The organism is Neobacillus sp. DFD-2R (genome assembly GCF_057747865.1).
Genome location: NZ_CM173228.1, coordinates 864,290 through 921,960 on the forward strand (window position 1 = coordinate 864,290; position 57,671 = coordinate 921,960).

Below are 57,671 nucleotides of genomic sequence, written 5' to 3' on the forward strand. Positions count from 1 at the left end.
ACTAACATAGTCCGAATCCAGCCTTCATTCGGACAGGGTGAGTTTGATTTTCACTTAAGTAGTCCGAATCCAGCCCTAATTCGGACAGGATGAGTTGATTTTCACTTAAGTAGTCCGAATCCAGCCTTCATTCGGACAGGGTGAGTTTGATTTTCACTTAAGTAGTCCGAATCCAGCCCTCATTCGGACAGGATGAGTTTGATTTTCACTTAAGTAGTCCGAATCCAGCCTTCATTCGGACAGGAACAGCTTGTTTCTCACTAACATAGTCCGAATCCAGCCCTCATTCGGACAGGATGGGTTTGATTTTCACTTAAGTAGTCCGAATCAAGCCCTCATTCGGACAGGATGAGTTGATTTTCACTTAAGTAGTCCGAATCCAGCCTTCATTCGGACAGGATGAGTTTGATTTTCACTTAAGTAGTCCGAATCCAGCCTTCATTCGGACAGGGATCACTTTTATTTCAAGTCATGCCTTTCTTTTCATTCAGATGAGCGCTTTTTCTCGCTCTAATTGCAATTCCTTTTGCCATTTTGTACTTCAAAACAGAACCCGCGAGGCTGATACTCCCTTTTTTGGGTGTTATTTATTTTAGCTCTCTACCACTTTAGCATAATAAAATTTTTTATTGACAAAGGTATTACCCGGGCTTATCCTATTAACGTGACTCGAACATTATCTTAGAAAAACAATCATTATGCGGGGGCAAACACCATGGAGAAGTCAAATAAATTAGGATTTTGGGTATTAACGGCACTTGTCGTTGGAAATATGGTTGGTTCAGGAATTTTCATGCTACCTCGTTCTTTATCAGAAGCAGCTAGTCCTGCAGGTGTGATAGCAGCCTGGCTAATGACAGGATTCGGAGTACTTATGCTGGCACTTGTATTTGGAAACTTAGCGATTCGTAAGCCAAACTTAACAGGTGGCCCACAAATTTATGCAAAAGAAATATTCAAATCAGGTTCGCAGGCTTCGATTCTATCCGGATTTATGTCATCTTGGGGTTACTGGATTGGCAACCTTGCAGGAAATGTGGCTATTATAACCACTTTTGCAGGCTATCTATCTACATTTTTCCCGATTTTAACAAGTGAAGCCAAATGGTTTACCATTGGTAATTTCACATTAAAGGTAGGAAATGGTCTAACGTTTATTGTATGTTCCGTTCTACTTTGGGGAACTCACTTTATTATCCTCCGCGGAATGGAGAGTGCAGGGAAATTAAATTTTGCGGCGACAGCTGCAAAGGTTATCGGCTTTTTAGTGTTTATCATTGTTGGGCTTTTTGCCTTTCAAAAAAGCAATATGCTTCCGTTTATGGCAACGAAATTGGATAATGCAGGACATGCAATTGGATTAATGAAGCAAGTCAACAATGCAGCAATCAATACATTATGGGCATTTATCGGAGTTGAATCAGCGGTCGTCTTCGCATCACGTGCCAAAAAACAATCAGATGTGAAACGCGCGACAATGCTTGGTTTATTCATCGCTCTTGGTATTTATATCGGTATTAGTACTCTTGTAATGGGGATGTTAGACCAAAAAACACTCATTCATTCCGGTAAACCGCTAATTGACGCGATCCAAACGGTATTAGGACCAATAGGCGGGAAATTTTTAGCAGGTATTGGACTAATTAGTTTAATAGGCTCAACAATTGGTTGGGTAATGTTAAGTGCTGAAGTTCCATATCAAGCCGCAAAACAAGGTTTATTCCTTCCGGTTTTTCTTAAGGAAAACAAAAAAGGTTTACCATTGTTCTCACTGCTTGTCACAATTGGGCTCGGGCAACTTTTTATCTTTTCAACTGTATCAAAATCGATTTCCGGTGCTTTTGACTTTGTTGTTTTAATTGCAACCTTAGCATATCTCGTCCCATATCTTATTTCATCAGTCTACCAGCTTAAATTGGTTATTACAGGTGAAACCTATAAAGGCGGTAAATCAAGGATTACTGATGGAATAATCGCATTTCTTGCAACCATTTACTCCATTTGGGTTATTATCGCAGGAACTGCAGACATTAAAACATTTACGTACGGGATGATATTATTGGCCAGTGGACTATTCTTTTATGGTCCGATTAAGAAAAATGCTATCAGGGTACAGCATAAACAAACGCAAAAGAAAGCTTTATCCGCCTAATAATTCTCAACCTATCAGGATTTTTCTGATAGGTTTTATTGTTGAGATAAGAAAAAAATTTTGAACTAAGATAACTGTCTAGCTCCAGCGCCAGCGACTAGTGTACTTCGCACTTCTCCCTACGATAAGTCAACATCGAATCGACTTGAGCTCCGTGTTTCCTTTATCTCAGTCGAAGCACTCCAGTCCTGGCGTGCGCTAAACGGGCGCTTCCGCTTTTCTTTTTGTGGACATGAATTTTTCATAATTAGGGTAAAATATAGTTGCTTCCTTTATTTTTCCTTTGACAGAAAAGAAAGGATGTACTATGATAAGTAAATCCGAGCAAGACAATCAGAATTAGGGGGATTAACAATGAAAAAGCTAACCGTCATTTTTGCACTTTTACTCAGCTTTATGGTTGTTTTATCTGCATGCGGCACAAGTAACGCTACAGATACTTCAAAGAAAACAGACAACACAAAGGTTACCAGCGGTGATTTATTAAAACAAGTGAAAGCAAATGGCAAGTTATTAATTGGTACAGAAGGTACATATGCTCCATTTACGTTCCATGATAAAAATGGTAAATTAACCGGTTTTGACGTTGAGCTTGCAACCGAAATCGCAAAACGTATCGGAGTGACACCTGAATTCAAGGAAACTCAGTGGGATGCGATGTTTGCCGGCTTAGATGCTAAGCGTTTTGATATGGTCGCTAATGAAGTAGGGATTCGCCCGGACCGTCAGGTGAAATACGATTTTTCTTCTCCTTATATCTCATCAGCTGCCGTTCTTATTGCTAGCAATGATAACACTAAAGTGAAAAAATTTGAAGATATGAAAGGGCTAAAATCTGCTCAATCATTGACAAGTAACTATGCAGATATCGCTAAGAAAAATGGTGCTACGATTGTTGGGGTTGAAGGCTTCGATCAAGCGATCCAGCTGTTAACTTCAAAACGCGTTGATGTTACGGTAAATGATAAACTTTCATTTTTAGATTTCAAAAAACAAAAGCCTGATGCACCGGTTAAAATTGTTGCTACTTCAGCTGATGCCTCTCAAAGCGGTTTTATGTTTAGAAAGAACAGCAACACTCTTGAAGATGCTGTAAACAAAGCGTTAAAAGATATCATTGCTGATGGCACGTATAAAAAAATCTCAGAGAAATGGTTTGGTGAAGATGTACTTAAATAGTATTTTTGCTGACCCGGAAAGAACCGCAAGATTAGTCGATATAGCTCAAAGTTCCTTTCTGCCCCTTTTGAAAGGGGCTATTTTTTATACAATTCCGTTGACGCTAATTACCTTTGTCATCGGTTTGATTTTTGCTGTTCTAACAGCTCTTGCCCGTATTTCTCATAGTAAAACTCTTCAAAGTATTGCTAGAGTTTATGTGTCAGCCATTCGTGGAACACCCTTGTTAGTACAATTATTTATCATTTTTTACGGGCTGCCTACGATCGGGGTTACCTTGGATTCCTATACTGCTGCTATTATCGGTTTTTCGCTAAGTGTGGGTGCCTATGGATCAGAAATCATCCGCGCGGCGATTATTTCTATTCCTAAAGGACAATGGGAAGCTGGCTATTCGATCGGAATGTCCTATTCACAAGTTTTACGGAGAATTATTCTCCCTCAAGCTGCAAGGGTATCGGTACCTCCTTTATCCAATTCATTTATTAGTCTCGTAAAGGATACATCTTTAGCATCACTCGTTCTTCTAACAGAGATGTTTCGCAAGGCACAGGAAATTGCTTCAACCAACTATGAATATTTATTAGTTTATACAGAAGCTGCACTTATTTATTGGGTCATCTGCTTTTTCCTTTCCATCCTTCAACAAATTATGGAAAAGAGACTGGACCGTTATTTGTCTTAAAGAAAAGGGAGAATTACAATGATTTCAATTAAAGGACTATATAAGCAGTTTGGTGATTTAGAAGTTTTAAAAGGAATTAATTTAGAAGTTGAAAAAGGTAAGGTCGTCGTCGTAATTGGGCCATCCGGATCGGGTAAAACTACGATGCTGCGCTGTTTAAATGTATTGGAAACACCAACAAATGGCTTGATCTCCATTGAGGGCCAAGATCTCGATTTTTCACGTACTGTTTCAAAGAAACATATCGCAGCCTTCCGCCGGTTGACGGGGATGGTTTTTCAGAACTACAATTTATTCCCTCATAAGACAGCCCTTGAAAATGTCATGGAAGGCCCGGTCATTGTGAAAAATGAAGGGAAGGAAGCGGCTCGAAAAAAAGCTGTCACTTTATTAGAAAAAGTAGGTCTTGGTGATAAAATTGATTATTATCCAGCCCAGCTTTCAGGCGGTCAGCAGCAGCGTGTCGGAATTGCACGGGCGCTTGCCATGGAGCCTGAGGTGATGCTTTTTGATGAACCGACTTCCGCGCTCGACCCCGAGCTTGTCGGTGAGGTCTTGAAAGTAATGAAGGACCTTGCTCAAGAAGGAATGACGATGATAGTCGTTACTCATGAAATGCGCTTTGCCCGGGAAGCTGCGGATGAAGTCATCTTCATGGACCAGGGTGTTGTCGTAGAGAGAAATAAACCGGAAGAAATTTTTAATCACCCGAAAGAGGAACGGACGAAGAAGTTTTTGAATATGATTCAGTAAGGTGTTGTGGTCTTGGACCATGGCACTTTTCTATTACGTGCAACGACGCGATAACTTTTTATAAAACCGGGTAGGGAGAACGAAAGAAAATTGAAAAGGACCCTCGTAAAAAAGCCTTTGCTCAACGAGAGCAAAGGCTTTTTTTAATTGGGATTATTTAACTTACTAATCTAGCAATTTCTATGGTAAAAAACGTATATTTTAATATTTCTAGAATTAATTATCGGACAACTAACGCACGTTTTCCCATATCTGTATAAATTTTGTTGAAACGAGTTTTATCTATTGCATAGTTTTTATTTCCATTTAAAGGATCATTTATATAAAAATTCTTCGTACTCGCTCCGGTTACAACAATGCAGTGCAAGGGTTGCGGCCACCAGTATTTTTGGTTATTTAGATATTTAAAATGGTTTAGGTCCTTTACGTCCCCATAACCGATTGTATACCAAACTAGCACGGGGTTTCCTTTTCTTACTTCATTTTCAATAGTCGTGATGCTCGCTCCAGTAAGGTCTGAGCTACTAGTACGATAAACCCTAGCCAATTCCTGGAGCTTAACCGGGTTAATCGTGTAACCTGTACCGTTATAAGGGCTTCCTACATACCCTTTGTTTGGGTCAAGCGTATTGGTATAAGGCATCTTATTAGCTAGCGTTATCTTATCTATATTAACCCCTTTGTAGCGAAGCGCCATATCTAAACTGGTAACTTCACAGCCGGCAGGGAGCTCGGGATTTTGCAGAACAGAAGGAACATTCATAGTAAATATATTTGAATCATTTACTAGTTGCACATAATTTCCGTTAACAAATCCTTTTTGACCATTATAAGTAATTTGGTACCAACCATTAGAGAGCTGAGATTGTACAGTCAAAGTTGAGCCTTTTCGTAGCACGCTAATAATGGGGTAAGCCACAGAAGCCCCGGTGCGAATATTCAAATCGGCTGTTGCAACATATTGATTGCTTACTTGAGATGGAGAATTTGAGACTTGTAAATATTGATTGCTTACAAAACCTGCTTTGTTATTATAACTTACATTATACCAACCATTCCCTGCATTTCCTGTAATGGTAAGGTTTGTCCCCTTCTTAACTGTTCCAAGTATTGCATAGTTAGTAGAAGGCCCGCTGCGAATATTCAAGTTGTCAGTAGTGGTATAAATGAGTGAGGCTGCACTTACAACACTAGGTTGAAACAGTGGAATATGCGAAATATTAAAACCTGTTATGCCTGTACATAAAATTGTCGTTACCAAACTGGTCAATAATCGTTTTTTACTAAATCTTTTTTTCATTATTTTCAATTTCATTTCTATCCCCCTTTTTTGTCAATATCAATCTATCTTTCTATTTTTGCTAAATGAACTAACTAGTTTCCTAGATTAAGGATAAGGGTATTCAAGTTCCCCCCAGGTGGATTCCTTTCCATACTTGGTCAACGGTTAACCAAAAGTTACATCTTTTGCGAATAGTTTACAAAATTAATCAGAATCTGTCGATAATAAAATGACAAGAGATGAATAATTGGTTTACGATATAGAAACTAAAATAACGGGGCAGATGAAGAAGAACAGTAAAAAAATATATATTGGTATTGGGGGCATTATCGAACTAAAGGAATTTTATGAGTTGATAAATCGGAGGAATTCTGGATACACAAAAAGTATCAAAGGAAGTTCAATGGTTCTGTAAGATTTGAATTTGAATATTATTAAAGATACGTTAATTACATTTTTCCAGTGATCATATTAAACGATTAAATAACAGGGGGAAAAATTTATATGGATAATGTATTAAAAGTATCATCAAAATCAAATCCGAATTCAGTTGCAGGTGCAATTGCAGGTGTATTAAGTGAAAGAGGAAATATAGAAATACAAGCGATTGGAGCTGGTGCTTTAAATCAAGCGATTAAAGCCATTGCGATAGCAAGAGGATTCGTAGCTTCTAGCGGTGTTAATCTGGTTTTTGTTCCTGCATTTACAGATGTTTTAATCAATAATGAAAATAGAACAGCAATCAAACTAATTGTAGGTCCTAGAAAAAAAAGATAGATCTCCGTTGAGACGATCAATAGTAGATTATTTAAAAAACATTCCGCTAATGCTATATTAGCTTGTTGTGCTTACGGGGCAAGGTCAGTGGAACAAGATTTCATCTGATAGAAACTAGGAAAACGGCAGAATCAACCGCTTTAAATTAGGTTATTAGAAGGTGGGATTGTTAATTTAGTGCCAAACTAATATAAAGGGGAAATAAACAAATACTAAATACTAAATCCCTTTATAAACCGAGTAAAGTGGGAGAATAATGAGTATTGAAATGAAAAAAGAACATCTTATCCAGTACGGGTTAAGAGTGTTTGAAGAAATTGGGGCTAATGAAATTTGCAGCGTCTGTATTAGAAGTGGAAATTCTTGTTGTCATGGGTGTGAATTTTTAAAGGACAAGGAAGGTTGTCAAAAACGTAACACCTCTTGTATGGCGTGGTTATGCGGCTTACAAAAACATTATTTTAAAGAGATAGGGTTATTAGATGATTGGGAAAAATTGTGGACAAAAATTCCAGGTAAATTACACCGTAGAGATGTGACTCCTGATATTGTGAAGGTGAATACATTACTCAAAGTTAAACACATTAATAAAAACTCTGGAAAATTAATGGCTGATAAATTCAAAACTTTTGTAGAAGATGGGGGCAACTTAGAAAAATTAGAGGGACGTTTACAACACGATTTTGTTATGGAAAAACTAAAATAAAGCTGCTGCTTGTAATCGCTCTACAATTTTTTAAGAGCAGATCCAAAAGAAAAAATGAAGATACAAAACATTAAATAGACTGAAAATCTATTTAATGTTTTGTTATTACAAGTCATCATATAGTGATGAAAGGTGTTGTAACTGCCTTTTTCTCATTCGTTACGGAGTTGTTTAGTAAAAGAAATCAGATGTCCTTTTTTGTTTCACCTGATTAAAAAGGTACTCGATTATTCGGATGCATACTTAATTATTCCATGTAAATAAACTGAGTATTCTCGCTGTACACATTCTCTTAACTTGATTTTTCCATCACTTTCTAATTCTCCAACCAATTCTTCAATCTTTTTTTCATCTTCTTTTGTAGCTTTTGGAATCTCTGTTGCAAACAAATTACCTCGACTGGAATTGCGTAGATATTTTAATAAACCAACTTTATTCATTGGGTCATCCCCTTTTTCTATTATTTCGACATAAAGGAGGTTTTTACCTCTGTTTACAATTTATTTCTCTAATTTTCTTATTCAGCTATGGGTGAAATATTTAAAGAAGGCATCGCTTTTTCCATAAGATTTCTAAGCTTTAAAAAACCCGTATCAACGGATTAGCTGATAAGGGTTTTTCATTTTAAAGAATAATCTCAAATGTTGTCCCTTCATTCGGAATGCTTGTGACGTTAATCGTCCCTCCATGGGCTTCAACTAATTGCTTCACAATCGCCAGCCCGAGTCCGGTGCCGCCAAGGGCCCGTGCGCGTGACTTTTCAACGCGATAAAAGCGATCAAAAATCCGCGGCAGTTCTTTTTCAGGAATTCCTTTTCCATTATCCGCTACCTTGATATGGAGCGTACCACTTTTTTCACTCACATCTATCAAAATCTTCGTAAAGGGCTCTGAATATTTCCTGGCATTATCCAGTAAATTCAAGATTACTTGTTCAAAGCGGATGGGATCAATGCTGGCATATAGATCATCAGGGCAGTTAAGTACTAGACTCATAGAGTTCTCTTTCAAGGCTGGTGAAATTTTTTCAGAGATTCCTGCAAAAAAGGTGAGCAAGTGGACCGTTTCTTTTTCAATTGTAAAATTATTTTCATCCATTTTGGCTAAGTGAAATAATTCTTTCACAAGCTTTGAAACCTTGACTGCTTCTTCATGAATGATTTCGAGGTATTTATCACGATCCTTCTCACCCGTGTCTTGTCTCCGGGCAATTTCCGCGTACCCTTTTATATAGGTGAGCGGTGTCCTGAGTTCATGGGAAATGCTCGCTAAAAATTCGTTCCGTTCATTTTTTAATAGTTTTAAATCGCTTGCTAACACCTTGATTGATTCACCTAATTCACCCATTTCATCCTTTCTTAGTTTCGGTAACGAAACGGAGAAATCCCCTTTACTGATTCGCTTCGTTGCTTCACTCATTTGAATCAGCGGAAGTGTTACGAACCGCGTTAGGAAGATAATAATAATGAACATAAAGAGAACCGAAAGGACGCCGGCTAAAAGAAAGTGCCTGTTTAGACCGGAAATTAAATCCTTAATCTTTTGGGTGTTTTGAAACATATATACATAGCCATTTATTTGATTGTGGATGATAATGGGACTGACAGAGGCAATATAGGCTTCACGCTGCCAATCTTCTTCTAAAATTAACCCGTCATGGGGCACTTTTTTAGGTGTGGAATGAATGACTTCTCTCATTTCCTCTGTAACGGAACTAGAGCTCATTACAATTTTCTCCTTTTGGTCCGTTAAGATCACTTGGGTATCTGTCCTTGATTCCATCAGGGCAATATGCTTAATCGTCTCTTCATGAAAGGCTGCCTCCAGGATTTCCCGATGATTATTTCCCCTTGTTTGCAATGCAGACAGCTCATCATGCACTCTTGAATGAATGATAGTATTGTGTAAAAAAAACATCGAAATGGATTCTAATAGAAAAATAGCTAAAAAGAAAAGTACACCAATTTTAAATGATATTTTATTCATAGCCAAAAGCACCTCACTAATAAAAGCATACAGTATGTTTGGTTTTATTGGTGCACACAAATGTTGCTATTTTTTAAAAACAAGGCTCTGTTAAAGCTCATTATTGATTTAGCTCACTATGTTGATTGGAGCGGAAGGCGCGAGACTCCTGCGGGAAAAGCAGGTCAAGGGAGACCCCGCAGGCGCGTCATGCGCCGAGGAGGCTCCCGACCGCCCGCGGAAAGCGAGTGCCTGGAGCGGAAATTAACAGGCAAGTTTAACAGAGACTTAAATAAAAAAATAGGTGCCCCAACGCTTGGGAGCACCATATGTAAAAAGGGAGGTTAATTTAGAAATGAGTAGGATCAGAATAAAATAAGAGAGTGAAGGATGTTCTTATCCTTTTATGCACAGTTACATCATAGCGGGAAAGATTGAAGATGTTATGAAGAAGTTGTGGTGAATTTGTGAAGTTGAAAAAATCCCTCAACCAAAATGATATATTTATGGTGTGAGGAGTGATAAATATGAAGATTTTACTCGTTGATGATGAAAAGAGAATTATCGAAGTCCTCGAAGCCTATCTTGAAAGAGAAGGCTATGAAATTTATAGCGCCGATAACGGTATTGATGCCTTGAAAAAAGCTAAATCAGTCAGCCCTGATTTAATTATTCTTGATTTAATGCTTCCTGATATTTCCGGTGAAGAGGTTTGCCGGCTGGTCAGAAAAGAATCGGATGTTCCCATCCTGATGCTGACAGCTAAATCTGCGGAAGATGACCGGATTAACGGGATTGTTATAGGAGCAGATGATTATTTAACAAAGCCATTTAGCCCTCGGGAAGTCGTCGTTCGTGTTCAAGCAATTTTACGCAGGGTAAAGAAATCAGAGAAATTGGAGCTGCTTGAATTTAACCGTAAACAATTAGCAATTAATTTAATTAAAAAAGAAGTAACCGTAAACGGGCAGGATGTTATCTTGACGCCGCTTGAATATAAGCTGTTAACAAATATGGCATTAAATCCCGGGCGGGTATACAGCCGAATGGATTTACTGGAAAAAATTCAGGATGAAGGCATGTTTTATGAAGGATATGAACGAAGCGTCGATACACACATAAAAAATCTCCGGAAAAAAATTGAGTTGGATTCGAGGCAGCCGGCTTTTATCCTGACTGTTTTTGGAATGGGCTACAAATTTGGAGGGATTTTAGATGCTGCAAACACTCCGGTCTAAAATTCTCTTTTATTTTGTTATCATCTCGATGATTGGAATCCTTTTTGTAAGTTTTTTTATTCAGTGGGGGTTTGAAGCGAGCTTTAAAAGCTATTTGGACCGAAACAGGGATAAAAGGATCGAAAGAATTATCGACGAAATCGAAAAGGATTATAAACAAAGCGGCCATTTTACAAGCCGGGAGATTTTTGGGATCCTGCACGAGCAGGCCATGACAGACCAGCTTTATTTTCAATTATATGACCGTTTTGGTCAAATTCAGATGGACTCGTCCAAAATCCGGGGGCTGATGAATAGCTTAGGCTTAACAGAGCCAGCTCCGAATGGAGAAGAGTGGCATTCTAAATCCTATATCCTTAAAGTAGATAATCAAAACGTCGGAAAGCTGACGGCGATTTATCCTGAAGGCTTAATAGATGATGAATACACGTTTTTACAAACGATTCAATTATATATTTATGCTGCTGTTTGTTTAACGATTATTTTAGCCATTGTTTTCAGCATGCTATTCTCAAAAAAATTAACCTCCGGGTTGAAGAAGCTTTCTTTTGCAGCAAATGAACTTCAGCAGCATAACCTCAATATCCGGATTCCCTTAAAGGGTTTGCCTACCGAGGTTAAGCATCTGGCAATTTCCTTTAATAATCTTGCTGAATCATTGGCGAAGGAAGAAATGTTAAGGAAGCATTTTACCGGCGATTTAGCCCATGAGCTCAGGACACCGCTTGCTACGTTAAGAAGCCAAATGGAAGCATTTCAGGATGGTATTTGGGAACCGACACCGCAGCGTTTGCAAACAAGCCACGAGGAATTGATGAGATTAGTTCGGCTCGTTAATGAACTGGAGAAACTGCTTGCAGCAGAAAATCCCCAAATCAGGCTGGAAAAAATCGAATTGGAAGCAGGCAGTGTTTTAGCTGCGTTGTGGGAAATGTTTCTGCCATCGTTCAATCAAAAGGGGGTGCATCTTCATATAGAGGAACCGCTTGGGGAGGAAATGTTTATGGCGGATAAGGACCGCTTGATGCAAATCCTGTCAAACAGCCTCAATAACGCCCTCAAATATACGCCTGAAGGAAAAAATGTCACGATTAGTGTTTCAACGGAAAAGGATGGCTACGTTGGATTTATGATTGCCGATGAAGGTTCAGGGATAGCTGAAGACGATATCCCCCATATCTTTGAACGCTTCTATCGGGGTGATAAATCCCGTGACCGTAAAACCGGAGGCGTCGGCATCGGACTCTCCATCGTGAAAGCATTGATGGATGCCCATAAAGGAATGATCAAGGTTAAAAGCAAGTTAAATCAAGGAACGAGTATTACCCTCAGGTTTCCGAGGTAGGATTAGTGAAATCTATTAATCTAAAAAAACACTTCGGTCACGGTGAGTTTTTTTAGATTACGTTCTACCTTTAACGGGATCCCGGCTGCAATTTTCTTCGGGTTGTCCTAATAGATCTTCATTCGTTGTATCAAAAATTTTACAATTAGGTCTTTACATAAGGTTAAACTTCGTTTACTATATCACCATATAGGGTGCTCCTTTAAGATTTTTCCATTTTTAAAAAAATGAAAGCGTTATCTTTTTATGTATAATTATACACTGAATCTTTTGATTATTTTGAATATTTTGTATTGACATTGTTTTTTGGGGCCCATATAATAGAGTTAGAAACAGAAAATGAATAGTTTGTTTTTGAAAGGGGGGTGGAGCATGCAAACACTGGAAACAGTGATTGTTACCGGATATGCAAAAGCTCCTCAGGGAACTTCTATGTATGAAATGTATAAGCACGCGGGGATTGTACTGGAAGTGAATCTGAATGATCATAGAATTGTTGATGCCGAATTCACATTCGTAACAGAAATAACAAAAAACTATTTTCAAAAATTGCTGATAGGCTACTGTCTTCAAGATGGGATTCAGCAGTTAATTGAACGAATTCAAAATTTTTATTTTGCTCCTTCTCAGCAAGCGATTATTGTGGCCCTCCAAGCTGCAGTTCAACGTTACTGGGATAATGTAAAGTGAAAATATACATAACGTTTGGTTATAATAAAGTGGGGAGATGACCTCTTTCCATGGTCTTATTAAAACCGGGCAGACATAAACACTTTGTGAAGAATGGACGTTAAAACGTCTTTCTTTATAGAGGATTTATGTCCTGCTCGGTTTTTTTAATATATCCGAGCTGTTAAAACAATAATACCAGTGGAAAGAAGGTATAGAAGATGAGCAAGCTGATTACTTGCGAGGAAGCTGTAAAAAAGATTAAAAGCGGCTCACGCATTATGGTAGGTGGATTTGGACTTGTCGGAAGTCCGCTTGGTTTAATAGACGCATTGGCTCAGTCAGAAGTGAAAGATTTGGAGATTATCAGTAATAACCTGGGAGAACCGGGCAAAGGTCTTGGAATATTAGTAAGGCAAAAACAAGTAAAAAAAGCAATAGGTTCGTATTTTACTTCCAATCCGGAGGTAGTAAAAGCTTATCAGGATAAGGAACTGGAAGTGGAGCTCATCCCGCAGGGAACGATGTCTGAAGCTATTCGAGCGGGTGGTGCCGGACTGGGCGGGTTTTATACACCTGTCAGCGTCGGAACGAAAATTGCCGAAAACAAAGAACAACGAACCCTTAACGGTAAAAATTTTGTCCTGCAGGAACCGCTTAAAGCTAATTTTGCATTAATTAAAGCGAATAAGGCGGATCGATTAGGGAACCTCATTTATAACAAATCGGCAAGGAACTTCAATCCGATGATGGCGACAGCTGCGGAAGTAGTCATTGCCGAGGTAGACGAAATGGTGGAGGTAGGCCAAATTTCCCCCGAAGAAATTGTTACCCCTCATTTATATGTTGATTTTATCGTATTGAAGGGAGGGTACTAGCATGAATGTGAAACAATATATTGCTGCAAGAGCAGCGAAGGAATTAAAGAATGGCGATATCGTTAATTTAGGAATTGGGATTCCAACGATGGTGGCCGATTTCATTCCACCGGACGTTCAAGTTTTTTTACACTCAGAAAACGGCATCCTTGGAGTAGGCCCGACCCCCGATCAAGCGCATATCGATAAAGAACTTGTCAATGCCGGAAAACTTCCTGTCACAGTATTGGAGGGTTCATCCTTTTTTGATAGCGCTTCCTCTTTTGCGATGATTCGCGGGGGACATGTAACTGTCTCGATTTTAGGTGTGCTGCAAATAGATGCCAAGGGGCGAATCGCCAATTGGGCTGTACCGGGAAAAAGTGTTCTTGGTGTAGGCGGGGCGATGGATTTATTAGAGGGATCCAAAAAGGTGATCGTGACAACGATGCATACGACTAATCAAGGAGAGTCAAAGATCGTCAACGAATTAACCTATCCGATTACATCGGAACGTAGAGTGGATTTAATTATTACCGACTTAGCTGTATTTTCTGTAAAAAAAGATGGACTTCATCTAATTGAGTTGGCACCGGGGATTTCCCTTATGGAAGTTCAACAGAAAACAGAAGCGCCTTTCCATATTGCTGAATCCATTATAGGGAATGAGGTGAAGGCATAATGGCGGTAATCGTAAATGCCTTTCGAACGGCTATCGGAAAATTAGGCGGCTCATTAGCGGATTCACTCCCGGAAGAGCTCGTATCCCTTATCATGAAAAATAATCTTTCTTCTGCCGGTTACGGTGCAAATATCGTCGATGAAATTATCGTTGGTCAAACGAAACAAAGTGCCCATGCACCGAATATTGCCAGGGTGGCGTCATTAAAGGCTCTTTTTCCAGAATCGATTCCCGCCTATACGGTCCATCGTCAGTGCGGTTCGGGCATGCAGGCTGTCATGAACGGGGCAATGTCCATTTTATCCGGCCAGGCAGAAGTGGTTTTGGCCGGTGGAGTGGAAAGCATGTCACAAGCTCCCCATTATATGGTAGGAACCCGATTTGGTCTCATGACGGGAAATATGACAATGTATGACTCAAACACAGAAAGTCAGCCTAAATCACAGCCGGAGGATATATACGGCCATTTCACAATGGGACAAACAGCTGAGTGGCTTGCTGAAAAATATAACATTAGCCGCAGGGAACAAGATGAATTTGCCTTCATGAGTCAGCAGAAAGCAAAACGTGCAATTGAAATGGGTCTTTTTGAAGATGAAATCATTCCGGTACCGGTAAAGGAAGGGAAAAAGGAGATCAGGCACTTTACCATTGATGAATATCCAAGATTGACAGACGTTGAAAAGTTAGGAAGCCTAAAACCGGTGTTTCAAAAAGATGGAACGGTAACGGCCGGGAACTCCTCGGGCAGAAATGATGGTGCCTCCATGCTGATGTTGATGTCGGAAGAAAAGGTGAAGCAGCTTGGATTGGTTCCGATGGCAAGGATTCGTTCCTTTGCTGCAACAGGTGTATCACCGAAAGAAATGGGAATCGGCCCGGTTTCTGCCACCAAACTTGCATTGAAAAAAGCGGGTCTTCGTTTAGAAGATATTGATTTGATTGAATTAAATGAAGCGTTTGCTGCTCAAAGCCTTGCCTGTTTAAAAGAATGGGGCCTGAAAGGCGAAAACGTGAATGTAAACGGCGGGGCGATTGCTTTAGGCCATCCGCTTGGATGTTCAGGTGCAAGAATCATTACTACATTATGTCATGAGCTTGAAAAACAAAAACGCCAATTTGGCCTTGCGACGATTTGTGTAGCGGGCGGATTAGGAATGGCCATGGTGGTGGAAAGATGGACAGAATAAAAAAGGACTATGTGTTTCATCGTGATTTAAAAAAGGAGTACCCAATCATTTCCCACGGCGAAGGAGTCTATCTCATCGATGAGAATGGGAAAAAATATTTGGATGCTTGCTCAGGTGCGGTTGCCGCTAACTTGGGTCATGGGGTTACTTCAATTGGAGACGCTATGGCAGAACAAGCAAAAAAGGCAGCTTTCGTCCATACAATGCGCTTTGAAACGAAAGCCTTGCATGAATTAGCCGGAACGATAGGAAAGATGGCTCCTGATCATTTAAATAAAGTGTATTTTACCACCGGAGGCTCAGAAGCAAATGAAAGTGCTTTGAAGCTGGCAAGGCAATATCACAGGGATGCCGGCAGACCGCAAAAGCACATTGTGATTGGGCGCTGGCAATCGTATCACGGCAACACAATTGGTTCTTTATCGGCAGGGGGAGATGTCAAAAGAAGGCATGCCTATACTCCTAATCTATTAAACTATGCCCACGTTTATTCACCTTATTGCCATCGGTGTCCATACGGCCGTCAAAAAGAGGATTGTCTTGCGAAAGAGAACTTGACGTGTGTGACGGACATTGAAAGAACCATTATAGAGCTTGGTCCCGAGAATGTGTCGGCATTTATCGCCGAACCGATTGTCGGAAGCCAGCAAGGTGCTGTTCCGCCGCCGCCAGTGTATTTTGAAAAAGTTCGGGAACTGTGTGACCGCTACCAAATTGTCTTGATCATCGATGAAGTTATGACAGGATTTGGCCGTACCGGGACCAACTTTGCTACAGAACAGATTGGAATTGAACCTGATATCATCACCTTCGGAAAAGGGGTTTCGGCCGGATATGCTCCGCTTGCCGGCATGATTGTTCATGATCGGTTAATAGAGGGGCTCATTCAAAACAGTGACGGGAAATTCATTCACGGCTACACCTATAGCGGGCATCCCGTGGCAGTAGCTGCCGGAATTGCTGCATTGCACGTATATGAGCGTGATCGGGTGCTGGAAAATGTTATGGAGCAAGGCACTTACCTTGTCGACCGACTATTGGAGCTGAAGCAAAAACATTCCTATATATCCGATGTTCGAGGCAGAGGACTATTAATCGGCATGGAGCTTGTAAAAAATCGTGAGTATGATCAGCTGTTCGATCCATCTGAAAAAGCCGCTGAAACATTAAATGGAATTGCGATGGACCTCGGTGCCGTTTTTTATCCGGGCACCGGTTCAATTGACGGTATAAAGGGAGAACATCTCATCATCAGTCCTCCATTAACTGTCACAAAAGAAGAAATTGATGAGATGGTGAACATTTTAGATAGAGCATTCACGATATTCCAGGAGCAATTTAGAAAGGATGAGACATATGAAATTACAAAATAAAACAGATGAAATTCAAGAAAAAGCACGCAAGCATATATCGCCGGTCATGACAAGAGTAACAGAGTTTGTCATCGAAAAAGCGCATGGCGCCAAATTTTGGACAACCGACGGCGAGGAATACATTGATTTCGTTTCGGGAGTGGCCGTCAATGCAGTCGGGCATACGAATGAAAAAATGGTTGAAGCCATTAAAAAGCAAGCAGAGAACTTGATCCATCTTGGATTGAACTATGGGTATTATGAAACGGCAGCCAATTTAGCGGAAAAGCTTGCACACATTACACCGGGAAATTTAGACACGGTCTTTTTCTCCAATTCGGGTGCTGAAGCCATAGACGGTTCGCTTAAATTAGCAAAGGCGGCCACAGGCAGACCGGCCATTATTGCTTTTGAAGGGTCGTTTCACGGACGTACATTAGGGGCAACAGCCATTACGGCTTCCAGCTCTAAATACCGGCGTTATTATGAACCTATATTAGGTGAAGTGTACCACGTCCCATATCCGTATCCTAGCCAATTAAAAAACATTAAAGAAGACGAAGTAAACGAGTATTGCTTGAATCAGCTTCAAAAACTGTTTGATTTACGCGTGGACCCTTCCCGTGTAGCGGCCATCATCATTGAACCGGTAATGGGGGAAGGCGGCTATTTTCCGGCACCGCCAAGCTTTTTGCGGGCGTTAAGAAAGATTACGGAGGAGCACGGCATTTTGCTTATTTTTGACGAGGTACAAACAGGGTTTGGCCGTACAGGAAAAATGTTCGCGGCAGAGCATGCCAATGTGACACCTGATATTTTAGTACTGGCAAAAGCCCTATCAGGCGGCATGCCTCTTGGTGCCATTGTAGCCAATCGTGAGCTTCATGAAAAATGGCCGACAGGTGGCCATGGTTCGACATTTGGCGGAAATCCGGTTTCTTGTGCTGCAGCCCTGGCAAATATTGAGGTAATTGAAGAAGAAAAGTTAGTAGAACGTAGTGCACTGCTTGGAGCAGAGATAGTCGAACGGCTTCAAAAATCAGTCGGTCATTTACCTGGCATTGTTGAGGTCCGGGGAGTGGGCATGATGATTGGTATTGAATTTGACCGGCATTCTTCAGCTTCAATTGTACCGAGGATCAAAACGAAGGCACTGGAATCCGGCTTGCTCATTATGAACTGTGGTGTAAGCGGGCAAACAATCCGTTTAATGCTTCCGCTTAACATTCAAGAGGATGTGCTGGACAAGGGATTAACGATTTTAGAAGAGGTTATCTCAGAAACGATCGCGGAGAGCTAATCTTTATTTCTCCCGGCGGTACCACAGAAGAGGAGGTCATATTTATGTCTAATCAAATTAAACAAAAGATTCTTCAGGGAGAGCTTTATATAAATGGGAAATGGGTAAGTGAACCTGATCAAACCTACTTTGAAAGTTTGAACCCTGCTACCGGAGAACTTGTCGGGATATGTGCCGCAGCAACAACAGAGCAAGTGAACGATGCGGTCTCAAACGCGAATGCAGCCTATTCACGATGGAGGAACATTCCTATTCCCGAAAGAGCGGCTTATTTAACGAAAGCTGCTCAACTGTTTGAAACACGCAAAGAAGAATTGGCTCAAGTTATGACAATGGAAATGGGCAAGGTGCTTGCAGAGTCTTTGGGCGAAGTCGGAGTGGTCAGTGCTACTGCCCAATATATGGCGGGAGAGGGCCGGCGCCTCTTTGGAGAAACAGTTCCTGCATCTTTCCCGGACCGTAACGTGAGAATGGTGCGGGAATCGCTTGGTGTTACGGCATGCATTACCCCTTGGAACTTCCCGGTAGCGCTTGCTTCCTACAAAATTTTTTCAGCTCTGATTGCGGGGAATACGGTCGTATGGAAGCCTGCTTCAGAGGTAGCGTTATCGGCAAAGATTTTCGTAGAAATTCTGGAAGACGCGGGATTGCCGGCAGGGGTTTTAAACTTAATTACCGGTTCGGGAAGGACAGTCGGACGAACCCTCGCTGAGCATCCGGATGTCAAAGTCATTTCTTTTACGGGCTCAACGGAAGTCGGACAACAGCTTGCTGAAATGAGCTGCAAAACGTTAAAACGGATATCTTTAGAATTGGGTGGAAAAAATGCGGTAATCGTTTTGAAGGATGCGGACTTGGAGAAAGCGGCTGATGGAATCGTTAAATCCGCTTTTACAACAACGGGTCAGCGCTGTACAGCGGCAAGCAGGGTAATTGTAGAGCGTTCAGTGAAGGAGAAGCTCCTACAAAAAGTTGTCCAAAAAACAAAGTCTATGAAAATAGGAAACGGTCTTGAAGCAGGGAATCAAGTTGGTCCGCTTGTAAATGAAGACCAGCTTATCATAGTCGAAAAATATGTGAAAACAGCGATAGAACAAGGCGGGAAAATTGTATCAGGCGGTCAGCGCGTCACCGAATTGGGCGGCTATTATTATGAGCCGACAATTATTGAAAACGTAAAGCCGACGGATGTTATTGCACAGGAAGAAATATTTGGTCCTGTACTTGCCATCATTGAAGTAGATTCCTATGAAGAAGCGATGGAAGTAAATAATGGGACCATTTATGGGCTATCGACTTCCATTTATACAGAGAGCCTTCATTTTGCGAACCGTGCTGCAAAGGAAGCGGTAAGCGGTCTTGTCTATATTAACAACGGAACGTCCAATGCCGAGATGGGGGTGGCATTTGGGGGGATGAAAATGTCCGGAAACGGCCACCGTGAAGTTTCTCATCATGCATTCGATGTCATGACAGAGTGGAAGTCAATCTATACGAACTATTGATAAATGCCTATGTCTAATGCGAAGGGGGAGAATATGAGAAAACACCGTATTGGAATTGCCTTCTTTTACCATGAATCCCACAGTTTCAGCCCGATGAAAACCGAAATCGAACAGTTCCGAAATGAAGGCTACTTTATCGGCGATGAAATTTATGATGCCTATTCAGAAACGAAAACGGAAGTGGGAGGATTTCTGGATGTATTGAAACAGGAAGAGGATGTTGAAATCGTACCGCTGCTTTGTGCGGCCGCAATTCCATCGGGTGTGGTTTCAACAAATGCTTACTCTATCATCGAAGAGCAAATGCTGGAGTCCATCCAACAGTCAGGAAGGCTGGACGGTTTATTGCTGGCACTGCATGGCGCGATGGTTGTGGAGCACCTCTATGATCCGGAAGCGCATTTACTGGGAAAAATCCGTGAAATCATCGGACCCAAGGTCCCGATTGCAACAACCCTGGATATGCATGCCAATTTAAGCGGAAAAATGATTGATTACACACCGCTTCATTTTGGATTTAAAACATATCCCCATATTGATATGTATGAACAAGGCGTCCATGCTGCTATCGCTTTATTAAAGCAATTAAAGGAAGGCGTGACATATTACGCTTCATTTGAAAAATTGCCGATGATGCCTCCATCTATCAATATGAGAACGGCAGAAGGGCCGATGCATAAAATGATCGAATGGGCGAAACAAGCGGAAGAGGATGAAGGGATTTACAATGTGTCCGTATTTGGCGGATTTCCTTACTCGGATATACCTGTGGCAGGTGCATGCGTGCTGGTTGTGGCGCTCGATCCGCAAAAAGGAAAAGAGGCTGCTAAAAAACTAGCTTCCTTGTTTTGGAGTGTAAGAGAAGAATTTATCATCGATTTGCCAGGTGTGAAAGAAGGATTGAATGCGGCATTGGCGATAGAGGATGACTTGCCAATCGTTCTGGCTGATATCTCAGATAATCCGTTAAGCTGCGGGAGCGGGGATACAACAGAGCTGCTTCGGGAAATGGTGCACATGAATACTCCCGACACACTTTTTGGAGGACTCTACGATCCCGAATCCATTGAGGCTTGCCTTAGGACTGGAGCCGGAAACAAGGTATCGTTGTCCCTTGGAGGGAAAGTATCGCCGGAATTTGGGGAACCCGTTCAGGTCGAAGCAACGGTCGTGGCTCTATCAGACGGTATATTTCACAATTCAGGGCCCTTCAATCAGCATTTAAAAGTTGATTTAAAGGGAGCGGCACACATTCGCGTCGGCGAGATGGATGTCCTGCTTATTGGAAGGCCGATGTCAGCGAACGATCCGGAAATGTTTCGGCATATTGGAATTGAGCCTTCGACAAAGAGAATTCTTGGGTTAAAAGCAAAAAATCATTTCCGGGCAGCGTTTGAGCCGATTGTTGGCCGTATTATTTATGTGGATGCACCCGGTGTTGCTTCCAATCGGTTGACCACTTTTACGTATCGTCACATTCCAAGGCCAATATGGCCATTGGATGATATCCAATATGAAGTCGAACAGAGGAGGAAGGAAAAGTGGAAACAATAAACAAATCCTATTTTGTCGAAGTACCGGCTTCATTAGACCCGGAACAGCTAAGAATGATGATGGAGCTTGAAAAAGATGCCTTTCCGGGGGTAGGAGCTGTTGATGAACAAACGCTTATTCCGCTTACACGCTATGGAAAACTCATTCAATATCGTCAGTCAAATGATCCAAGACCGATAGCAATTTGTGAATTAATGAGAGATTACAATGATATACATAAAGCCTACATTTTTGGGTTTTATGTCCGATCCGACCAGCAAGGGAAAGGAATCGGGAAATTATTTTTACACGAAATTTATCCACTTCTAAAGCAAGATGGTTTTCAAAAGGTTTGCTTAACGGTCAACATAGAAAACAAAGCAGCCGTCAAATTATATGAAAAATTAGGGTTTGTGATAAAAGAGACGAGATTCGATGAATTTGGCGAAGGGGAAAATCGCTATTATATGGAGTATTTTATTTCTTAAGGCTCTTTTCGTAAACTTTGTTGCTTTTGAAACTTAATAAAGTTCATTTACTAAGTTTCTAGGCAATTTTCGCAAATGTTCTTACGAAAAGATGCCACGAAGCTTCTAATTATACGGGTTGATAAACTTATACGAAAAACAACAATCTATGCGAAAATAGCCTTTCTTAAAAAAGTAATAGATCAGGGGAGAATTCACTAAAAACGGTCAATAAAATAATTTTTTTGGAGGGATTATGATGAGAAACAATTTATTTAAACCAAAAAGACATTGGAAAGAAATCGAGCTTTGGAAGGATGTAACGGAGGAGCAATGGAATGATTGGGTATGGCAATTGACAAATACGATTAAAAGTTTAGAAGACTTAAAGAAAGTAGTCAATTTAACACCGGAGGAAGAAGAAGGAGTTAAAATTGCAACGAAAACAATCCCATTAAACATCACGCCGTATTATGCATCGCTTATGGATCAAGATGATCCAAGATGTCCGGTTCGTATGCAGTCTGTTCCAATCGCGCAGGAATTGTATAAAACAAGATATGATTTAGAGGATCCCCTGCATGAAGATGAAGATTCACCGGTACCCGGCTTAACGCATCGTTATCCCGATCGCGTGCTGTTCTTAGTCACAAACCAATGCTCCATGTACTGCCGTTACTGTACTAGAAGACGCTTCTCCGGACAAATTGGAATGGGCGTACCAAAGAAACAGTTGGACACAGCCATTCATTATATCGCTTCTAACCCGCAAATTCGAGATGTGCTGATCTCCGGAGGAGACGGACTTCTGATTAATGACAACATTTTAGAATATATTTTAAAGAATTTACGCGAGATTCCCCATGTGGAAATTATTCGTATCGGTACCAGAGCGCCTGTCGTGTTTCCGCAGCGCATTACCGAAAACCTTTGCAATATCTTGAAAAAGTATCATCCGGTCTGGCTGAATACACATTTCAATACTTCAATTGAAATTACGGAAGAATCGAAGCGTGCATGTGAAATGCTTGCAAATGTTGGTGTACCACTTGGGAACCAGGCGGTTATTTTAGCAGGAATTAACGACAGTGTGCCAATCATGAAACAGCTTATGCATGATCTTGTTAAAATTCGCGTTCGTCCCTATTATATTTACCAATGTGATTTATCAGAAGGGATCGGCCATTTCCGTGCACCGATTAGCAAAGGATTGGAAATCATGGAAGGTCTTCGCGGCCATACATCGGGTTATGCCGTTCCGACATTTATTGTTGATGCCCCGGGAGGCGGCGGTAAAATTCCATTGCAGCCGAACTATATCATTTCTCAAAGTTCTAATAAAGTCGTATTACGTAACTTCGAAGGTGTCATTACATCTTATCCGGAACCGGAAAATTATCAGTCAGGCAGTGCTGAGGATTACTACAAAAAGGTATATCCTGAAGTGTTTGAAAAGTTTGAAAGTAATGGTGTTCTTTCTATTATTGATGACACGAAATTTAACCTTACTCCGGAAGGCCTAAAACGTTTAGATCGCCGAAAAACGTATAATGAAAATCCTGAACATAGCTCATTAAAGGATAAACGTGATAAACGTGACGAGTTAAAAGAGAAAAAATTCCAATCGCAACTGAACAAGTATGAGACGGTCGGAGCAAGGGAGGAATAATCGTGAATTGTCAATGGTGTGAGTCTGACACAGCACGTGAAACGAGCAACACAGTCTATTGGGAACTTCCGGATGGTACAAAAGCGATTGAAATTCAGAACACACCATCCGTCCATTGCTTAGAATGCGGAATGACCTATCAAACAGATGAAACAGTGAAAGAAATCGAAGATCAGCTGTTTTTAATTGATACGTCAAAACTCGAAAAAAGTATGACGTATGATACGCTTATGGCTGTCCCCCGCTTATTGAAACGAAACTACTTTGATTTTTCAAAATAATTTGCCGGATAATCTTATGGGTGATTTATTCCTAACCTTTACAAGACAGAGTAAATCACTCATAGGAAACAAGTAAGTTCAGCTAACAATTTGTGGAGAAAAAAAGGATTTTATAAAAAGTGAAGTAGACCCGAATGTTCAATAGTAAAGGTGGGACAAGAATGGAAGCAATCAAAATTGATGAAAATAGTCAGAATAGTCATAATGATGAAAAAGGCGGAATGCACATTAAACGCAATCTTAAGGCACGTCACATGACGATGATTGCGATTGGCGGCTCAATCGGGACAGGGTTATTTTTAGCATCAGGGTCGTCCATTCAAACAGCTGGACCCGGAGGAGCGCTAATAGCTTATGGAGCTATCGGCATCATGGTCTACTTTTTGATGACAAGTCTCGGAGAAATGGCTACCTTCATGCCGGTTTCAGGCTCCTTTTCAACATATGCCAACCGTTTTGTTGATCCGGCATTTGGTTTTGCGCTCGGTTGGAATTATTGGTTCAACTGGGCTATAACACTGGCGGTTGAAATAGTTTCATCAGCTATTATTATGAAGTTTTGGTTTCCTGATGTACCGAGCATCGTGTGGAGTGCCTTGTTTTTAGGATTAATCTTTTTATTGAATGCATTGTCGGTTAAAAGTTACGGAGAATCCGAGTATTGGTTCTCCTTAATAAAAGTAGTGACTATCATTGTTTTCATAGGAGTCGGTTTGCTCACCATTTTCGGTATTCTGGGCGGACAGTTTATCGGGTTTAAAAACTTTACTATAGGAGATGCTCCGGTTCATGGAGGCTTTTTGTCCATATTAAGTATTTTTTTCATCGCCGGTTTTTCATTTCAAGGAACGGAACTCGTCGGGATTGCCGCCGGAGAAAGTGAAGAGCCCGAGAAAAACGTACCAAAGGCGATTCGACAAGTATTTTGGCGTATTCTTTTATTCTATATTGTTGCCATTACTGTCATTGGACTTATTATTCCTTATACAAGTCCTAACCTTTTAGGCGGGGATGTCGACAAAATCGCTGTCAGTCCTTTTACCCTTGTATTTAAGAAAGTGGGCATTGCATTTTCGGCATCTGTGATGAATGCGGTCATTTTGACATCGGTCTTATCGGCAGGGAATTCCGGTTTATATGCATCGACACGCATGCTTTGGTCCATGGCAAAGGATGGTCAGGCACCTAAATTTTTACAAAAAGTAAATAAACGCGGGATTCCGATGAATGCCCTTGTCGCAACAACAATTATTGGGGCCTTTGCCTTTTTAACGTCCATTTTTGGAGATCAAGTGTATACATGGTTATTAAATGCGTCAGGCTTAACCGGATTTATTGCCTGGCTTGGAATTGCCGTCAGCCACTACCGTTTTAGAAAAGCATATTTGGCACAGGGCAGGGACATGAATGATTTGAAATTTAAGGCGAAATGGTTCCCGTTCGGTCCGATTCTCGCTTTTGCGATGTGTGTCATTGTCATTTTCGGCCAAAATTATCAAGCTTTTTTAACTGGTAAGATTGATTGGTATGGATTAGCTGTAGCCTATATTGGTTTACCGATCTTTTTGGCATTTTGGCTCGGGTATAAGTTCGTTCATAAAACGAAATTTATCCCGCTAAAAGAGTGTTCCTTTGAGTCAGAGTCTGATGAATAAGTAAGCCTGTTAAGAGAAATGACGTGTGAAATTGATACACGTCATTTCTTGTTGTGTAGGAACATATACAAACCTAGACCTGTGGATATTTGTCCTTGAAAGCTGAGTTGAAGGACAGTTTTCTTGTTCCGCCAGGGGGTTTTGTCCTTCAATAAACTATTTTATAAAATCACTCACATGATATATTTTTCCGCTCTCGGCATTTCCGTTTAATACCAAATCAATTAACGGGTTAGCGACGGCGTCTGCCTCCAGCAGCTTGTTTTTTTCTTTGTAATCTATAAATTTCTCCAGTTCCTTAAATGCTTCCTTGGAGGAAGAGCGGATCGTTTCTTGCATTTTTGTATCCATAATTCCCGGGCTATAGGCGATTATTTTATTGTTGGTTTTCATTTCTGCTTGCTCTAATGCGGCAGTTTGGGTAAACATATTTAACCCGGCCTTCGCACTGCAATAAACACTCCAGCCCTCAATCGAGCGAACTGCGGCACCGGAAGTAATATTAATGGCCTGAACCGTCGTACCGGACTGGCCGGCCTTCTTCAAAAAGATATTGGTAATTAAAATCGGTGCAATTAAGTTTACTTGGATATTTCGAATAATCGGGGTTTGATCCAAATTTCCGACTGTTTCGATTGGTTCGATAACACCGGCATTATTAAAAAGATAGATTTCGTGCGGATTTTTTTGATAAATACAATGAGCGATTTCCATAAACACCTCCTGAACTTCTTTTTCTAAAGAAAGATTGCAGGGATAATGTCGGTAGAAAAGTCCTTTTTCTAATGCAAGCTTCCGGATCCCGTTATTTTCAGTCCGGGAAACGGACACAACTGCAATTTGCTCCTGCAGCATCCTTTTGGCAATCGCTTCGCCCAGACCCCTTGATGCCCCGGTGATAATAGCGTATCTCATAAACTCCCCCCTAGGAAAATACTTTTTTGATGCCTTAATATGTAGAATTCAGAACCTAATTTAATTTTAGTATTCGGTCACCCTTAATTCAACTAAATCGCTAAAGCTATTCCAAAAATGGAAAAGGCTAGCTGTTCATAAATTTTCCACAAACTTCACTTATTGTTCAATAGTGAGCAAGAAAGTTTATAGTACTATAGTAATAGAAAAAATTTTAAAAAGGGGATGGGATCTAAATGTCGAGGCTTCTTTATATTACAGTAAACCCAAAAAATGATAAAAACCTTTCAAAAGGGATGCAAATTGGTGAGGTTTTTCTGGAAGCGTTCAAAAAAGAAAAGCCCGATGTAGAAATTGTTCCGATGCATTTATACGACATGGAAATCCCTGAAATTGATATGGATTTATTGTATGCCCGGGCCAAACTATCCTTTATGGGATATACAATTGAGCAGCTTTCCGAAGCAGAACGGACGAAGCTTATCAAAATGCATGCGCTTGCCGATCAGTTTATTAACGCGGATTATTATGTTTTTGTTACTCCGCTTTGGAACCTTGGCTCACCGGCCATTTTAAAAGCATTCCTCGATAACGTCTTCATTGTGAACAAAACGTTTATCAACACCGATGATGGTCCCAAAGGACTACTAACAGGCAGGAAGGCTGTCCATATTCAAACACGCGGAGGCATCTATTCTACAGGCCCAATGGTTGATTTTGAATTCGGTGATCGCTTCTTAACAACTGCACTTGGCTTCCTTGGCTTTGAGGTAATGGATACCGTTATCGCAGAAGGAATGGACCATTTTCCGAAAATGGCGACTAAGATTATGGAAAAAGCAAAACAGAAGGCGGCAGAAGCAGCAAGAGAAATGGCGAGAGAAGTTATTCCGGTTTCCTAATAATAAAACGCGGTTCCAACGTACGAACCGCGTTTTTTCTATTAAAATTTACCCGTAAATTGGAAAATCAAAATGGCTAACCCTAACACCCAGACATAAATAGCAAATGGTTTTAAAGAATGCTTTTTCAAAAAGCCGATCATCCATCTAACGGCAACATAACCGAAAATGGCAGAGGAGACGATGCCAACGAGCAGGGCGGATAAAGAGATTTCTTCACCCCCGCCGCTGACTAAATCGAGTGACTGAAGGACAACAGCTCCAGCAATAGCCGGTGTTGATAAAAGGAAGGAAAAATAGGCAGCCGTTTCCCGGTCTAATTTTCTCCATAACGCAGCAACAATCGTCATTCCGGAACGGGATATAGCGGGGAAAATGGCGGCTGCTTGAAAAGTACCGATAATAAAGGCATCCGAATAGCTAATTTCATCCATCTTTTTATAGCCATTTTTAATACTGTCAGCAAACCATAGAAAGATTCCCGTAATTAAAAACTCCCATCCGATTGTTGCCCCCGTTTTCGAAATTTCTTCAAAATAATCTTTGAATAATAGTCCAATAACAACGGCAGGAATCGTTCCTACTATTAATAGAAAGGTTAATTTGCAAAACGGGTTTTTTATGATTTTCATAAACTCGTCCTTATAAAAAACAAACACAGCCAGGAGTGTCCCGACATGCAGCATCGTATCCAGAAGCAGCCCCGCTTCCTGCAATCCAAATAAATTTCTCCCTAAATACAAATGGCCTGTACTGCTTATAGGTAAAAACTCCGTTAATCCTTGAATAATTCCCAATATAAGAGCTTCTAATTTGGTTAACATAAAATCCCCCCTTTCTTTGATAGCTTGTTTATTTAAAAGATATTCGTAAAAAAACTTACTATTCAACCATTTCGTAAATTAAGCATTATGTGATGTGGATATTTAAATGCGTGTTATGATAAAAGTAGGAAAAAGAAAATATTTCAGCCATAAATATAGAAGAAAGTATGTTTAGAGAGGGGATACGCATTTGAATAAAAGTCATCTATTTTTTAATACCTCCATCGGTGTCCAAAAGCCCGAAAATATTCGTAATAAGCAGCAAGCCTGTCCTTTTTGCGATAGAGACGGGCTAACAAATATATTGGCTGTCGATGGTTCGATCATTCTTTTAAAAAATAAATACCCTGTGTTGGAGAATGCGTATCAAACGGTGTTAATTGAAACAGATGATTGTGATGCGGAATTGTCGACTTATTCACCGGAGCATTTACATAAATTGATTAGGTTTGGAATTCATCATTGGTTGGCTATGGAGAAAACCGGTGAATTTAAATCGGTTATTTTTTTCAAAAACCATGGTCCGTTATCGGGAGGAACGCTGGCACATCCCCATATGCAAATCATTGGCTTACATGATATCGATTGTAGAGAAAAGATAGAGGATGTGGTCTTCGAGGGGATTGTAATTAATGAGGCGGAAGGGGTCCGATTCACACTATCAACAAAGCCAAGAATAGGATTTTATGAGTTTAATGTGCGAATGACCGATAAAGGCTACATTGAAAGGTTCGGAGATTACCTTCAAATTGCGGTGGATTATATATTAAACCATTTTCCCTTCAAGGCGGGCAGCTATAATTTGTTTTTTCATCATATTAATGGTGAAATTATTGCCAAAATTGTTCCCCGTTTCGTTACCACTCCACTTTACATTGGGTATGGAATCCCGCAAGTCCCGAATAATCTCGAGTGGATGGGTTCTGAGGTAAAGAGATTATATTTTAATTTATCTAGCTCCAGTGCCTGAACAAGGCGCTGCCGCTTTTCTGATAAAATGTAAAAAAAACCATCTTAAGGTTAGAAGTTGTACTTTATGCTCATTAAAAATATAATGGAGAAATGTACAGGTGCTTTTATTGGTTTGTTACATTAAAGGAGATAGAATGAGCATGACTTCAAATAACAATACAACTTCTAAACTTGATTACAGTCTTGTTTTTATTTTGTTACTACTATTTTTGGCGAGCTGTGTCGCTATTTATAGTGCGCAAACAACAGGACAATACAAAGAAAACTTTTTGGTAAAGCAGATTCTTTGGTATGGAGTGAGTGCAGGTCTTGTTGCCGGGATAATGACCCTGGATTCTGACCAATTAAAAAAACTGGCCTGGTATGCTTATGGATTTGGTATCTTCCTGCTTGGGCTATTGCTTGTCGCACCTGCAAGTATTGCTCCCGTTATCAATGGAGCGAAGAGCTGGTTTAAGGTTCCTGCCATGGGATCGTTGCAGCCATCGGAGTTTGTCAAAGTATTTATTATTTTGACTCTTGCAAGAGTCATTGATGATCATCATCAAAAAAACACAGTTAAAACGGTTCAAACTGATTTGTGGCTTTTGACAAAGCTGGGCCTTGTGACAATGGTTCCATTAGCCCTTATCATGAAACAGCCGGATTTAGGTACGGGTCTCGTTTTCATCGCAATTTTGTTAGGGATGATTTTTATTTCAGGGATCACCTGGAAATTGCTTGTACCGATTTTTTCTGTCGGGGTATCGTTGATTACCGTTATTTTTTATTTCGTTCTAGTAAAACCTGATCTGCTTGAAAAATATTTAGGGGTAAAACAATATCAATTTGGCCGGATCTATTCCTGGCTGGACCCATATAATTATCAAAGTTCAGAAGGGTATCAGTTAACTAAGTCCTTGCTGGCAATAGGTTCAGGAATGACAGGCGGTAAAGGATTTATGCGTCGGGAAATATACTTGCCAGAAAGCCAAACCGACTTTATTTTTAGTGTTGTTGGTGAAGAATTTGGCTTTATTGGTGCAAGTGTGTTAATTAGTTTATTTTTCTTGTTGATTTACCACATTACTAAGGTAGGTATGGAAACCAAGAATAATTTTTATACCTATATTTGTGTAGGGGTTATCAGCATGATCACTTTCCACGTATTCCAAAATATCGGGATGACGATTGGGGTTTTACCGATTACCGGTATCCCATTGCCGTTTATTAGCTATGGCGGTAGTTCGTTAATGGGGAATATGATGGGGCTGGGGTTAATTTTCTCCATTCGCTACCATTACAAAAAATATATGTTCTCAACAAGTGCATAAAGTAAGAAGAGCGCGGGCTTTGCCAACGCTCTTCTTACTTTCATTTTGTAATATCAACAATTTTCAGAGATATATCGACAAAAAAACGGCAAACGATGAGAAAACGTGCCACAAGTCAAATTGCCCAATATGGAGGGTGTCATGATGGAGAAAGAGTTTGTTCAGCAGTTCGAGGCATTACTTGAAAAATACAGTGAGCTCCTTGTCGGTGATAGTAGTGAGGAAACAAAGGAAAAAGTGAAGGCCTGGGCGTTATACTCCCATATCGCAAAGTCTATGCCTGCATTAATCAAACATTGGAATGGGCTGTATCCGGAGGCAAAGGACGAATTAAAGGTTATTATTAATGAAATTAAACAGTTAAATGAACAACATCGCAAAAATAAATAGAATTTTTACATAAAAGAACACAAAAACCGAAGGCTTCGATGCCCTCGGTTTTTGTATTATTGTACTGTTCCCCCGGTAGGAAGCTGATTCGTATATCCCTGAAACTGCTGATAAGATTGCTGCAGTTTTTGTTGGTCGGCGGCCTCGATGGAATACCAGCCTTTTTTAAACATCAAATCATAAAGATCGCGTTGGCATTTTTCTGTTTCCGTAAAAATGTTAAGGATATCGTTGTATAATCCTTGGTGGCTTGCTTCATGCAAAGCCATGCTGTAAGATGTCGTCATGTATTTTTCTGTTGTCAATAAGTCATTGATAAAATCACGATCATTCATTTGCGGAGTTTTTGGCACTTGTGTTTCCTGGTTCTGAATTTTTTGCTGATTTTGGAATTGGTTCATGGTGACTCTCTCCTTAAAATTTGTCTAGCGCCAGCATTCACGGACGCTTCCGCTTTTCTTATTGCATATTATTTAAAGGCTGCTGACTGTTCGCGTGTTGACCTAAGTGATTGAGCAGTTGCTGATAGTGCCGTTGGTGCATCTGACTGCATTTTTCAGCTTCTGCTTTTATTTGCGGATCCTGGCATTGTTGGGCAAAAAAGTTTGCTTTTTTAGCAGAAAGTAAATTCCATGACATCATATCTGTAAGATAAAGGGAATCTTTTGTTGAAATGATTCCCGGAGGCTGTTGCATCATTCCTTGTTGATTTTGCATATTCATATTTTGTTGCTGCATGTGTAACCCTCCTGTTTCATTTTTTACAAAATGGCTATGTTAAACTTGCCTGTTGATTTCCGCTCTAGGCACTCGCTTTCCGCGGGCGGTCAGGGAGCCTCCTCGGCGCATAACGCGCCTGCGGGGTCTCCCTTGACACGCTTTTCCCGCAGGACTTTGAATAGGCTTCCACGAATACTCACCGCACGAAGAAAATGCGATAGCATTTTCGAGGAGTCTCGCGCCTTCCGCTCCAATCAACATAGTGAACAAAATCAACAACGAGCTTTAACATAGCCTACAAAATAAGAAAGTATAAAATTTTCTTCTTTGAGAATTGTCCAGCTTCAGCGCCCAGTGGACTTCGCTTAACGGACGCTTCCGCTTTTCCTGTTAACTTTTCTTAAACTGATTATTTTGGCTGTTCTTTTTTCCGCCGCGATCCCTTTCACCATCAGGACCGGCGTTGCCTTCCACACTTGCCGCACTAATTCCTGCTTTCGAAGGGTCCTTCTTCATTTTTCCCATCATGATCACCTCGATAATAGGATGCCCAACCAAAAAAATTTATGTTAGAGAAATTAAAGTTCAAAAAATATTTAAAATTCCGCTTTTATTGATTGCACAAATTTTCAAAATATTTTATAGTTAATAGTAACAGGACTCATTCATGAGCAAAATTTTTTGGCATAAAAATGAATGAGTATTCATTCAAAGTGTCGAAGGGGGAGACAATGTTGAACCAACTTATTAAAAAAGCAGCTGTTCTAGGATCAGGCGTAATGGGATCGGGGATTGCGGCTCATTTAGCAAACATAGGAATACCAACTTTATTGTTGGATATTGTCCCGCGTGAATTAACCGAAGATGAAAATGCAAAAGGACTTACACTAGAAGACAAACTCGTGCGTAATCGTATCAGTCAAACGTCTATACAAAAATTATTGAAGCAAAAACCTGCACCATTAACAGTGAAAAAAAACTTAGCGCTTATTGAAGCGGGGAACCTGGAAGACGATCTTAACAAATTAAACGATGTTGACTGGGTCATTGAAGTCGTAGTTGAAAACTTAAATGTTAAAAAACAAGTATTTGAAAAAGTTGACCGATATCGTAAACAGGGCAGCATCATTAGCTCTAATACTTCAGGAATTTCCGTTGAAGCAATGGTCGAAGGAAGATCGGATGACTTTAAAAAGCACTTTCTTGGCACCCATTTTTTTAATCCTCCACGTTACTTAAAATTGCTTGAAGTAATCCCAACTCAATACACAGATCCAGAAGTTCTCGCTTTCATGAAAACTTTTGGTGAAGATGTCCTGGGAAAAGGTGTTGTCGTAGCGAAGGATACGCCGAACTTTATTGCGAACCGAATCGGCACCTACGGTCTTCTTGTTACTGTCAGGGAAATGCTAAAGGGCGGCTATAGTGCCGGCGAGGTAGATTCCATTACCGGACCGTTAATTGGCCGTGCTAAAAGTGCAACTTTCCGAACACTTGATGTGGTTGGATTGGATACGTTCTTTCATGTGGCAAACAATGTGTATGAAAAAGTAGAAGGCAAAGAGAAGGAAGTTTTTGAAGTCCCTTCCTTTATCAAAGCAATGGTGGAAAAAGGCTGGCTCGGAAGCAAATCCGGGCAAGGATTTTTCATGAAAAAAGGAAAAGAAATTCTTGAATTGGATCCAACAACATTAGAATATGGTCCGTGTAAAAAGCTTTCAACACCTGCAGTCGAGCTTAGCAAACAGGAAAAAGGCACGGCCAATAAATTGAAAGCGCTTGTATACGCAAATGACCGAGCCGGCGAATTATTATGGAACATCTTAAGCCCGGTTCTAGTCTACTCAGCACAGCTGCTAGGCGAAATTGCTGACGATATTGTTGCCATCGATCGTGCATTGAAGTGGGGCTTCGGCTGGGAGATGGGTCCTTTTGAAACATGGGATGCCATTGGCGTTGAAAAATCAGTTCAAAAAATGAAAGAATCGGGATTAGAAGTTCCTGTCCTGGTTACGGAAATGCTTGAAAAGGGCGTTGCTTCTTTTTATAAAGAAGAAAACAATGAGCTCTATTTCTATGACGAAGGTGAATTCAAACCGGTGGAGTTCAATCCAAAGGTGATTAATCTTAACCAATTAAAGAAACAAAAAGGCGTCATTAAAAAGAACAGTGGTGCCAGCCTTATTGACATAGGTGACGGGGTTGCCCTTCTTGAATTCCATTCGCCCAATAATGCAATCGGTTTCGATATTTTGCAAATGATTAACTTCGCAGTGGATGAGGTAGAGAAAAACTACAAGGGACTTGTCATCGGCAATCAAGGAAAAAATTTCTGTGTTGGTGCTAATCTTGCCATGATTTTAATGGAAGCACAGGACGACAATGTTTATGAACTTGATATGGTTGTTCGTCATTTCCATCAGGCAATGCTGAAAGTTAAATACAGCTCCAAGCCGATTGTAGCTGCACCGTTCGCGATGACGCTTGGCGGAGGCGCAGAGATATGTTTACCGGCGGCACATATTCAAGCTTCTGCAGAAACATATATGGGACTTGTCGAAGTGGGTGTTGGTTTAATTCCCGGCGGCGGGGGTAACAAGGAGCTTTATATTAAACATTTGGAAAGCTTCCCGAATGGAGTTCAATTTGATCTGCAAAATGTCGCCAATAAGGTATTTGAAACCATTGCCACTGCAAAGGTATCTACCTCAGGAGATGAAGCGCGCGAGAATAATTTTTTAGATTTTGCTGATGGAATCAGTGTTAATAGCGACCACCAGCTCTATGATGCCAAACAGGCTGTTCTTTCTTTACATGAAAAAGGCTTTAAACCAAGAGTCCGTTCGAAGGTACCGGTGGTTGGTGAAACCGGGTATGCAACTTTGTTACTTGGTGCTGAAGCAATGTTCTTGTCAGGCTATATTTCGCAACATGATTTAAAAATTGCCAAAAAGCTTGCATATGTCATTGCAGGCGGCAAAGTGCCATTTGGAACGGAAGTCGATGAACAATATTTATTGGATTTGGAAAGAGAAGCATTTTTAAGTCTTGTTGCTGAACCAAAATCACAGCAGCGGATGCAGCATATGCTTGTTAAAGGAAAACCATTAAGAAATTAACATAATAGTTTAAGAGAAAGCGAGGGAAAGAAATGAGAGAAGCGGTAATCGTGGCAGGTGCTCGGACTCCGGTAGGTAAAGCAAAGAAAGGAACGCTTGCCCATGTTCGCCCTGATGATTTGGGGGCATTGGTTGTAAAGGAAACATTAAAGCGTGCCGGAAATTATGAAGGAAATATCGATGATTTAATCATCGGCTGTGCAATGCCTGAAGCGGAACAGGGGAATAACATGGCACATAATATTGGTGCCTTGGCAGGACTTCCATATACCGTCCCAGCGATAACTATAAATCGTTTCTGTTCTTCAGGACTGCAGGCAATTGCTTATGCTGCACAGGGAATTATGCTTGGTCACACGGATACGGCGATCGCCGGCGGAGCTGAGTCGATGAGCCTTATCCCAATGATGGGTCATGTCGTTCGTCCAAATGTAAAGTTGGCTGAGACTGCGCCGCAATATTATATGGGAATGGGCCATACTGCTGAAGAAGTCGCGAAGAAATACGGCATTTCCCGCGAAGAACAGGATGCATTTGCAGTGAGAAGCCACCGGCGTGCTGCTAAGGCGATCCAAGAAGGGAAATTCGTGGATGAAATTGTACCGGTAGAGGTAACAATCCGCTCTGTTGGAAATAACAATAAACTCGTAGAAAAGACGATTCAATTTGCACAGGATGAAGGTGTTCGCCCGGATACCAACCTTCAATCACTGGCAAAGCTCCGCCCGGCCTTCTCCGTAACAGGCTCTGTTACGGCAGGAAATGCATCACAAACAAGTGACGGGGCTGCAGCTGTGATGGTAATGGATCGTGAAAAAGCAGAATCACTCGGCCTTAAGCCGTTAGCAAAGTTCAGATCCTTTGCTGTTGGCGGTGTTCCACCGGAAATCATGGGTGTCGGCCCTGTTGTCGCCGTACCGAAAGCAGTGAAGCTCGCCAGTTTAGAACTTTCCGATATTAACTTGTTCGAATTAAATGAAGCCTTTGCATCACAATCGATTCAGGTTATTCGCGAACTTGGCTTAAATGAAGAGAAAGTAAATGTAAACGGCGGCGCAATCGCTCTCGGACATCCGCTAGGCTGTACAGGCGCCAAGCTTACATTGTCACTCATTCATGAGTTAAAACGGAGAAATGAACAATTTGGTGTTGTCACAATGTGTATTGGCGGCGGTATGGGTGCAGCCGGGGTATTTGAACTTCTATAGGAAAAATTAGGGGCGTTTTTAATAGGCCCCTAACAAGAGGAAATTTTGATAGGAGGAAATAGTAATGACAAATCAAACTGAAAAAATTATTAAAGGCGGAAGCTTTTTAATTGAAGATATTTCATATGACCGTGTTTTTACACCGGAAGACTTTTCTGATGAGCACATCATGATTGGAAAAACTGCCGAAGACTTTGTTGAAAACAAAGTTATTCCGCAGATCGAACATTTAGAACACCATGAATTTGATCGTACTGTTAAGCTTTTAAAGGAAATGGGTGAGCTTGGTCTATTAGCAGCTGATGTACCTGAAGAGTTTGATGGATTAGGTTTAGATAAAATTACCTCTTCTTTGATTACAGAAAAAATGTCAAAGGCCGGCGGTTTCTCACTTTCTTACGGTGCTCACGTCGGAATCGGTTCCCTGCCAATTGTTTTATTCGGCAACGATGATCAAAAAAGAAAATATTTGCCTGAGCTTGCTTCAGGTGAAAAACTTGCTGCTTATGCTTTGACTGAGCCGGGTTCAGGCTCTGATGCCCTCGGTGCGAAAACAACAGCCAGACTAAATGCTGCGGGTACACACTATATCCTAAATGGTGAAAAGCAATGGATCACCAACGCAGGCTTTGCTGATGTTTTTGTCGTTTATGCAAAGGTTGATGGCGAGCACTTCACTGCATTCATTGTTGAAAGAGAGTTCTCCGGAGTTTCTACCGGAGCTGAAGAGAAGAAAATGGGGATTAAGAGCTCTTCTACCCGTACACTAATTTTAGAAGATGTCCAGGTTCCTGTGGAAAATCTTCTCGGTGAATTTGGTAAGGGCCATGTGATTGCCTTTAATATCTTAAACATTGGCCGTTATAAGCTCGCTGTTGGCGCTGTTGGCGGATCTAAAAACGCATTCGAACTAACGGTAAAATATGCAAACGGCCGTAAGCAATTCAAAACGCCAATTGCCCAGTTTAATTTAACAAAAGAAAAGTTCGGGACAATGGCATCAAAGATTTATGCAGCTGAAAGCTCCGTATACCGTACCATTGGATTATTTGAGGATAATCAAGGCCAGCTTACAAATGAAGAAGCAAAAGATATTAAAAAGGTTGCCGGCTCCATTGCCGAATATGCCATCGAATGTTCGTTAAATAAATTCTTTAATAGTGAAGTATTAGATTATGTTGTCGATGAAGGTGTACAAATTCATGGTGGCTATGGATTTATGCAGGAGTATGCAATTGAAAGAGCGTACCGTGATTCCCGCATTAACCGTATTTTCGAAGGAACAAATGAAATTAACCGTCTCTTAGTGCTAGGAACCTATTTGCGAAAAGCGATGAAGGGTGAGCTTCCGTTATTCCAAAAAGCGATGGCCCTTCAAGAAGAACTAATGATGCTTATGCCTGAAGAGCCAGGTGATGAGCCACTAGCACAAGAAAAATATTTAGTGAAAAATGCGAAGAAAATTGGCTTGCTTGCTGCCGGATTGGCCGCACAAAAATATGGCAAGGCGATTGAAAAAGAACAGGAAATCTTTGTTAACATCGCGGATATTGTTGCCAATGCCTATGCTATGGAATCTGTTGTGTTACGCACAGAAAAGGCAATTGCAAAAGCCGGCCTCGAAAAGAGTAAGCAAAAGCTTCTTTATACACAAATCTTCTGTCAGGAAGCCTTTAACCAAATCGAACAGGATGCAAAAGAAACATTAGTTGCAGTAGAACATGGGGATACACTTCGCATGATGATGTCCGCTCTTCGCAAATTTACACGTCATACGCCAGTTAACGTGATTGCGAAAAAACGTGAAGCGGCAGATGTATTAATTGAGGCAGAACGATATATTGTTTAATTTTCATGGAGGCTGGCTCATTTGGTCAGCCTCTTAATTATTTATATAGAAAAATAATTAGGAAAACGAGAAGGATTTTTGCAAATGGAGTCGAAAGTTTTCTAATGAACGTTATTTTTGTCGTGTCCTCCTGTTAGGAATTTCGACATTGATATGATACTATTCATTTGATAGGTAACGTTACTGATTGGTAGGTGAAACAGATGTCTCTGACTTTTTACTGGTATCCAAAATGCGGAACATGTCGAAATGCAAAGAAATGGCTGGATGCTCATCATCTTTCCTACAAAGATATACATATTGTTGAGAATCCCCCCTCACGTGAGGAATTAAAGGAATTTTATCAAAAAAGCGGCTTGGATTTAAAAAAATTCTTTAATACGAGCGGTTTAAAATACCGTGAATTAGGTATAAAGGATAAAATGAAGTCAGCTACAGATGATGAGCTCCTCGACTTACTTGCATCAGACGGAATGTTAATAAAGAGACCGATTTTAACGGATGGTGAAAAAGTAACAGTGGGCTTTAAAGAAGCTGAGTACGAGGAAAAGTGGCTGTAGAGCTTTAATCACACTGCGCTTCAACTTCTTACATATGGGTAATCGATTTTATCGATGATAGATTTTTATTAAATTTATGGAGGGATTTTTTTATGGCTACACCACAGGATTTACGGTATTCAGAGGAACATGAATGGGTAAAAGCTGAAGGAGAAAAAGTGCGTGTTGGAATTACTCACTTTGCACAGCACGAACTAGGAGATATCGTATTTGTTGAGCTTCCGGAAGTGGGCGATGAAGTAACTGCAGACGAGCCATTTGGCAGTGTTGAATCTGTTAAAACGGTTTCCGAGCTTTATGCTCCTGTTAGCGGAAAGGTTGTCGAAGTTAACGAAGAATTAAGTGACAGCCCTGAGTTTGTAAACGAATCTCCATATGAAAAAGCATGGATGATTGTTATTGAAGTATCTGACAGCAGCGAATTGGATAAATTAATGACTGCTGAGCAATATGAAGAAATGATTAAAGAAGACTAAATACGAATTCAAAAAGCACCTGTTTTCAAGGTGCTTTTTATATTCCCGGAGAATTGTCCAGCTCCAGCGCCCAGCGACTAGTGTACTTCGTGCTCCTCCTTACGATAAGTCAACATCGAATCGCTCCGCTCTCCGTGTTTCCTTTATCTCGTTCGGAGCTCTTCAGTCCATACGTCGCTTAACGGGCGCTTCCGCTTTTCTTGTATTTACCACTTTTTCTTGTCCTATTATAGGGCATGCTTTAATAAAATGTGATAAAGCTAAAAAGTTTAATGGGATATAACAAATCCGATAACAAGCAAATCCCTATTCTTAAAAAAACAATAATGATATAGTTAACATACAAATAAGAAGGCACACGTTATTGAAATTTTGGAATATGTTAACAGAAAACAAACAACTTCTTTTCATAGGTGATCGAATATGAATGATTCGTATGTTGACAAAGTTCTTATTGTCGAAGGTAAGTCAGATAAAAAAAAGGTAAAGAGTATTGTAAAGGAACCTGTTGAAATCATCTGTACAAATGGAACGATCAGTATCACAAAATTAGATGAATTGATCGATTTCCTTGAGGACAAAGAGGTCTATATTCTTGTAGATGCGGACGAAGCAGGCGAAAAGCTCCGCAAGCAGTTTAAACGGGAGTTCCCCCATGCAGAGCACTTATATATTGATCGGATGTATCGGGAGGTAGCGACAGCTCCGGTAAAACACCTTGCTACTGTTCTCTTAAGTGCGAATATCGACGTTCATACCCAATATTTAGAGAATTGTTGAGCCTTCAAAGATGAAAGAATGGACAAGAGAAGAGTTAGTATCATTTATTGAAAGTAAATCGCCTGGAATCGTTTATTTTTATACACCTTTATGCGGGACATGTCAGGTCGCCTCCAGGATGCTCGAAATAATCAGGGAAATGGTCAATGTTGAGATAGGTAAAATGAACTTAAACTACTACCCTGATTTTGCTAAAGGCTTCGCTGTCGAAAGTGTTCCTTGTTTACTGTTTGTTAAGAACGGCGAAGTGTTAGAAATGGTTTATGCGGTTCATTCCGTTCCATATTTGTTGGAGAAAATAAAAGAACAGTTATTGTAAAACAGATGCTAAAATGGTGTCTGTTTTTTTTGTCGAACAAATATAAAAGGAAATCAAGTCCATTTGCTGAATATAAAAGTATAAGCCAAAGAGACTGGAGTGGTGGATATGATCGACACGATTCAAACCTTTCTTCAGACTATTAATGAGCGGAAGCATGTTCTTCAATTAATACAAAGTACAGATAAATTAATGATTCATTTTGTTTGCGGCCCTGAAACGGTCCCTATTGCTTTAATAAACGGAGAATTTTCATGGCTTCATGATATCAGGGAGAAATTCCTTTCATGTAAGATTGATGGAGACGCAGTTGCAATCAAACAATTGCTTGGAGGGAAGGAGAAATTACGCTTCCTCGTAAAGAGTGGCCAACTAAAGGTAACGGCCCCGTTTCGAACTATTTTAATGCTGGAATCTATTTTTTATTTAACAAAAGTAGGAGAAGAGCTTGATCAAATCATTTAAAGAGCACAGGTTTACTGAAGATACCCAAAATTCCCCAAGAAGAATAGTGCGAAAAATGTAGAAGATTTCGTTGACACCTCTTTTTATCCATGTTACGATAGCTTTTGTAATAAAATAATTGCTTAAATCATTTAATGTGTTAATTGAATATAGATGCGAAAAGCTCTTATCGAGAGAGGTGGAGGGATGTGCCCTATGAAGCCCGGCAACCGTCAATTTTTATTGAAATGGTGCCAATTCACACAAAGCATTTGCTTTGGGAGATGGGAGAAAGGACTATTTTAATAATGCCTTTCTGCCTGTGCAGAAAGGCTTTTTATTTTTCTAAAATAATAGAATGTTTTACTTTAAATAGTCAAAACCTATATTTAAGTGATGAAAAGCGGTCGGAATTTTTGGAATTATGATGAAATTCCAGGTAAATTGAGTAAAAAGTAGGTGAGCCAATGATATCAATCAAAAATGTCCAAAAGTTTTATCCTTCTAAACAGGGGCAGCTAAAAGCGGTAGATGATGTGAACCTGGAAATCAATGAAGGTGAAATTTTCGGGGTAATTGGATATAGCGGAGCAGGAAAGAGTACGTTAATTCGAATGTTAAACGGGCTGGAGCTTCCGACTGAAGGTTCCATAACAGTAGCGGGACGGGTGATTTCTAGGATTAAAGGCAGGGACTTACGAAAAGCACGCCAAGAAATTAGTATGATTTTTCAACATTTTAATTTACTTTGGTCAAGGACTGTAAGAGAAAATATCGCTTTCCCATTGGAAATTGCCGGTGTTAAAGGTCCGGAGCGGACTAAAAAGGTTAATGAGCTTATTAAACTGGTCGGCTTAGAGGGAAGGGAAAATGCCTATCCGTCACAGCTAAGCGGCGGTCAAAAGCAACGAGTGGGGATTGCCAGAGCGCTGGCTAATAATCCTAAGGTTTTACTTTGTGATGAAGCAACCTCTGCACTTGATCCGCAAACGACGGATTCGATTTTGGAATTGTTAGTGGATATTAACAAACGGCTTGGACTAACAATTGTCTTGATAACCCACGAAATGCATGTTATAAGGAAAATTTGCCATCGCGTTGCAGTAATGGAAGGCGGGAAAATCGTAGAACTCGGATCGGTTTTAGATGTGTTTAAAAACCCGCAGCAGCCAATCACGAAACGATTTGTTCAGCAGGTGACAGAGCCGGAAGAAACAAAAGAAACGGCAGAGCATTTGCTTGAGCGCTACCATTCAGGACAGGTTGTACAGTTGACCTTTATTGGAGAATCGGCCGAACAGCCAGTAATAACCAACCTCATCCGGCACTATAAAGTTACGGTAAATATTTTGCAGGGCAAAATTTCACAAACCCAAAGTGGTTCATATGGTACCCTCTTTATTCATCTTGATGGTGACAGTGCAGAAGTCAATAAAGCCGTCGACTTCATTCGAACGCAGCAGGTTGGAGTGGAGGTGGTTTCAAATGGGTAATGGTTATTTCAAGGATATTGATTGGCAGGCAATGTGGGAGGCCACTGTACAAACCCTTTATATGACTGGTATTTCAGTTTTGGCGACCTTTATTTTAGGTATTATTCTTGGTTTATTGCTATTCCTTACAACGAAAGGAAATATGTGGGAAAATAAGCCGGTTAATACAGTAATCAGTGCTTTTGTTAATATTTTTCGGTCCATTCCGTTTATTATTTTAATTGTGCTATTAATCCCGTTAACAATGTTATTAGTAGGATCTATGATTGGGGAAAATGCAGCATTGCCGGCATTGATTATAGGAGCCGCACCGTTTTATGCAAGAATGGTGGAGATTGGCCTTAGAGAAATTGATAAAGGGGTTATTGAAGCTGCTAAATCAATGGGAGCAACCACAAGTACGATTATTTGGAAGGTGCTTCTTCCGGAATCGATGCCAGCCCTTGTTTCTGGAATCACAGTTACGTCGATTGCACTTATTGGTTACACAGCAATGGCCGGAGTAATCGGCGCTGGCGGTCTTGGAAACCTGGCTTATCTTGAAGGCTTCCAGCGAAATCAAAACGACGTTACAATTGTTGCAACCGTTATTATTTTAGTTATTGTATTTATCGTTCAGTTTATTGGTGATTTAATCACTTCTAAAATAGATAAAAGATAAAAAGGAGAGTTTATCATGAAAAGATGGTTAAGTTTAGTTTTAGCTTTATCACTCGCACTAGTATTAGCCGCATGCGGTTCATCATCATCAACTGATAAATCGCAAGGGAGTAACAAAGAAGTAACATTAACGGTTGGAGCTTCCAACGTTCCGCATGCTGAGATTTTAAAGCAAGCACAGCCAATTTTAAAGGAAAAAGGCATTAATTTAAAAATTGTAACATTCCAAGATTATATTTTGCCAAACAAGGCTCTTGCTACAAACCAAATAGATGCAAACTATTTCCAAACGATTCCTTACTTTAATTTGCAAATGAAGGAAAACGGCTATAAGTTTGCCAACGCTGGTGGAATCCATATTGAGCCGATCGGTGTTTATTCAAAGAAATATAAGAGCCTAAAAGATCTTCCAAATGGTGCACATATTATCATAAGCAACTCCGTTTCTGATCATCCTCGTCTTCTTTTAATGCTTCAGAAGTTGGGCTTGATCGAATTAAAACCTGGAATTGACCCGCAGCAGTATGATATTAAAGATATTGTTTCAAATCCAAAGAACTTAAAACTTGATGCTAATTACGAAGCAGCTTTATTGCCAAAAATCTATAAAAACGGTGAAGGCGATGCCGTTCTGATTAATTCTAACTATGCAATTGATAATGGTTTAGACCCAATGAAAGATTCGATTGCACATGAACCAAGTGATCCAAAATCACCTTATGTGAATATCATTACAGTTCGTAAAGGTGACGAAAACAAACCAGCAATTAAAACACTTGTTCAAGTACTTCATTCAAAACAAATCCAAGACTGGATTAAACAAAAATATCACGGGGCCGTTCTTCCGGTTTCTGAGTAATAAATTAGGATAGAAAGCAGGCACCCGCCTGCTTTTTTGCTTATTAATTATAGGAAGAAAAAAGGTAAGTTAAAATCTAAAAAATTGCCCAACTTACTTTAGACAAATAGAAAATACATGAAAGCATTTTTGTGGGTAAAAATAGATAAGACTCGGACCTCCGTTAGTCTTGGCAAAAGATAAAAAAGTAAGGTATGATTTAAAGCGAGTGTTTATCCAGGTGCTATAACAGAAACAAAAATCTGAATTTATATAAAAAAACCCCTTTGGATCATCAGCTCATTCTCATTTAGGTTATATTTAGTGAAAATCATAGCCAGTTATCACTGTTTATGAGTTGCTAATACATTTCATTTGTTATAAGATTGTAATGAGAATAAAATGAGAATAAGATCGAGACCACTTATGGTCTACAAAGATACAAAACTTTCTTTTCGGAGGTATAAATATGGCTGGATCAACTTTAACGATTAAAGATTTACATGTAGCAATTGATGGGAAAGAAATTTTAAAAGGTGTAAACCTTGAAGTAAAGGGTGGAGAAATCCATGCTATCATGGGACCAAACGGTACCGGTAAATCCACTTTATCTTCTGCTATCATGGGTCATCCAAAATATGAGGTTACAAGCGGGAATATTATTTTAGATGGACAAAATGTCCTTGAGATGGAAGTAGATGAGCGGGCACGTGCAGGTCTTTTCCTTGCGATGCAATACCCAAGTGAGATTAACGGCGTAACAAATGCAGACTTTTTGCGTTCCGCTCTTAATAGCCGTCTTGGCGAAGGAAATGAAATCTCGCTAATGAAGTTTATCCGTAAAATGGATAAGCAAATGGAATTTCTTGAAATGGACCTTGATATGGCTCAGCGTTACTTAAATGAAGGCTTCTCCGGCGGGGAGAAAAAACGTAACGAAATCCTACAATTAATGATGTTGGAACCAAAAATTGCTATCCTGGATGAAATTGACTCCGGATTAGATATTGATGCTTTAAAGGTTGTTTCCAAAGGTATCAATGAAATGCGCGGCGAAGAATTCGGCTGCTTAGTTATTACCCACTATCAACGTCTTTTAAACTATATCACTCCTGACTATGTCCATGTAATGATGCAGGGACGTATTGTTAAATCCGGCGGACCTGAGCTTGCACAACGTTTAGAAGCAGAAGGATATGACTGGATCAAGAATGAACTCGGAATTGAAGATGAAACAGTTGGTCAAGAAGCGTAAGAGTTAGGAGGGATTACTATGACAATTGAAACGAAATTACCGTTTGATAAGGAATATGTTAGCTCCTTTTCAAAAGAATTGGGCGAACCCTCCTGGTTGCAGGAGCTTCGTTTAACTGCATTAGGCAATGTTGAAACATTGCCAATGCCGAGACCTGATAAAACTAAGATTGATAAATGGAATTTTACACAATTCAACCGTCATAATGTAAATAGTGCATCATTTACATCTCTTTCAGAGCTGCCGGAAGAAGTGAAAGCATTAATTGATGTAGAGTCAGGTAATAAGAATGTATACATCCAACGTAATCAAACACCGGCATTTTTAACCTTAACAGAGGACCTTAAAAGTAAAGGTGTTATCTTTACAGATATTTTTACCGCAGCACGCGAACATGGTGATCTGCTGAAAAAATATTTTATGACTCAAAGCATTAAAGCGGACGAACATCGCTTGACTGCCCTTCATGCAGCACTTGTTAATGGGGGAATTTTCTTATATGTTCCGAAAAATGTAGAAATTTCTGAACCGATTCAAGCGGTATTTTTACAAGACGATGCAGATGCTACCCTATTCAACCATGTTATTGTTGTAGCTGATGATAATAGCTCGGTTACGTATGTTGAGAACTATATTTCCACGCTTGATGTGGTAAATAGTGTATATAATATTGCAACAGAAGTGATTGCAAACACCAATGCACGTGTTCAATATGGTGCTGTTGATAACCTTGCCAAAGGAACTACGACCTATGTGAACCGTCGCGGTGTAGCCGGAAGGGATGCCCGGATTGAATGGGCACTTGGCTTAATGAATGAAGGTAATACGATTTCTGAAAATACCACTAATTTAGTTGGCGACGGCTCCTTTGGAGATACAAAAACGGTTGTGGTGGGACGCGGTGAACAAATACAGAATTTCACAACAAAAGTCGTTCATTTCGGAAAACATACTGAAGGATACATCCTGAAGCATGGTGTTATGAAAGACAGTGCCACATCCATTTTTAACGGGATTGGTAAAATTGAACACGGGGCGACAAAATCGAATGCAGAACAAGAATCCCGTGTGTTAATGCTTAGTGAAAAAGCGCGCGGTGATGCAAATCCAATTCTGTTAATTGATGAAGATGATGTAACAGCAGGTCACGCTGCATCTGTAGGCCGTGTAGATAAAGTTCAGCTTTATTATCTAATGAGCCGCGGAATTCCGAAAGCGGAAGCAGAACGATTAGTTATTCATGGCTTCCTTGCACCTGTAGTGAACCAGCTTCCAATAGAAGGAGTTAAAAAGCAATTAACTGAAGTGATTGAAAGGAAAGTACGATAATGAATATCCGGGATATTCGTAACCAGTTTCCCATTTTAGATCAGGAAGTTAATGGCAAGCCTCTCGTCTATTTGGATAGCTCTGCGACATCGCAAAAGCCAATCCAAGTAATTGAAACAATTGAAAAATATTATAAAGAAATCAATTCCAATGTCCATCGCGGTGTTCATACATTAGGAACAAGAGCAACGGATGCCTACGAAGGGGCAAGGGAAAAGGTTCGTAAATTTATCAATGCGAAATCAACGCAGGAAGTTATTTTTACAAGAGGAACGACGACTGCATTAAATACAGTTGCGGCAAGCTATGCTGCAGCGAATTTATCAGCAGGTGATGAAATCGTTATTACCTATATGGAGCACCACAGTAATATTATTCCATGGCAGCAGGTAGCCAAACGGACAGGTGCTCAATTAAAATACATTCCGCTTCAAGAGGATGGAACGATTTCACTTGATGATGTACGTTCAACGATTACGACAAACACAAGGATTGTTTCGGTCATGCAAGTATCTAACGTCCTTGGCGTCATTAATCCGGTGAAAGAAATTGCAGAAATTGCCCATGAAAACGGAGCGATTATGGTAGTCGATGGTGCACAAAGTGCTCCGCATATGAAAATTGATGTTCAGGATTTAGATTGCGACTTTCTAGCTTTTTCCGGTCACAAAATGTGCGGTCCAACAGGAATCGGTGTCCTCTATGGCAAAAAACATTTACTGGAAAATATGGAGCCAATTGAATTCGGCGGCGAAATGATTGATTTTGTCCAATTGTACGAATCTACATGGAAAGAGCTTCCGTGGAAATTTGAAGGTGGAACACCTATTATCGCAGGTGCTGTCGGTCTTGGTGCTGCCATTGACTTTTTAAATGAAGTCGGGCTTGATGCGATTGCCGAGCATGAACATAAGCTTGTTGCTTATGCATTAGATAAAATGTCTTCCGTTCCGGGGTTAACCGTATATGGTCCATTGGACGCAGCAAAACGTGCAGGACTCATTACGTTTAATTTAAATGATGTTCACCCGCATGATGTGGCAACAGTTTTGGATGCAGAAGGGATTGCCGTCAGGGCAGGACATCACTGTGCACAGCCGCTCATGAGATGGTTGAAAGCCTCAGCTACGGCGCGTGCCAGCTTTTACCTATACAATACGGAAGAAGATATTGATAAACTTGTTGAAGGGCTTGTTAAAACAAAGGAGTATTTCAGCGATGTCTTCTAATAATTTAGATAATCTCTACCGTCAGGTTATTATGGACCATTATAAAAATCCTCGTAATCGAGGAGTTCTCGAAGATGGCAGTCTGACGATCAATATGAATAATCCCACTTGCGGTGACCGTATTCAATTGACGATGAAAGTGGAAGATGGAACGGTGACAAATGCAAGGTTTGAGGGAGAAGGCTGTTCCATATCAATGTCCTCTGCTTCAATGATGACCCAAGCGATAAAGGGGAGAAAAGTAGAAGAGGCATTGAAGTTGTCGAAGATTTTTTCAGATATCATGCAAGGAAAAGCCTATGAGGATGATATTGATCTAGGTGATATTGAAGCATTGCAAGGTGTTTCAAAGTTTCCGGCAAGAATTAAATGTGCGACATTAGCGTGGAAAGCAATGGAAAAAGGATTACAGGAAGAGAAGTAACAATAAAATTCTAAGAAGCGGTTTTTGGAATGGTCTGATGTCCAGCTCCAGCGCCTAGCCCCTCGGGTCATAAGCCAATCCGTCCTGAAGGTTAAAAAGCAACCTTCAAGCCGGCACGTCTAGACTCACGGGGCTGAACAAGGCGCTTCCGCTCCAAAAAGGAGGAACACGACAATGGCGAAAAAAATGCCGGAAATCGGTGATTATAAATATGGTTTTGCCGATAAGGACGTCTCCATATTCCGTTCAAAGCGTGGCTTAACACGTGAAATTGTTGAAGAAATTTCAAAGCTGAAGAATGAACCGCAATGGATGTTAGACTTCCGCTTAAAATCATTAGAACATTTCTACAATATGCCAATGCCGCAATGGGGCGGAGATTTAAAATCATTAAACTTTGATGAAATTACGTATTATGTAAAACCATCTGAGAAATCCGAAAAGTCTTGGGATGAAGTTCCTGAAGAAATTAAAGCAACATTTGATAAGCTTGGAATTCCTGAAGCAGAGCAAAAGTATCTTGCAGGGGTTTCTGCTCAATATGAATCAGAGGTTGTATACCACAACATGAAAGAAGACCTTGAAGAATTAGGGATCGTCTTTAAAGATACTGATTCAGCTCTTAAGGAAAACGAAGACATCTTCCGCGAGCATTGGGCAAAGGTTATACCGCCAACGGATAACAAATTTGCTGCATTAAACTCTGCCGTATGGTCAGGCGGCTCCTTCATCTATGTTCCTAAAGGCGTGAAGGTGGATACACCATTACAGGCATATTTCCGCATTAACTCTGAAAATATGGGACAATTTGAGCGGACACTCATCATCGTTGATGAGGGCGCACATGTTCATTATGTGGAAGGCTGTACTGCACCGGTTTATACAACGAATTCCTTACACAGTGCCGTTGTTGAAATTATTATTAAAAAAGATGCTTACTGCCGTTATACAACGATTCAAAACTGGGCGAATAATGTCTTTAATCTTGTTACGAAGCGTGCGGTTTGTGAAGAAAATGCAACAATGGAATGGATCGATGGCAATATCGGTTCGAAGCTAACAATGAAATACCCGGCCGTTATTTTAAAAGGAGAAGGCGCCCGCGGTATGACATTATCGATCGCCATTGCAGGAAAAGGTCAGCACCAGGATGCAGGAGCAAAAATGATTCACTTAGCTCCAAACACTTCTTCAACGATCGTATCAAAATCGATTTCAAAGCACGGCGGTAAGGTAACCTATCGCGGCGTCGTTTCATTCGGACGTAAAGCCGATGGAGCCCGTGCCAATATCGAATGTGATACGTTAATTATGGATAATCAATCTACTTCTGATACGATTCCATATAATGAAATCTTAAATGACAATATTTCGCTTGAACACGAAGCGAAAGTGTCAAAAGTATCTGAAGAACAGCTTTTCTACTTGATGAGCCGTGGTATTTCTGAACAGGAAGCAACAGAAATGATCGTAATGGGCTTTATTGAGCCGTTCACAAAAGAATTACCAATGGAATACGCTGTAGAAATGAACCGTCTGATCAAGTTCGAGATGGAAGGTTCTATCGGATAATAAATGATTAACCCTTGTATATCAAGGGTTTTTCTTATTTTTGGGGCGTGCCTAATTTCTGTCGTGCCAAAGATGGGCTTTTGTATATTTACAGTATCTTTACAATTCGGCTCTTGAAGTCAGTTATATTTTAAATTAATATATAAGCAAATAGTTATATGACGGAGATATGCACTTCTTTTATGTATGTAAAGAACATAAATTGACTCTATTCACGTAAAACAAATAAGTAAATTACTATTTACTTATATAAATTAAGAGGAGGTGTTCTTCATGTTGAAATCAGACTTAGAGCGGTCGGCAAACATTTTAAAATTATTGGGCGATAAAACAAGATTAACAATTGTTGCTATATTGAAACAACGAGAATGCTGCGTTTGTGAATTTCTAGAAGTGTTCGATATAAGCCAACCATCCATTAGTCAGCATCTTCGAAAATTAAAAGATGCAGATATGGTAAAGGAAGAACGAAGAGGTCAATGGATTTACTATTCCCTTAATCAGCAAAGTGAGTTATATGATCTAATACAAGATATTTTGGAACATGTACCAGACCAGATAGATAATATCAAAATGATTGAAAAAGCCAATCCTACGCTTCAATGCGGATGTTAAGAAAATCAAGGGGAAATGAAACGAAATGAATAAAAAATTAATCAGCGAATTTTTAGGAACCTACTTTCTTGTTTTTGCTGGAACGGGTGCAGTGGTAATAGATAACATTACGAAAAGTTTAACGCATGTAGGTGTAGCACTTACATTTGGACTTGTCGTAATGGCACTAATTTTCACCTTCGGTCACCTTTCTGGTGCGCACTTTAATCCTGCTGTTACGATTGGATTTTTAGTCCATGGAGATATAAAGAAAAGAGAAGCACTTTATTATATTATTATTCAAGTCATTGCAGGGATTGCAGCGAGTGCAACGTTATTATGTTTATTTGGAAATGTTGCTTCATTAGGTACCACCTTGCCAAGAGGATCATGGGAACAATCGTTTATTTTGGAATTTATCCTTACTTTTTTCTTGATGATGGTTATTTTCGGCTCAGCAGTTCATGGGAAAGCTGTAAAAGATTTTGCAGGAATCGCCATCGGCGCAACCGTGGGGTTAGAAGCTATGTTTGCAGGTCCCATCAGTGGTGCCTCGATGAACCCAGCTAGATCAATTGGTCCAGCACTAATATCAGGAACAACTCAAAATTTATGGGTGTATATTGTCGCAACGATTTTAGGAGCAAGTTGTGCGGCAGTAATTTATAAAATACTACACGAAAAATAAAGGAGAATACATCATGTCTAAAAAAACAATTTACTTCTTATGTACAGGGAACTCTTGCCGTAGCCAAATGGCAGAAGGTTGGGCTAAAAAGCATCTTAGTAATGAGTGGGAAGTGAAAAGTGCTGGGCTTGAAGCTCATGGATTAAACCCTAATGCTGTAAAAGCAATGAAAGAAGCGGGCATCGATATTTCAAACCAAACATCTGATGTTATCGACCCTGAAATTTTAAACAATGCTGATTTGGTTGTCACGCTATGCGGACATGCAGCAGATCACTGCCCAGTAACTCCTCCTCATGTAAAACGAGTGCACTGGGGATTTGATGATCCTGCAAAGGCAGAAGGAACTGAAGAAGAAAAATGGGCATTTTTCGAACGTGTCCGAGATGAAATCGGAGATCGCATTAAGCGTTTTGCTGAAACTGGTGAATAAGAGGATTTGAGTAGCCAGGAGATTTTATACTCTCCTGGCTTTAATTATTAAGCAATTTTATTACTTTATTATAAAGAAGTGGATTAAAATAAGTAGGTAAAACAAGCAGGAGGGAATGGACATGAAAATCACTGATGAAGCACGTGATGAATTTAAAAAAATGTTCAAAGAAGAGAATGCTAAAAATATTCGTATCTTTTTTGATGGCTTTGGCTGAGGACAGCCAATAATTGGACTGGCTCTGGATGAGCCAGAAGCAGACGATATCATCGTCACTATAAATGATATAAAAGTAGCAATCGACCCAATTATTGAACAGAACACCGAAGACCTTATCCTTGATCGAAGTGGAAATGGTTATGGGATTTCGATGATCGGTAATACGGGGAGATGCTGTTAGAAAAGACCTTTACTGGTCTTTTTTTATTTTATCTGTTAGCTCATGAAATGCTGCTAAAAATTGCTGATATGTTTGTAAGCCGTATTCTTCGATGTTGTAATGAAAAAGTAGCTCCATAGCAAGTTCTTTTGCCTGCTGTAGAACTCGATGGACTTTCCTAGGTTAGTAACATTAAGACCAACGTGTGCATATTTCATTTCAATTTTGCCCTAATAATTTAATTTGGTTAATCATCAATAATATGATTTGGATTTATTCATTAAGCAACGATTTAACAAGCGCAACTGCAGCAATTTGGTTGTACTCTTGATGACTGTCGACCTTCATTCCATTTCTTTAAGACTTTTTCAAGAAATGTTTCCTTTTGGAAGTCTGCAAATTTCCAAGCATTTCGGGCTTTCATTTCCGTTTCCTCCTGACGTAATTTCATGGTTTGATATACTCCATACTCGTTAAACATGTTGAATCCCCTCCTATTAATGATAGAACTAAAAAATTAAAACAGGTAAGCTTGAAAAGCTGGTAAAGTGTGACAGTAATTAGTTCAATTTGAAAATTTATTGACTACAGAATAATCCCTCCTTTTGATTATTTGCAATTTGCAAGTAATTATTTTAATTAAAAGAGCAAGTGATGCTTGCTCAAATTAATGGTTTACAACAAACAGTGGATTTTGACATTGCTTCGTTAAGTAATTTGACTGATTTAATAACCATTTCGCGTTCAAATTCGCTCATATGTGAAAATACTTCATTTAAGTATTGATTCATTTCCGCATCAATTTTAGCAGCAACATAATTTCCTTGTGTAGTTAAAGTAAGTATTGAAACACGTCTATCATCAGGAAGAGGCGATTTTTTTACCAGTTCCATCTTTACTAGTGTTTGTATTTGGCGACTAAAAGTAGTTATATCCATCCCCAGAGTATCAGCAACCTGTTGCATCGAAGGTTTATCATTTCGGAGTATTTCATAAAGGATATGACTCTGTACAAGGGATATTTCAGTTTCACCTATTTGACAACAGTTTTTATTTAAAAGACCAAATCGCCTTGTCATAACTTGGAACAATTCTCTCACGTTATCCATTGTTTTCACCTCTGATTTATTTATATACAAATTATTTGCAAATTGCAACTAATATTTCTTTAAAAATTGAAAATTTTTTATATAATGGTTGTAAGCCGATAAAAATATAGGAGGTAAAGTAATGAAAGAGGAGTATCGAACAAGAATGGCTTCAATTAATGATCTGGAATCGATTTTAAAAATTTATAATCAAGGAATTGAAGATAGAATAGCTACATTGGAGGAAGAACAAAAAGATATTAAATACATGACAGAATGGTTTAACAACCATAACGGACGTTTTGCGGTCATAGTAATCGAAAATAACGGTGAAATAGTTGGATGGGCTTCATTAAATCCTTATTCAAATCGTTGTGTCTATGCAGGAGTAGCCGATTTATCAATTTATATAAGAAGGGATTACAGAGGAAGAGGAGTTGGATCACTATTATTAAAGGAAATCGAGTGTGCTGCGATACTGAATCAATTTAATAAAATTGTTCTATTTACTTTCCCTTTCAATAACCTGGGGCAGGGTCTTTATAGAAAAAATGGATATAGAGAAGTCGGGGTATTTAAGAACCAAGGGAAATTAGATGGACAGTTTGTTGACGTAATGATAATGGAAAAATTACTAATTCCTTAAGTAATCAGAAATAAAGACGCTTCCCCTTTTTTGGTTTGAATAAAATGATTAGAACCTACAGCGTAAACCGTGAGTCCTCAAGTTTTTAACTCCTTTTCAGTTGAGTTTATAATGGGTTTTAATTTATTTTAACAAATGGCTTTACATCAAGGGTGGCGTTTTTTTCTGTTTACTGTCGGAAGGACTGTGTTACTGTCGGAAAGCCACCGGTTGTTGCGAAAAGAGTTCATTTACAATAGTTTATTTGTGCAAAGCTGGTCAATGGTGAAAATAGGGGAATTCCGCCAATCGGAAAATCTAACATACGATGGGAAAATAGGTTATGCTATTATTTATAAATGGAGGTGATTTTATTGATCTACATTGGTGTAACAGGATGGGGAGACCATGACAGCCTTTATCCCGGCCAAATTTCCCCGAGAAATAAGCTAAAGGCGTATGCAGGGCATTTTCCAATCGTCGAAGTGGATTCTGCTTTTTACGCGATACAGCCAAAGCGAAACGCTGAAAAATGGGTCAATGAAACACCCGAGTCCTTTGAATTTGTCGTAAAAGCCTATCAAGGAATGACAGGTCATATGAGGGGAGAAATCCCTTTTACTAATAAACAAGAAATGTTTAAGGCGTTTAAAGAGTCCCTGGATCCTTACATTGAGAAACAAAAATTAGCGATGGCCCTCTTTCAATTTCCGCCTTGGTTTTCTTGTGTTCGTGAAAATGTTGAGTACTTAAGATGGTGCAAAAATGAAATGGGTGAAATTCCATGTGCACTTGAATTCAGGCATCAATCGTGGTTTGTTCCCAAGTATCGCGAAAAAACATTGGATTTTATGAAAAAAGAGAAATGGATCCATAGTATATGTGATGAACCGCAATCAGGAGAGGGCTCGATTCCAACCGTTTTAGAGGCAGTCGGTTCCGAAAAGGTTCTGGTGAGATTTCATGGCCGGAACCTTCATGGCTGGCAAAAGAAAAATGCCGATAATTGGCGGGAGGTCCGCTATCTCTATCGATATAATCAACTTGAGTTACAGGAATGGGCAGGTTCCATTCAAACATTAACAAAGGAATGTTCAAATGTTTATCTGCTCTTTAACAATAATTCCGGCGGAGATGCTGCAGACAATGCGAAGGAGATGATTGACTTATTGCATATAAACTATGAGGGGCTTGCATCAAGGCAATTGGATTTGTTTTAAAATTCTTTTACTATTCGTTTCATAATAAAGGAGAAAGCAATATGGAATGGGTCATTTTAGTTTTAATCGGGCTTGCAGCCAGTTCTCTTGGTTCGTTAATTGGCTTGGGCGGAGGAATCATTGTCGTTCCGGCGTTGCTCTACTTGGGGTCATTGCCGGGGGTGGGGCATATCTCGCCACAGGTTGCTGTAGGGACATCCCTGTTTACAATGATTTTTACAGGCTTATCTTCGACACTCGCCTATATGAAGCATAAAACCGTGGATTATAAAAGCGGTTTAATTTTTCTAATTGGAAGCGGGCCGGGAAGCATTCTTGGAGCTTGGGTGACAGAAAAGTTAAATTTGCAATCTTTCAACGTCTTGTTTGGAACATTTATCATTTTTGTTTCGATTGTATTATTATTAAAAGATAAATTAAAACCAATTCCATTTCGTAAGGATCAGGGGATTGTCCGTACTTTTACGGATAACAGCGGGAAAATGTATGAATACGGCTTTAGTCCAATAATGGGAGTCATTATATCGTTTATTGTTGGATTTTTTTCCGGTATTTTTGGGGTTGGCGGCGGTTCGTTAATGGTACCGACGATGATATTAGTGTTTTTCTTTCCGCCGCATGTTGCCGTAGCCACCTCCATGTTTATGATTTTACCGACATCGATTCTAAGTTCAATCACGCATGTAACCTTGGGTAATGTCAATTGGTTATATGCATTAGCGTTAATCCCGGGGGCGTGGATTGGAGCAAAGGTTGGTGTTTATTTAAATCAAAAACTTAGGAGCAAAACCATAGTATTACTTTTAAGAACAATCCTTGTTATTGTTGGCATTCGTTTAATATACGAAGGAATCTTTGGCTAGGAAAAAGGATGAGAAGCAAGAATGGAAAACATTCATATTTATCATACAAATGATATACATAGCCATTTTGAACATTGGCCCCGAATTCATGATTTACTACTTGAACGGAAGGAAATGCATCAAAAGCAGGGAGAGGAAGTATTTCTTTTTGATATCGGAGATTTTATTGACCGCTGGCATCCTTTTTCTGAAGGGACAAAAGGGCATGGAAATATTGAACTTTTAAACGAATGTGGCTTTACGGCTGTCACAATCGGGAATAATGAAGGTATCAATCTTTCATTTGAAAATTTGAATCACTTGTATGACCACGCACAGTTTGATGTGCTTGTTGCTAACCTTTATCACAAAGGAAAAATTCATCCTTTATGGCTGAAACCGTTTGAAATTTATCGAACAGGCAGTGGTACACGAATTGCTGTAATGGGATTAACTGCTCCTTTTTCCCATCTTTATGAGCTGCTTGGGTGGCAGCTTACAGACCCCTTCATTGAGCTGATGGAATGGATACATATTATAAAAGAACAATCCGATGTTATCATCTTGCTTTCCCATCTTGGACTAAAAGATGATGAGCGCATTGCGGAAGAATTTCCTGAAATAGACGTGATTTTAGGTGGACATACCCATCATGTTTTACCGGAGGGAAAGCGAATTGGCGACACCATTATAGGTGCTGCTGGTAAATATGGGAATTATGTTGGCCACGTTACACTTAATATTGACGATCGAAAAACTATCAATAGTAAGAAGGCTATTTTATATGATGTAAACAAACTCCCTGTAGTAATGGATGAGCAGGAAATAACGGAATCATTTGTCCTAAAAGGGAAGGAACTATTAACACAAAAGGTTGTTTCGTTAAGCGAACCGTTAGGAAGTGACCCGTTTCAAGAAACAAAGCTATCCCTTATGTTGTGTCAAGCATTAAGAGAATGGTGCAAAGCGGATTGTGCATTTATCAATGCCGGTCTACTTTTAGGCCCATTGAAAGATGATGTAACCACCTATGATTTGCTATCTATTTGTCCTCATCCAATCAATCCATGCAAGATTCAATTATCAGGGAAGGAATTAAAAGAGGTACTCCTGATTTCAAAAAATGAGGAATGGCCAACTAGACAAATAAAAGGTCTGGGCTTTAGAGGAACGGTTATGGGAATAATGGTCTATGATCAAATTCATTTTAAAAATGATTTGATTTTCGTAAATGGGACAGAATTAGATCTTAAAAAAAATTATTCGTTAGCAATACCCGATATGTTTACCTTTGGATACTTTTTTCCCGAATTATTACACAGTCAGCATAAACAATATTTTCTACCCGAATTCTTACGTGATTTATTAAAATGGAAATTACAAATGCAATTTTAGTTGATATACACGCTTTTTCTATCCCTGTCATACTGTGATAAGGAGGAAAGGAGTGTGGGAATTTGATTGATCTTTCACCATTAGAAATTGGCGGCCATACCTTTTTGGCTGTTACCGTGTTACTTCCAAAAACAACACTGCTTGCTGTGACAAGCGATAAGGGATATATCATGTGTGGAGCATTGGATGTCGGATTATTAAATGAAAAATTAGGCGATCGGAAAATCATTGCTGCACGTGCTGTTGGCGTCAAAACGATCGAACAGCTGCTAAATGCCCCGCTGGAGTCAGTAACCTTTGAGGCAGAGAAATTGGGAATTATTAAAGGAATGATCGGCAAGGATGCCTTGCTGAAAATGATTTAAAAAAGCTTGCTTAAAAAGCAGGCTTTTTTTCGTTTATTAGGCTAGTTCCCTCTTCTTTAGCATACATATAGCTTGTAAGGGAGTGATTCATTTGGCAAAATTCCGCGTCCGACGACCCCAGAGACGAGGCCCGTTGCCCTTCCGCTATGTATTGCTATTAACATTTGTTTTTTTTATACTCTCTACGGCAACCGGGTTTTGGATGGTCAACAAAGGCATTGAACCCACGTTAATGAGATATGCTGAATCCGAAACCAGAAACATCGCTTCACTTGTTATCAATAAGGCGATTACAAAACGAACAACGAGTGTTGGCAATGATGTCATTCAACTTATTCCAAGTACAAATGGAAAGCAAACCAATGCAAAGCTCAATACGGATTTAATCAACCAAGCTTTAGCCGAAACAACCTCAGAAATACTAAAAAATTTAAAAACAGCTAAAAAGGGGGATCTTGCCTCATTAGAACAGTTGACAGATGTGGATATTGAGACGGATAAAACCGATAATGCTGATGGACTTGTCTGGTATGTTCCCTTAGGTCAGGCAACAAATATTGCTTTGTTCGGAAATCTGGGACCAAAAATACCCGTAAGGTTTACAGCAATTGGCGATCTTCGCCCTGATGTAAAAGTAACCCCTAAACCAATGGGAATCAATAATACATGGATTGAAGTAGCTATCCAAATAGAAGTATCAGTTCAAATCATTACACCGTTTGCGACAAAAATAACCAAACTTGATCAAAAAATTCCACTTGGCGGTACTTTGATTCAGGGAGATGTTCCACAATTTAATGGAGGTGGAAATTCACCGGCCATTCAACTGCCGAAATCAGGAGGTTAAAAAAGCCAGTCCCTAGGCTGGCTTTTACCTTTTTTTCTTGGATCTTAACATTATTCGCTCTTGACGTTCCCAGCTTGCTAAATGTGGAAAGGGATCAAAAGACCATTCTGTATATCCATTATCTTTGTACATACCGTAATGCAAATGCGGCGGGAATTTCCCTGATGTGCCCGGTGGTCCGTATCCTGAGCTTCCAACGGACCCAATTATCATTCCGGGTTCGACAATTTGTCCGACTTTTATATTTTTAGCAAACCCGCTAAGATGTGCAAAATAATGATAGGTATTATTGATATCGCGAATGCCTATTCTCCAGCCTCCGAATTTATTCCAGCCCTTCATCTCGACAATTCCATAATTCG

Annotated in this window: 60 protein-coding genes and 1 riboswitch (1 of these 61 cut by a window edge); of the genes, 49 read left to right on the plus strand and 11 right to left on the minus strand. The window is 39.9% G+C overall.

The features are described 5' to 3' along the window. Positions 1-715 precede the first annotated feature (715 nt). The 4 genes from AC3ANV_RS04105 (at position 716) to AC3ANV_RS04120 (ending at position 4,769) form a co-directional block, all read left to right on the plus strand. On the plus strand, positions 716-2,152 hold the full coding sequence (locus AC3ANV_RS04105) for an amino acid permease (RefSeq protein WP_488312404.1): 1,437 nt from the start codon (positions 716-718) through the stop codon (positions 2,150-2,152). A 354-nt stretch (positions 2,153-2,506) separates the two neighbouring features. Next, on the plus strand, positions 2,507-3,331 hold the full coding sequence (locus AC3ANV_RS04110) for an amino acid ABC transporter substrate-binding protein (protein WP_488312405.1): 825 nt from the start codon (positions 2,507-2,509) through the stop codon (positions 3,329-3,331). Then, positions 3,318-4,016, plus strand: a complete 699-nt coding sequence (locus AC3ANV_RS04115) for an amino acid ABC transporter permease (RefSeq protein ID WP_488314127.1) — start codon at positions 3,318-3,320, stop codon at positions 4,014-4,016. The genes AC3ANV_RS04110 and AC3ANV_RS04115 overlap by 14 nt, the downstream gene beginning before the upstream one ends. Before the next feature lie 18 nt (positions 4,017-4,034). Beyond that, positions 4,035-4,769: an amino acid ABC transporter ATP-binding protein gene (locus AC3ANV_RS04120; protein WP_488312406.1), complete on the plus strand. Its 735-nt coding sequence runs from the start codon at positions 4,035-4,037 to the stop codon at positions 4,767-4,769. 220 nt (positions 4,770-4,989) lie between these two features. On the opposite strand, the gene AC3ANV_RS04125 is transcribed toward AC3ANV_RS04120, so the two are convergent. Next, complete coding sequence (locus AC3ANV_RS04125; protein WP_488312407.1) at positions 4,990-6,084, minus strand: C39 family peptidase; 1,095 nt, start codon at positions 6,082-6,084, stop codon at positions 4,990-4,992. Positions 6,085-6,555: 471 nt separating this feature from the next. On the opposite strand from AC3ANV_RS04125, the gene AC3ANV_RS04130 reads away from it, so the two are divergent. Together AC3ANV_RS04130 and AC3ANV_RS04135 are read left to right on the plus strand one after the other, a co-directional pair. Next, positions 6,556-6,828 carry a stage V sporulation protein S gene (locus tag AC3ANV_RS04130; RefSeq protein WP_488312408.1) on the plus strand — a complete coding sequence of 91 codons (273 nt, stop codon included), beginning with the start codon at positions 6,556-6,558 and terminating at the stop codon, positions 6,826-6,828. A 256-nt stretch (positions 6,829-7,084) separates the two neighbouring features. Further along, positions 7,085-7,534: a DNA mismatch repair protein gene (locus tag AC3ANV_RS04135; RefSeq protein ID WP_488312409.1), complete on the plus strand. Its 450-nt coding sequence runs from the start codon at positions 7,085-7,087 to the stop codon at positions 7,532-7,534. 227 nt (positions 7,535-7,761) lie between these two features. Here the strand turns inward: AC3ANV_RS04135 and AC3ANV_RS04140 are convergent, their stop codons facing one another. Then, positions 7,762-7,974 (minus strand): hypothetical protein, encoded by a 213-nt coding sequence (locus AC3ANV_RS04140; protein WP_488312410.1) that lies wholly within the window; start codon positions 7,972-7,974, stop codon positions 7,762-7,764. Positions 7,975-8,158: 184 nt separating this feature from the next. Then, positions 8,159-9,520, minus strand: coding sequence for a sensor histidine kinase (locus tag AC3ANV_RS04145; protein WP_488312411.1), 1,362 nt, complete (start codon positions 9,518-9,520; stop codon positions 8,159-8,161). A gap of 506 nt (positions 9,521-10,026) precedes the next feature. Between AC3ANV_RS04145 and AC3ANV_RS04150 the strand changes: the two genes are divergently transcribed. From AC3ANV_RS04150 to AC3ANV_RS04215, 14 genes are all read left to right on the plus strand, one after another. Further along, positions 10,027-10,737, plus strand: a complete 711-nt coding sequence (locus AC3ANV_RS04150; RefSeq protein WP_488312412.1) for a response regulator transcription factor — start codon at positions 10,027-10,029, stop codon at positions 10,735-10,737. Further along, positions 10,715-12,082 (plus strand): sensor histidine kinase, encoded by a 1,368-nt coding sequence (locus tag AC3ANV_RS04155; protein ID WP_488312413.1) that lies wholly within the window; start codon positions 10,715-10,717, stop codon positions 12,080-12,082. The genes AC3ANV_RS04150 and AC3ANV_RS04155 overlap by 23 nt, the downstream gene beginning before the upstream one ends. A gap of 372 nt (positions 12,083-12,454) precedes the next feature. Then, positions 12,455-12,772, plus strand: coding sequence for a DUF3870 domain-containing protein (locus AC3ANV_RS04160; RefSeq protein ID WP_488312414.1), 318 nt, complete (start codon positions 12,455-12,457; stop codon positions 12,770-12,772). A gap of 200 nt (positions 12,773-12,972) precedes the next feature. Continuing rightward, positions 12,973-13,629: a CoA transferase subunit A gene (locus AC3ANV_RS04165; RefSeq protein WP_488312415.1), complete on the plus strand. Its 657-nt coding sequence runs from the start codon at positions 12,973-12,975 to the stop codon at positions 13,627-13,629. Position 13,630: 1 nt separating this feature from the next. Then, positions 13,631-14,290: a 3-oxoacid CoA-transferase subunit B gene (locus tag AC3ANV_RS04170; RefSeq protein WP_488312416.1), complete on the plus strand. Its 660-nt coding sequence runs from the start codon at positions 13,631-13,633 to the stop codon at positions 14,288-14,290. Continuing rightward, positions 14,290-15,480, plus strand: coding sequence for a thiolase family protein (locus AC3ANV_RS04175; RefSeq protein ID WP_488312417.1), 1,191 nt, complete (start codon positions 14,290-14,292; stop codon positions 15,478-15,480). Before AC3ANV_RS04170 ends, AC3ANV_RS04175 begins: the two co-directional genes overlap by 1 nt. Continuing rightward, the gene (locus AC3ANV_RS04180) at positions 15,468-16,853 is read left to right on the plus strand and encodes an aminotransferase family protein (RefSeq protein ID WP_488312418.1); all 1,386 of its coding nucleotides are present in this window, start codon (positions 15,468-15,470) and stop codon (positions 16,851-16,853) included. The genes AC3ANV_RS04175 and AC3ANV_RS04180 overlap by 13 nt, the downstream gene beginning before the upstream one ends. Further along, a complete protein-coding gene (locus AC3ANV_RS04185; protein ID WP_488312419.1) occupies positions 16,837-18,132 on the plus strand; it encodes an aspartate aminotransferase family protein in 1,296 nt (431 codons plus the stop codon). Before AC3ANV_RS04180 ends, AC3ANV_RS04185 begins: the two co-directional genes overlap by 17 nt. Positions 18,133-18,176: 44 nt before the next feature. Next, on the plus strand, positions 18,177-19,637 hold the full coding sequence (locus AC3ANV_RS04190; RefSeq protein WP_488312420.1) for an aldehyde dehydrogenase family protein: 1,461 nt from the start codon (positions 18,177-18,179) through the stop codon (positions 19,635-19,637). Between the two features lie 33 nt (positions 19,638-19,670). After that, complete coding sequence (locus tag AC3ANV_RS04195; RefSeq protein WP_488312421.1) at positions 19,671-21,191, plus strand: M81 family metallopeptidase; 1,521 nt, start codon at positions 19,671-19,673, stop codon at positions 21,189-21,191. Beyond that, positions 21,179-21,658: a GNAT family N-acetyltransferase gene (locus tag AC3ANV_RS04200; protein WP_488312422.1), complete on the plus strand. Its 480-nt coding sequence runs from the start codon at positions 21,179-21,181 to the stop codon at positions 21,656-21,658. Before AC3ANV_RS04195 ends, AC3ANV_RS04200 begins: the two co-directional genes overlap by 13 nt. Positions 21,659-21,896: 238 nt before the next feature. Then, positions 21,897-23,306 (plus strand): lysine 2,3-aminomutase, encoded by a 1,410-nt coding sequence (kamA, locus tag AC3ANV_RS04205; protein WP_488314128.1) that lies wholly within the window; start codon positions 21,897-21,899, stop codon positions 23,304-23,306. Positions 23,307-23,308: 2 nt separating this feature from the next. Beyond that, positions 23,309-23,587, plus strand: coding sequence for a YokU family protein (locus tag AC3ANV_RS04210; RefSeq protein WP_488312423.1), 279 nt, complete (start codon positions 23,309-23,311; stop codon positions 23,585-23,587). A gap of 221 nt (positions 23,588-23,808) precedes the next feature. Then, the gene (locus AC3ANV_RS04215) at positions 23,809-25,242 is read left to right on the plus strand and encodes an amino acid permease (RefSeq protein ID WP_488314129.1); all 1,434 of its coding nucleotides are present in this window, start codon (positions 23,809-23,811) and stop codon (positions 25,240-25,242) included. A 156-nt stretch (positions 25,243-25,398) separates the two neighbouring features. Here the strand turns inward: AC3ANV_RS04215 and AC3ANV_RS04220 are convergent, their stop codons facing one another. Then, on the minus strand, positions 25,399-26,157 hold the full coding sequence (locus AC3ANV_RS04220) for a (S)-benzoin forming benzil reductase (RefSeq protein ID WP_488312424.1): 759 nt from the start codon (positions 26,155-26,157) through the stop codon (positions 25,399-25,401). Positions 26,158-26,393: 236 nt separating this feature from the next. Between AC3ANV_RS04220 and AC3ANV_RS04225 the strand changes: the two genes are divergently transcribed. After that, a complete protein-coding gene (locus AC3ANV_RS04225) occupies positions 26,394-27,059 on the plus strand; it encodes an FMN-dependent NADH-azoreductase (protein ID WP_488312425.1) in 666 nt (221 codons plus the stop codon). 41 nt (positions 27,060-27,100) lie between these two features. On the opposite strand, the gene AC3ANV_RS04230 is transcribed toward AC3ANV_RS04225, so the two are convergent. Further along, positions 27,101-27,883 (minus strand): undecaprenyl-diphosphate phosphatase, encoded by a 783-nt coding sequence (locus AC3ANV_RS04230; RefSeq protein WP_488312426.1) that lies wholly within the window; start codon positions 27,881-27,883, stop codon positions 27,101-27,103. A gap of 190 nt (positions 27,884-28,073) precedes the next feature. Between AC3ANV_RS04230 and AC3ANV_RS04235 the strand changes: the two genes are divergently transcribed. The 3 genes from AC3ANV_RS04235 (at position 28,074) to AC3ANV_RS04245 (ending at position 30,558) form a co-directional block, all read left to right on the plus strand. Continuing rightward, positions 28,074-28,853 (plus strand): DUF4931 domain-containing protein, encoded by a 780-nt coding sequence (locus AC3ANV_RS04235; protein ID WP_488312427.1) that lies wholly within the window; start codon positions 28,074-28,076, stop codon positions 28,851-28,853. Positions 28,854-28,995: 142 nt separating this feature from the next. After that, positions 28,996-30,168 carry a rod shape-determining protein RodA gene (gene rodA, locus AC3ANV_RS04240; protein ID WP_488314130.1) on the plus strand — a complete coding sequence of 391 codons (1,173 nt, stop codon included), beginning with the start codon at positions 28,996-28,998 and terminating at the stop codon, positions 30,166-30,168. A 144-nt stretch (positions 30,169-30,312) separates the two neighbouring features. Continuing rightward, complete coding sequence (locus AC3ANV_RS04245) at positions 30,313-30,558, plus strand: YusU family protein (protein WP_488314131.1); 246 nt, start codon at positions 30,313-30,315, stop codon at positions 30,556-30,558. Positions 30,559-30,614: 56 nt separating this feature from the next. On the opposite strand, the gene AC3ANV_RS04250 is transcribed toward AC3ANV_RS04245, so the two are convergent. The 3 genes from AC3ANV_RS04250 to AC3ANV_RS04260 all read right to left on the minus strand — a co-directional run bounded on the left by AC3ANV_RS04250 (position 30,615) and on the right by AC3ANV_RS04260 (position 31,803). Further along, on the minus strand, positions 30,615-30,959 hold the full coding sequence (locus AC3ANV_RS04250; protein ID WP_488312428.1) for a spore coat protein: 345 nt from the start codon (positions 30,957-30,959) through the stop codon (positions 30,615-30,617). 58 nt (positions 30,960-31,017) lie between these two features. Further along, the gene (locus tag AC3ANV_RS04255; protein WP_488312429.1) at positions 31,018-31,296 is read right to left on the minus strand and encodes a hypothetical protein; all 279 of its coding nucleotides are present in this window, start codon (positions 31,294-31,296) and stop codon (positions 31,018-31,020) included. A 372-nt stretch (positions 31,297-31,668) separates the two neighbouring features. Next, a complete protein-coding gene (locus tag AC3ANV_RS04260) occupies positions 31,669-31,803 on the minus strand; it encodes a YuzL family protein (RefSeq protein WP_488314132.1) in 135 nt (44 codons plus the stop codon). A gap of 206 nt (positions 31,804-32,009) precedes the next feature. Here AC3ANV_RS04260 and AC3ANV_RS04265 point away from each other — a divergent pair, with 206 nt between their 5' ends. The 19 genes from AC3ANV_RS04265 to arsC all read left to right on the plus strand — a co-directional run bounded on the left by AC3ANV_RS04265 (position 32,010) and on the right by arsC (position 50,548). Beyond that, positions 32,010-34,397 (plus strand): 3-hydroxyacyl-CoA dehydrogenase/enoyl-CoA hydratase family protein, encoded by a 2,388-nt coding sequence (locus AC3ANV_RS04265; RefSeq protein WP_488312430.1) that lies wholly within the window; start codon positions 32,010-32,012, stop codon positions 34,395-34,397. A gap of 32 nt (positions 34,398-34,429) precedes the next feature. Next, entirely contained in the window at positions 34,430-35,605 is a 1,176-nt protein-coding gene (locus AC3ANV_RS04270) for an acetyl-CoA C-acetyltransferase (protein WP_488312431.1), read from the plus strand. Positions 35,606-35,669: 64 nt separating this feature from the next. Continuing rightward, positions 35,670-37,454, plus strand: a complete 1,785-nt coding sequence (locus tag AC3ANV_RS04275) for an acyl-CoA dehydrogenase family protein (protein ID WP_488312432.1) — start codon at positions 35,670-35,672, stop codon at positions 37,452-37,454. Positions 37,455-37,657: 203 nt separating this feature from the next. Beyond that, on the plus strand, positions 37,658-38,014 hold the full coding sequence (locus AC3ANV_RS04280; protein ID WP_488312433.1) for an arsenate reductase family protein: 357 nt from the start codon (positions 37,658-37,660) through the stop codon (positions 38,012-38,014). Positions 38,015-38,106: 92 nt separating this feature from the next. Further along, on the plus strand, positions 38,107-38,490 hold the full coding sequence (gcvH, locus tag AC3ANV_RS04285; RefSeq protein WP_488312434.1) for a glycine cleavage system protein GcvH: 384 nt from the start codon (positions 38,107-38,109) through the stop codon (positions 38,488-38,490). Between the two features lie 423 nt (positions 38,491-38,913). Next, positions 38,914-39,270, plus strand: a complete 357-nt coding sequence (locus AC3ANV_RS04290; RefSeq protein ID WP_307407244.1) for a toprim domain-containing protein — start codon at positions 38,914-38,916, stop codon at positions 39,268-39,270. A gap of 10 nt (positions 39,271-39,280) precedes the next feature. Next, complete coding sequence (locus tag AC3ANV_RS04295) at positions 39,281-39,589, plus strand: thioredoxin family protein (protein ID WP_488312435.1); 309 nt, start codon at positions 39,281-39,283, stop codon at positions 39,587-39,589. A 108-nt stretch (positions 39,590-39,697) separates the two neighbouring features. Next, positions 39,698-40,054, plus strand: a complete 357-nt coding sequence (locus tag AC3ANV_RS04300; protein ID WP_488312436.1) for a hypothetical protein — start codon at positions 39,698-39,700, stop codon at positions 40,052-40,054. Positions 40,055-40,217: 163 nt separating this feature from the next. Further along, positions 40,218-40,324, plus strand: a riboswitch (SAM riboswitch). 176 nt (positions 40,325-40,500) lie between these two features. After that, positions 40,501-41,526, plus strand: a complete 1,026-nt coding sequence (locus AC3ANV_RS04305) for a methionine ABC transporter ATP-binding protein (protein ID WP_488312437.1) — start codon at positions 40,501-40,503, stop codon at positions 41,524-41,526. Beyond that, entirely contained in the window at positions 41,519-42,187 is a 669-nt protein-coding gene (locus AC3ANV_RS04310; RefSeq protein WP_488312438.1) for a methionine ABC transporter permease, read from the plus strand. Before AC3ANV_RS04305 ends, AC3ANV_RS04310 begins: the two co-directional genes overlap by 8 nt. Before the next feature lie 15 nt (positions 42,188-42,202). Beyond that, positions 42,203-43,045: a MetQ/NlpA family ABC transporter substrate-binding protein gene (locus AC3ANV_RS04315; protein ID WP_488312439.1), complete on the plus strand. Its 843-nt coding sequence runs from the start codon at positions 42,203-42,205 to the stop codon at positions 43,043-43,045. A 448-nt stretch (positions 43,046-43,493) separates the two neighbouring features. Beyond that, positions 43,494-44,279: a Fe-S cluster assembly ATPase SufC gene (gene sufC / locus AC3ANV_RS04320; protein ID WP_488312440.1), complete on the plus strand. Its 786-nt coding sequence runs from the start codon at positions 43,494-43,496 to the stop codon at positions 44,277-44,279. Between the two features lie 18 nt (positions 44,280-44,297). After that, on the plus strand, positions 44,298-45,608 hold the full coding sequence (sufD, locus tag AC3ANV_RS04325) for a Fe-S cluster assembly protein SufD (RefSeq protein ID WP_488312441.1): 1,311 nt from the start codon (positions 44,298-44,300) through the stop codon (positions 45,606-45,608). Next, on the plus strand, positions 45,608-46,837 hold the full coding sequence (locus AC3ANV_RS04330) for a cysteine desulfurase (protein WP_488312442.1): 1,230 nt from the start codon (positions 45,608-45,610) through the stop codon (positions 46,835-46,837). The genes sufD and AC3ANV_RS04330 overlap by 1 nt, the downstream gene beginning before the upstream one ends. Then, entirely contained in the window at positions 46,827-47,261 is a 435-nt protein-coding gene (sufU, locus tag AC3ANV_RS04335) for a Fe-S cluster assembly sulfur transfer protein SufU (protein WP_488312443.1), read from the plus strand. The genes AC3ANV_RS04330 and sufU overlap by 11 nt, the downstream gene beginning before the upstream one ends. 174 nt (positions 47,262-47,435) lie before the next feature. Then, positions 47,436-48,833, plus strand: a complete 1,398-nt coding sequence (gene sufB / locus AC3ANV_RS04340) for a Fe-S cluster assembly protein SufB (protein WP_488312444.1) — start codon at positions 47,436-47,438, stop codon at positions 48,831-48,833. Positions 48,834-49,106: 273 nt separating this feature from the next. Beyond that, on the plus strand, positions 49,107-49,448 hold the full coding sequence (locus AC3ANV_RS04345) for an ArsR/SmtB family transcription factor (protein WP_488312445.1): 342 nt from the start codon (positions 49,107-49,109) through the stop codon (positions 49,446-49,448). A gap of 25 nt (positions 49,449-49,473) precedes the next feature. After that, complete coding sequence (locus AC3ANV_RS04350) at positions 49,474-50,115, plus strand: MIP family channel protein (protein WP_488312446.1); 642 nt, start codon at positions 49,474-49,476, stop codon at positions 50,113-50,115. A 13-nt stretch (positions 50,116-50,128) separates the two neighbouring features. Beyond that, on the plus strand, positions 50,129-50,548 hold the full coding sequence (gene arsC / locus AC3ANV_RS04355) for an arsenate reductase (thioredoxin) (protein ID WP_488312447.1): 420 nt from the start codon (positions 50,129-50,131) through the stop codon (positions 50,546-50,548). Positions 50,549-51,219: 671 nt separating this feature from the next. Here the strand turns inward: arsC and AC3ANV_RS04360 are convergent. Beyond that, entirely contained in the window at positions 51,220-51,408 is a 189-nt protein-coding gene (locus AC3ANV_RS04360) for a hypothetical protein (RefSeq protein ID WP_488312448.1), read from the minus strand. Between the two features lie 181 nt (positions 51,409-51,589). Next, positions 51,590-52,036, minus strand: a complete 447-nt coding sequence (locus AC3ANV_RS04365; RefSeq protein WP_488312449.1) for a MarR family winged helix-turn-helix transcriptional regulator — start codon at positions 52,034-52,036, stop codon at positions 51,590-51,592. 121 nt (positions 52,037-52,157) lie between these two features. Between AC3ANV_RS04365 and AC3ANV_RS04370 the strand changes: the two genes are divergently transcribed. The 6 genes from AC3ANV_RS04370 (at position 52,158) to yunB (ending at position 57,309) form a co-directional block, all read left to right on the plus strand. Next, positions 52,158-52,661, plus strand: coding sequence for an arsinothricin resistance N-acetyltransferase ArsN1 family A (locus tag AC3ANV_RS04370; protein WP_488312450.1), 504 nt, complete (start codon positions 52,158-52,160; stop codon positions 52,659-52,661). A gap of 353 nt (positions 52,662-53,014) precedes the next feature. Then, positions 53,015-53,860, plus strand: a complete 846-nt coding sequence (locus tag AC3ANV_RS04375) for a DUF72 domain-containing protein (protein WP_488312451.1) — start codon at positions 53,015-53,017, stop codon at positions 53,858-53,860. 41 nt (positions 53,861-53,901) lie between these two features. Beyond that, positions 53,902-54,723, plus strand: a complete 822-nt coding sequence (locus AC3ANV_RS04380) for a sulfite exporter TauE/SafE family protein (RefSeq protein ID WP_488312452.1) — start codon at positions 53,902-53,904, stop codon at positions 54,721-54,723. Positions 54,724-54,744: 21 nt separating this feature from the next. Next, positions 54,745-56,097, plus strand: a complete 1,353-nt coding sequence (locus tag AC3ANV_RS04385; RefSeq protein WP_488312453.1) for a bifunctional metallophosphatase/5'-nucleotidase — start codon at positions 54,745-54,747, stop codon at positions 56,095-56,097. Positions 56,098-56,159: 62 nt separating this feature from the next. Continuing rightward, a complete protein-coding gene (locus AC3ANV_RS04390; protein ID WP_488312454.1) occupies positions 56,160-56,462 on the plus strand; it encodes a YunC family protein in 303 nt (100 codons plus the stop codon). 91 nt (positions 56,463-56,553) lie between these two features. After that, complete coding sequence (gene yunB / locus AC3ANV_RS04395) at positions 56,554-57,309, plus strand: sporulation protein YunB (protein WP_488312455.1); 756 nt, start codon at positions 56,554-56,556, stop codon at positions 57,307-57,309. Positions 57,310-57,333: 24 nt separating this feature from the next. Here yunB and AC3ANV_RS04400 read toward each other — a convergent pair whose 3' ends face one another. Next, on the minus strand, positions 57,334-57,671 hold the 3' end of the coding sequence (locus AC3ANV_RS04400; protein WP_488314133.1) for a M23 family metallopeptidase. The gene runs 613 nt beyond the window's last position; only the last 338 of its 951 coding nucleotides appear in the window; its start codon lies beyond the right edge, outside the window; it ends in the stop codon at positions 57,334-57,336.

Coding starts and splice junctions, on each gene's coding strand:
- AC3ANV_RS04195 (WP_488312421.1), top strand. CDS start 19,671: ATGAGAAAACACCGTATTGGAATTGCCTTCTTTTACCATGAATCCCAC.
- arsC (WP_488312447.1), top strand. CDS start 50,129: ATGTCTAAAAAAACAATTTACTTCTTATGTACAGGGAACTCTTGCCGT.
- AC3ANV_RS04225 (WP_488312425.1), top strand. CDS start 26,394: ATGTCGAGGCTTCTTTATATTACAGTAAACCCAAAAAATGATAAAAAC.
- AC3ANV_RS04115 (WP_488314127.1), top strand. CDS start 3,318: ATGTACTTAAATAGTATTTTTGCTGACCCGGAAAGAACCGCAAGATTA.
- sufC (WP_488312440.1), top strand. CDS start 43,494: ATGGCTGGATCAACTTTAACGATTAAAGATTTACATGTAGCAATTGAT.
- AC3ANV_RS04245 (WP_488314131.1), top strand. CDS start 30,313: ATGGAGAAAGAGTTTGTTCAGCAGTTCGAGGCATTACTTGAAAAATAC.
- AC3ANV_RS04290 (WP_307407244.1), top strand. CDS start 38,914: ATGAATGATTCGTATGTTGACAAAGTTCTTATTGTCGAAGGTAAGTCA.
- AC3ANV_RS04300 (WP_488312436.1), top strand. CDS start 39,698: ATGATCGACACGATTCAAACCTTTCTTCAGACTATTAATGAGCGGAAG.
- AC3ANV_RS04350 (WP_488312446.1), top strand. CDS start 49,474: ATGAATAAAAAATTAATCAGCGAATTTTTAGGAACCTACTTTCTTGTT.
- AC3ANV_RS04150 (WP_488312412.1), top strand. CDS start 10,027: ATGAAGATTTTACTCGTTGATGATGAAAAGAGAATTATCGAAGTCCTC.
- AC3ANV_RS04250 (WP_488312428.1), bottom strand. CDS start 30,959: ATGAACCAATTCCAAAATCAGCAAAAAATTCAGAACCAGGAAACACAA.
- AC3ANV_RS04370 (WP_488312450.1), top strand. CDS start 52,158: ATGAAAGAGGAGTATCGAACAAGAATGGCTTCAATTAATGATCTGGAA.
- AC3ANV_RS04190 (WP_488312420.1), top strand. CDS start 18,177: ATGTCTAATCAAATTAAACAAAAGATTCTTCAGGGAGAGCTTTATATA.
- kamA (WP_488314128.1), top strand. CDS start 21,897: ATGAGAAACAATTTATTTAAACCAAAAAGACATTGGAAAGAAATCGAG.
- AC3ANV_RS04145 (WP_488312411.1), bottom strand. CDS start 9,520: ATGAATAAAATATCATTTAAAATTGGTGTACTTTTCTTTTTAGCTATT.
- AC3ANV_RS04185 (WP_488312419.1), top strand. CDS start 16,837: ATGAAATTACAAAATAAAACAGATGAAATTCAAGAAAAAGCACGCAAG.
- AC3ANV_RS04260 (WP_488314132.1), bottom strand. CDS start 31,803: ATGGGAAAAATGAAGAAGGACCCTTCGAAAGCAGGAATTAGTGCGGCA.
- AC3ANV_RS04110 (WP_488312405.1), top strand. CDS start 2,507: ATGAAAAAGCTAACCGTCATTTTTGCACTTTTACTCAGCTTTATGGTT.
- AC3ANV_RS04365 (WP_488312449.1), bottom strand. CDS start 52,036: ATGGATAACGTGAGAGAATTGTTCCAAGTTATGACAAGGCGATTTGGT.
- AC3ANV_RS04140 (WP_488312410.1), bottom strand. CDS start 7,974: ATGAATAAAGTTGGTTTATTAAAATATCTACGCAATTCCAGTCGAGGT.
- AC3ANV_RS04220 (WP_488312424.1), bottom strand. CDS start 26,157: ATGAGATACGCTATTATCACCGGGGCATCAAGGGGTCTGGGCGAAGCG.
- AC3ANV_RS04310 (WP_488312438.1), top strand. CDS start 41,519: ATGGGTAATGGTTATTTCAAGGATATTGATTGGCAGGCAATGTGGGAG.
- AC3ANV_RS04120 (WP_488312406.1), top strand. CDS start 4,035: ATGATTTCAATTAAAGGACTATATAAGCAGTTTGGTGATTTAGAAGTT.
- AC3ANV_RS04275 (WP_488312432.1), top strand. CDS start 35,670: ATGACAAATCAAACTGAAAAAATTATTAAAGGCGGAAGCTTTTTAATT.
- AC3ANV_RS04265 (WP_488312430.1), top strand. CDS start 32,010: ATGTTGAACCAACTTATTAAAAAAGCAGCTGTTCTAGGATCAGGCGTA.
- AC3ANV_RS04170 (WP_488312416.1), top strand. CDS start 13,631: ATGAATGTGAAACAATATATTGCTGCAAGAGCAGCGAAGGAATTAAAG.
- sufU (WP_488312443.1), top strand. CDS start 46,827: ATGTCTTCTAATAATTTAGATAATCTCTACCGTCAGGTTATTATGGAC.
- AC3ANV_RS04175 (WP_488312417.1), top strand. CDS start 14,290: ATGGCGGTAATCGTAAATGCCTTTCGAACGGCTATCGGAAAATTAGGC.
- AC3ANV_RS04280 (WP_488312433.1), top strand. CDS start 37,658: ATGTCTCTGACTTTTTACTGGTATCCAAAATGCGGAACATGTCGAAAT.
- AC3ANV_RS04135 (WP_488312409.1), top strand. CDS start 7,085: ATGAGTATTGAAATGAAAAAAGAACATCTTATCCAGTACGGGTTAAGA.
- AC3ANV_RS04345 (WP_488312445.1), top strand. CDS start 49,107: ATGTTGAAATCAGACTTAGAGCGGTCGGCAAACATTTTAAAATTATTG.
- AC3ANV_RS04330 (WP_488312442.1), top strand. CDS start 45,608: ATGAATATCCGGGATATTCGTAACCAGTTTCCCATTTTAGATCAGGAA.
- AC3ANV_RS04305 (WP_488312437.1), top strand. CDS start 40,501: ATGATATCAATCAAAAATGTCCAAAAGTTTTATCCTTCTAAACAGGGG.
- gcvH (WP_488312434.1), top strand. CDS start 38,107: ATGGCTACACCACAGGATTTACGGTATTCAGAGGAACATGAATGGGTA.
- sufD (WP_488312441.1), top strand. CDS start 44,298: ATGACAATTGAAACGAAATTACCGTTTGATAAGGAATATGTTAGCTCC.
- sufB (WP_488312444.1), top strand. CDS start 47,436: ATGGCGAAAAAAATGCCGGAAATCGGTGATTATAAATATGGTTTTGCC.
- AC3ANV_RS04155 (WP_488312413.1), top strand. CDS start 10,715: ATGCTGCAAACACTCCGGTCTAAAATTCTCTTTTATTTTGTTATCATC.
- AC3ANV_RS04360 (WP_488312448.1), bottom strand. CDS start 51,408: ATGTTTAACGAGTATGGAGTATATCAAACCATGAAATTACGTCAGGAG.
- AC3ANV_RS04230 (WP_488312426.1), bottom strand. CDS start 27,883: ATGTTAACCAAATTAGAAGCTCTTATATTGGGAATTATTCAAGGATTA.
- AC3ANV_RS04270 (WP_488312431.1), top strand. CDS start 34,430: ATGAGAGAAGCGGTAATCGTGGCAGGTGCTCGGACTCCGGTAGGTAAA.
- AC3ANV_RS04215 (WP_488314129.1), top strand. CDS start 23,809: ATGCACATTAAACGCAATCTTAAGGCACGTCACATGACGATGATTGCG.
- AC3ANV_RS04295 (WP_488312435.1), top strand. CDS start 39,281: ATGAAAGAATGGACAAGAGAAGAGTTAGTATCATTTATTGAAAGTAAA.
- rodA (WP_488314130.1), top strand. CDS start 28,996: ATGACTTCAAATAACAATACAACTTCTAAACTTGATTACAGTCTTGTT.
- AC3ANV_RS04125 (WP_488312407.1), bottom strand. CDS start 6,084: ATGAAATTGAAAATAATGAAAAAAAGATTTAGTAAAAAACGATTATTG.
- AC3ANV_RS04160 (WP_488312414.1), top strand. CDS start 12,455: ATGCAAACACTGGAAACAGTGATTGTTACCGGATATGCAAAAGCTCCT.
- AC3ANV_RS04105 (WP_488312404.1), top strand. CDS start 716: ATGGAGAAGTCAAATAAATTAGGATTTTGGGTATTAACGGCACTTGTC.
- AC3ANV_RS04380 (WP_488312452.1), top strand. CDS start 53,902: ATGGAATGGGTCATTTTAGTTTTAATCGGGCTTGCAGCCAGTTCTCTT.
- AC3ANV_RS04165 (WP_488312415.1), top strand. CDS start 12,973: ATGAGCAAGCTGATTACTTGCGAGGAAGCTGTAAAAAAGATTAAAAGC.
- AC3ANV_RS04385 (WP_488312453.1), top strand. CDS start 54,745: ATGGAAAACATTCATATTTATCATACAAATGATATACATAGCCATTTT.
- AC3ANV_RS04255 (WP_488312429.1), bottom strand. CDS start 31,296: ATGCAGCAACAAAATATGAATATGCAAAATCAACAAGGAATGATGCAA.
- AC3ANV_RS04180 (WP_488312418.1), top strand. CDS start 15,468: ATGGACAGAATAAAAAAGGACTATGTGTTTCATCGTGATTTAAAAAAG.
- AC3ANV_RS04130 (WP_488312408.1), top strand. CDS start 6,556: ATGGATAATGTATTAAAAGTATCATCAAAATCAAATCCGAATTCAGTT.
- AC3ANV_RS04315 (WP_488312439.1), top strand. CDS start 42,203: ATGAAAAGATGGTTAAGTTTAGTTTTAGCTTTATCACTCGCACTAGTA.